62 protein-coding genes (1 of these 62 running past the window's edge) are annotated in these 52,763 nt (G+C 65.2%); 31 read left to right on the top strand and 31 right to left on the bottom strand.

The features are described from left to right. On the top strand, positions 1–1,379 hold the 3' portion of the coding sequence (gene lpdA, locus QZ184_RS00310; protein WP_296417629.1) for a dihydrolipoyl dehydrogenase. It extends 64 nt beyond the left edge of the window; the window shows 1,379 of its 1,443 coding nt (coding positions 65–1,443); its start codon lies beyond the left edge, outside the window; the stop codon is at positions 1,377–1,379. 10 nt (positions 1,380–1,389) lie between these two features. Next, positions 1,390–2,274, top strand: coding sequence for an indole-3-glycerol phosphate synthase TrpC (gene trpC / locus QZ184_RS00305; protein ID WP_010318099.1), 885 nt, complete (start codon positions 1,390–1,392; stop codon positions 2,272–2,274). Positions 2,275–2,351: 77 nt separating this feature from the next. On the opposite strand, the gene rpsD is transcribed toward trpC, so the two are convergent. Next, positions 2,352–2,960, bottom strand: a complete 609-nt coding sequence (gene rpsD / locus QZ184_RS00300) for a 30S ribosomal protein S4 (protein WP_010318097.1) — start codon at positions 2,958–2,960, stop codon at positions 2,352–2,354. Between the two features lie 131 nt (positions 2,961–3,091). On the opposite strand from rpsD, the gene yidD reads away from it, so the two are divergent. The 3 genes from yidD (at position 3,092) to QZ184_RS00285 (ending at position 5,188) form a co-directional block, all read left to right on the top strand. Beyond that, positions 3,092–3,319, top strand: coding sequence for a membrane protein insertion efficiency factor YidD (gene yidD, locus QZ184_RS00295; RefSeq protein WP_010318096.1), 228 nt, complete (start codon positions 3,092–3,094; stop codon positions 3,317–3,319). After that, positions 3,319–3,573 (top strand): glutaredoxin family protein, encoded by a 255-nt coding sequence (locus tag QZ184_RS00290; RefSeq protein ID WP_296417627.1) that lies wholly within the window; start codon positions 3,319–3,321, stop codon positions 3,571–3,573. Before yidD ends, QZ184_RS00290 begins: the two co-directional genes overlap by 1 nt. A 103-nt stretch (positions 3,574–3,676) precedes the next feature. Then, complete coding sequence (locus tag QZ184_RS00285) at positions 3,677–5,188, top strand: UDP-N-acetylmuramoyl-L-alanyl-D-glutamate--2,6-diaminopimelate ligase (RefSeq protein WP_296416182.1); 1,512 nt, start codon at positions 3,677–3,679, stop codon at positions 5,186–5,188. On the opposite strand, the gene QZ184_RS00280 is transcribed toward QZ184_RS00285, so the two are convergent. The 4 genes from QZ184_RS00280 to QZ184_RS00265 form a co-directional block, all read right to left on the bottom strand. Next, positions 5,185–6,351 (bottom strand): aminotransferase class V-fold PLP-dependent enzyme, encoded by a 1,167-nt coding sequence (locus tag QZ184_RS00280; RefSeq protein ID WP_296417625.1) that lies wholly within the window; start codon positions 6,349–6,351, stop codon positions 5,185–5,187. The two genes, QZ184_RS00285 and QZ184_RS00280, sit on opposite strands and share 4 nt — an antisense overlap. Before the next feature lie 12 nt (positions 6,352–6,363). Further along, the gene (locus QZ184_RS00275; protein WP_296416180.1) at positions 6,364–6,531 is read right to left on the bottom strand and encodes a hypothetical protein; all 168 of its coding nucleotides are present in this window, start codon (positions 6,529–6,531) and stop codon (positions 6,364–6,366) included. Positions 6,532–6,540: 9 nt separating this feature from the next. Further along, positions 6,541–6,741, bottom strand: a complete 201-nt coding sequence (locus QZ184_RS00270) for a hypothetical protein (RefSeq protein ID WP_296416179.1) — start codon at positions 6,739–6,741, stop codon at positions 6,541–6,543. Positions 6,742–7,000: 259 nt separating this feature from the next. Beyond that, the gene (locus tag QZ184_RS00265; protein WP_010318088.1) at positions 7,001–7,231 is read right to left on the bottom strand and encodes a hypothetical protein; all 231 of its coding nucleotides are present in this window, start codon (positions 7,229–7,231) and stop codon (positions 7,001–7,003) included. A gap of 450 nt (positions 7,232–7,681) precedes the next feature. On the opposite strand from QZ184_RS00265, the gene QZ184_RS00260 reads away from it, so the two are divergent. After that, on the top strand, positions 7,682–7,852 hold the full coding sequence (locus tag QZ184_RS00260; protein ID WP_010318085.1) for a hypothetical protein: 171 nt from the start codon (positions 7,682–7,684) through the stop codon (positions 7,850–7,852). Here the strand turns inward: QZ184_RS00260 and QZ184_RS00255 are convergent. From QZ184_RS00255 to sppA, 11 genes are all read right to left on the bottom strand, one after another. Beyond that, the gene (locus QZ184_RS00255) at positions 7,849–8,073 is read right to left on the bottom strand and encodes an RNA recognition motif-containing protein (RefSeq protein ID WP_247479301.1); all 225 of its coding nucleotides are present in this window, start codon (positions 8,071–8,073) and stop codon (positions 7,849–7,851) included. The two genes, QZ184_RS00260 and QZ184_RS00255, sit on opposite strands and share 4 nt — an antisense overlap. A gap of 16 nt (positions 8,074–8,089) precedes the next feature. After that, a complete protein-coding gene (locus QZ184_RS00250; protein ID WP_010318083.1) occupies positions 8,090–8,251 on the bottom strand; it encodes a hypothetical protein in 162 nt (53 codons plus the stop codon). Between the two features lie 90 nt (positions 8,252–8,341). Next, positions 8,342–9,829 carry an AAA family ATPase gene (locus tag QZ184_RS00245; RefSeq protein WP_296417622.1) on the bottom strand — a complete coding sequence of 496 codons (1,488 nt, stop codon included), beginning with the start codon at positions 9,827–9,829 and terminating at the stop codon, positions 8,342–8,344. Further along, positions 9,826–10,368 (bottom strand): DUF177 domain-containing protein, encoded by a 543-nt coding sequence (locus QZ184_RS00240; protein WP_296417621.1) that lies wholly within the window; start codon positions 10,366–10,368, stop codon positions 9,826–9,828. The genes QZ184_RS00245 and QZ184_RS00240 overlap by 4 nt, the downstream gene beginning before the upstream one ends. Positions 10,369–10,371: 3 nt before the next feature. Further along, positions 10,372–11,508, bottom strand: coding sequence for a membrane protein insertase YidC (yidC, locus tag QZ184_RS00235; protein WP_010318079.1), 1,137 nt, complete (start codon positions 11,506–11,508; stop codon positions 10,372–10,374). Between the two features lie 41 nt (positions 11,509–11,549). Then, positions 11,550–12,002 carry a PH domain-containing protein gene (locus tag QZ184_RS00230; RefSeq protein ID WP_010318078.1) on the bottom strand — a complete coding sequence of 151 codons (453 nt, stop codon included), beginning with the start codon at positions 12,000–12,002 and terminating at the stop codon, positions 11,550–11,552. Continuing rightward, entirely contained in the window at positions 11,999–12,379 is a 381-nt protein-coding gene (gene rnpA, locus QZ184_RS00225; protein WP_296416176.1) for a ribonuclease P protein component, read from the bottom strand. The genes QZ184_RS00230 and rnpA overlap by 4 nt, the downstream gene beginning before the upstream one ends. A 73-nt stretch (positions 12,380–12,452) precedes the next feature. Then, complete coding sequence (gene rpmH, locus QZ184_RS00220; RefSeq protein ID WP_071778002.1) at positions 12,453–12,590, bottom strand: 50S ribosomal protein L34; 138 nt, start codon at positions 12,588–12,590, stop codon at positions 12,453–12,455. A gap of 57 nt (positions 12,591–12,647) precedes the next feature. Beyond that, positions 12,648–13,235, bottom strand: coding sequence for a DUF2808 domain-containing protein (locus QZ184_RS00215; RefSeq protein ID WP_296416175.1), 588 nt, complete (start codon positions 13,233–13,235; stop codon positions 12,648–12,650). Positions 13,236–13,374: 139 nt separating this feature from the next. Next, positions 13,375–13,746 (bottom strand): chorismate mutase, encoded by a 372-nt coding sequence (gene aroH / locus QZ184_RS00210; protein ID WP_010318074.1) that lies wholly within the window; start codon positions 13,744–13,746, stop codon positions 13,375–13,377. Further along, positions 13,743–14,555, bottom strand: coding sequence for a signal peptide peptidase SppA (gene sppA / locus QZ184_RS00205; RefSeq protein ID WP_247479293.1), 813 nt, complete (start codon positions 14,553–14,555; stop codon positions 13,743–13,745). Before sppA ends, aroH begins: the two co-directional genes overlap by 4 nt. A gap of 77 nt (positions 14,556–14,632) precedes the next feature. Here sppA and QZ184_RS00200 point away from each other — a divergent pair, with 77 nt between their 5' ends. From QZ184_RS00200 to QZ184_RS00190, 3 genes are read left to right on the top strand one after another with little or no spacing between them, the layout of a single operon-like run. After that, the gene (locus QZ184_RS00200; protein ID WP_296416185.1) at positions 14,633–15,568 is read left to right on the top strand and encodes a DMT family transporter; all 936 of its coding nucleotides are present in this window, start codon (positions 14,633–14,635) and stop codon (positions 15,566–15,568) included. Beyond that, on the top strand, positions 15,565–16,653 hold the full coding sequence (locus QZ184_RS00195) for a glycosyltransferase family 4 protein (protein WP_296417618.1): 1,089 nt from the start codon (positions 15,565–15,567) through the stop codon (positions 16,651–16,653). The genes QZ184_RS00200 and QZ184_RS00195 overlap by 4 nt, the downstream gene beginning before the upstream one ends. 26 nt (positions 16,654–16,679) lie before the next feature. Next, positions 16,680–18,470 (top strand): glycosyltransferase family 39 protein, encoded by a 1,791-nt coding sequence (locus QZ184_RS00190; protein ID WP_296416173.1) that lies wholly within the window; start codon positions 16,680–16,682, stop codon positions 18,468–18,470. Here QZ184_RS00190 and QZ184_RS00185 read toward each other — a convergent pair. Further along, a complete protein-coding gene (locus QZ184_RS00185) occupies positions 18,464–19,024 on the bottom strand; it encodes a DUF721 domain-containing protein (RefSeq protein WP_010318068.1) in 561 nt (186 codons plus the stop codon). The two genes, QZ184_RS00190 and QZ184_RS00185, sit on opposite strands and share 7 nt — an antisense overlap. A 76-nt stretch (positions 19,025–19,100) precedes the next feature. Between QZ184_RS00185 and QZ184_RS00180 the strand changes: the two genes are divergently transcribed. The 5 genes from QZ184_RS00180 to QZ184_RS00160 are packed head-to-tail and all read left to right on the top strand — an operon-like array spanning position 19,101 to position 23,127. Further along, positions 19,101–19,868, top strand: coding sequence for a PspA/IM30 family protein (locus tag QZ184_RS00180; protein WP_296416171.1), 768 nt, complete (start codon positions 19,101–19,103; stop codon positions 19,866–19,868). Between the two features lie 24 nt (positions 19,869–19,892). Further along, positions 19,893–20,225 carry a thioredoxin domain-containing protein gene (locus QZ184_RS00175; protein WP_010318066.1) on the top strand — a complete coding sequence of 111 codons (333 nt, stop codon included), beginning with the start codon at positions 19,893–19,895 and terminating at the stop codon, positions 20,223–20,225. Next, complete coding sequence (locus tag QZ184_RS00170; RefSeq protein ID WP_296416170.1) at positions 20,212–21,420, top strand: aminotransferase class I/II-fold pyridoxal phosphate-dependent enzyme; 1,209 nt, start codon at positions 20,212–20,214, stop codon at positions 21,418–21,420. Before QZ184_RS00175 ends, QZ184_RS00170 begins: the two co-directional genes overlap by 14 nt. Then, complete coding sequence (locus QZ184_RS00165; protein WP_296417615.1) at positions 21,402–22,148, top strand: biotin--[acetyl-CoA-carboxylase] ligase; 747 nt, start codon at positions 21,402–21,404, stop codon at positions 22,146–22,148. Before QZ184_RS00170 ends, QZ184_RS00165 begins: the two co-directional genes overlap by 19 nt. Positions 22,149–22,167: 19 nt before the next feature. Continuing rightward, on the top strand, positions 22,168–23,127 hold the full coding sequence (locus tag QZ184_RS00160) for a M23 family metallopeptidase (protein WP_247479283.1): 960 nt from the start codon (positions 22,168–22,170) through the stop codon (positions 23,125–23,127). On the opposite strand, the gene QZ184_RS00155 is transcribed toward QZ184_RS00160, so the two are convergent. Both QZ184_RS00155 and QZ184_RS00150 read right to left on the bottom strand, forming a co-directional pair. Then, the gene (locus QZ184_RS00155; RefSeq protein WP_010318062.1) at positions 23,124–23,834 is read right to left on the bottom strand and encodes an ABC transporter ATP-binding protein; all 711 of its coding nucleotides are present in this window, start codon (positions 23,832–23,834) and stop codon (positions 23,124–23,126) included. The two genes, QZ184_RS00160 and QZ184_RS00155, sit on opposite strands and share 4 nt — an antisense overlap. Then, positions 23,834–25,417, bottom strand: a complete 1,584-nt coding sequence (locus QZ184_RS00150; protein ID WP_296416168.1) for an NAD(P)H-quinone oxidoreductase subunit N — start codon at positions 25,415–25,417, stop codon at positions 23,834–23,836. The genes QZ184_RS00155 and QZ184_RS00150 overlap by 1 nt, the downstream gene beginning before the upstream one ends. A gap of 117 nt (positions 25,418–25,534) precedes the next feature. Between QZ184_RS00150 and topA the strand changes: the two genes are divergently transcribed. Genes topA through QZ184_RS00125 form a run of 5 tightly spaced genes read left to right on the top strand, consistent with a single transcriptional unit; the run spans position 25,535 to position 31,516 of the window. Continuing rightward, positions 25,535–28,252 carry a type I DNA topoisomerase gene (gene topA / locus QZ184_RS00145; protein WP_247479278.1) on the top strand — a complete coding sequence of 906 codons (2,718 nt, stop codon included), beginning with the start codon at positions 25,535–25,537 and terminating at the stop codon, positions 28,250–28,252. Further along, positions 28,252–28,659 carry a hypothetical protein gene (locus QZ184_RS00140; RefSeq protein WP_296417612.1) on the top strand — a complete coding sequence of 136 codons (408 nt, stop codon included), beginning with the start codon at positions 28,252–28,254 and terminating at the stop codon, positions 28,657–28,659. Before topA ends, QZ184_RS00140 begins: the two co-directional genes overlap by 1 nt. A 14-nt stretch (positions 28,660–28,673) precedes the next feature. Beyond that, positions 28,674–29,312 (top strand): DUF2232 domain-containing protein, encoded by a 639-nt coding sequence (locus tag QZ184_RS00135; RefSeq protein ID WP_296416165.1) that lies wholly within the window; start codon positions 28,674–28,676, stop codon positions 29,310–29,312. Then, the gene (gene cobT, locus QZ184_RS00130; RefSeq protein ID WP_296417611.1) at positions 29,309–30,427 is read left to right on the top strand and encodes a nicotinate mononucleotide-dependent phosphoribosyltransferase CobT; all 1,119 of its coding nucleotides are present in this window, start codon (positions 29,309–29,311) and stop codon (positions 30,425–30,427) included. The genes QZ184_RS00135 and cobT overlap by 4 nt, the downstream gene beginning before the upstream one ends. Positions 30,428–30,436: 9 nt before the next feature. Continuing rightward, positions 30,437–31,516: a hypothetical protein gene (locus QZ184_RS00125; RefSeq protein WP_296417609.1), complete on the top strand. Its 1,080-nt coding sequence runs from the start codon at positions 30,437–30,439 to the stop codon at positions 31,514–31,516. On the opposite strand, the gene QZ184_RS00120 is transcribed toward QZ184_RS00125, so the two are convergent. Both QZ184_RS00120 and QZ184_RS00115 read right to left on the bottom strand, forming a co-directional pair. After that, positions 31,513–32,571 carry an aldo/keto reductase gene (locus tag QZ184_RS00120; RefSeq protein WP_296416162.1) on the bottom strand — a complete coding sequence of 353 codons (1,059 nt, stop codon included), beginning with the start codon at positions 32,569–32,571 and terminating at the stop codon, positions 31,513–31,515. The genes QZ184_RS00125 and QZ184_RS00120 overlap by 4 nt on opposite strands. 52 nt (positions 32,572–32,623) lie before the next feature. After that, the gene (locus QZ184_RS00115) at positions 32,624–33,145 is read right to left on the bottom strand and encodes a bifunctional nuclease family protein (RefSeq protein ID WP_296416161.1); all 522 of its coding nucleotides are present in this window, start codon (positions 33,143–33,145) and stop codon (positions 32,624–32,626) included. Between the two features lie 55 nt (positions 33,146–33,200). On the opposite strand from QZ184_RS00115, the gene QZ184_RS00110 reads away from it, so the two are divergent. Then, on the top strand, positions 33,201–33,854 hold the full coding sequence (locus QZ184_RS00110; RefSeq protein ID WP_296416160.1) for a riboflavin synthase: 654 nt from the start codon (positions 33,201–33,203) through the stop codon (positions 33,852–33,854). A gap of 55 nt (positions 33,855–33,909) precedes the next feature. Continuing rightward, positions 33,910–34,494 carry a DUF308 domain-containing protein gene (locus QZ184_RS00105; protein WP_010318034.1) on the top strand — a complete coding sequence of 195 codons (585 nt, stop codon included), beginning with the start codon at positions 33,910–33,912 and terminating at the stop codon, positions 34,492–34,494. 19 nt (positions 34,495–34,513) lie between these two features. On the opposite strand, the gene QZ184_RS00100 is transcribed toward QZ184_RS00105, so the two are convergent. The 4 genes from QZ184_RS00100 to QZ184_RS00085 form a co-directional block, all read right to left on the bottom strand. Further along, the gene (locus QZ184_RS00100) at positions 34,514–34,885 is read right to left on the bottom strand and encodes an AbrB family transcriptional regulator (RefSeq protein ID WP_247479751.1); all 372 of its coding nucleotides are present in this window, start codon (positions 34,883–34,885) and stop codon (positions 34,514–34,516) included. Between the two features lie 127 nt (positions 34,886–35,012). After that, a complete protein-coding gene (locus QZ184_RS00095) occupies positions 35,013–35,615 on the bottom strand; it encodes a cytochrome c oxidase subunit 3 (RefSeq protein WP_010318030.1) in 603 nt (200 codons plus the stop codon). A 5-nt stretch (positions 35,616–35,620) separates the two neighbouring features. Then, complete coding sequence (ctaD, locus tag QZ184_RS00090; protein ID WP_296416159.1) at positions 35,621–37,297, bottom strand: cytochrome c oxidase subunit I; 1,677 nt, start codon at positions 37,295–37,297, stop codon at positions 35,621–35,623. After that, entirely contained in the window at positions 37,294–38,133 is an 840-nt protein-coding gene (locus tag QZ184_RS00085) for a cytochrome c oxidase subunit II (RefSeq protein WP_296416158.1), read from the bottom strand. The genes ctaD and QZ184_RS00085 overlap by 4 nt, the downstream gene beginning before the upstream one ends. Positions 38,134–38,351: 218 nt before the next feature. On the opposite strand from QZ184_RS00085, the gene QZ184_RS00080 reads away from it, so the two are divergent. The 7 genes from QZ184_RS00080 (at position 38,352) to QZ184_RS00050 (ending at position 43,692) form a co-directional block, all read left to right on the top strand. Then, a complete protein-coding gene (locus QZ184_RS00080; protein ID WP_296417606.1) occupies positions 38,352–39,221 on the top strand; it encodes a COX15/CtaA family protein in 870 nt (289 codons plus the stop codon). 4 nt (positions 39,222–39,225) lie between these two features. Beyond that, positions 39,226–40,230: a heme o synthase gene (locus QZ184_RS00075; protein WP_296416157.1), complete on the top strand. Its 1,005-nt coding sequence runs from the start codon at positions 39,226–39,228 to the stop codon at positions 40,228–40,230. A 37-nt stretch (positions 40,231–40,267) separates the two neighbouring features. Beyond that, positions 40,268–41,299 (top strand): ABC transporter ATP-binding protein, encoded by a 1,032-nt coding sequence (locus QZ184_RS00070; RefSeq protein WP_247479258.1) that lies wholly within the window; start codon positions 40,268–40,270, stop codon positions 41,297–41,299. Positions 41,300–41,350: 51 nt separating this feature from the next. Next, the gene (locus QZ184_RS00065) at positions 41,351–42,217 is read left to right on the top strand and encodes an ABC transporter permease (protein WP_029626413.1); all 867 of its coding nucleotides are present in this window, start codon (positions 41,351–41,353) and stop codon (positions 42,215–42,217) included. Between the two features lie 18 nt (positions 42,218–42,235). Next, positions 42,236–42,730 (top strand): hypothetical protein, encoded by a 495-nt coding sequence (locus QZ184_RS00060; protein WP_296417603.1) that lies wholly within the window; start codon positions 42,236–42,238, stop codon positions 42,728–42,730. Further along, on the top strand, positions 42,720–43,409 hold the full coding sequence (locus QZ184_RS00055; RefSeq protein WP_296417601.1) for an N-acetylmannosamine-6-phosphate 2-epimerase: 690 nt from the start codon (positions 42,720–42,722) through the stop codon (positions 43,407–43,409). Before QZ184_RS00060 ends, QZ184_RS00055 begins: the two co-directional genes overlap by 11 nt. Before the next feature lie 91 nt (positions 43,410–43,500). Next, positions 43,501–43,692, top strand: coding sequence for a hypothetical protein (locus tag QZ184_RS00050; RefSeq protein ID WP_043706184.1), 192 nt, complete (start codon positions 43,501–43,503; stop codon positions 43,690–43,692). A 13-nt stretch (positions 43,693–43,705) separates the two neighbouring features. Here the strand turns inward: QZ184_RS00050 and groL are convergent, their stop codons facing one another. Further along, positions 43,706–45,376 carry a chaperonin GroEL gene (gene groL / locus QZ184_RS00045; RefSeq protein ID WP_247479251.1) on the bottom strand — a complete coding sequence of 557 codons (1,671 nt, stop codon included), beginning with the start codon at positions 45,374–45,376 and terminating at the stop codon, positions 43,706–43,708. Positions 45,377–45,436: 60 nt separating this feature from the next. On the opposite strand from groL, the gene QZ184_RS00040 reads away from it, so the two are divergent. Next, a complete protein-coding gene (locus QZ184_RS00040) occupies positions 45,437–45,730 on the top strand; it encodes a hypothetical protein (protein ID WP_010318012.1) in 294 nt (97 codons plus the stop codon). A 3-nt stretch (positions 45,731–45,733) separates the two neighbouring features. Here QZ184_RS00040 and fabG read toward each other — a convergent pair whose 3' ends face one another. The 3 genes from fabG to QZ184_RS00025 are packed head-to-tail and all read right to left on the bottom strand — an operon-like array spanning position 45,734 to position 48,476. Beyond that, entirely contained in the window at positions 45,734–46,486 is a 753-nt protein-coding gene (gene fabG, locus QZ184_RS00035) for a 3-oxoacyl-[acyl-carrier-protein] reductase (protein ID WP_247479248.1), read from the bottom strand. Between the two features lie 26 nt (positions 46,487–46,512). Next, a complete protein-coding gene (locus tag QZ184_RS00030; protein ID WP_296417597.1) occupies positions 46,513–47,637 on the bottom strand; it encodes a potassium channel protein in 1,125 nt (374 codons plus the stop codon). Between the two features lie 5 nt (positions 47,638–47,642). Further along, on the bottom strand, positions 47,643–48,476 hold the full coding sequence (locus QZ184_RS00025) for a lipopolysaccharide heptosyltransferase family protein (protein ID WP_296417595.1): 834 nt from the start codon (positions 48,474–48,476) through the stop codon (positions 47,643–47,645). A 73-nt stretch (positions 48,477–48,549) separates the two neighbouring features. Here QZ184_RS00025 and ispD point away from each other — a divergent pair, with 73 nt between their 5' ends. Further along, the gene (ispD, locus tag QZ184_RS00020) at positions 48,550–49,227 is read left to right on the top strand and encodes a 2-C-methyl-D-erythritol 4-phosphate cytidylyltransferase (protein WP_296417593.1); all 678 of its coding nucleotides are present in this window, start codon (positions 48,550–48,552) and stop codon (positions 49,225–49,227) included. Here the strand turns inward: ispD and QZ184_RS00015 are convergent. Continuing rightward, the gene (locus tag QZ184_RS00015) at positions 49,224–50,117 is read right to left on the bottom strand and encodes an LD-carboxypeptidase (protein WP_296417591.1); all 894 of its coding nucleotides are present in this window, start codon (positions 50,115–50,117) and stop codon (positions 49,224–49,226) included. The two genes, ispD and QZ184_RS00015, sit on opposite strands and share 4 nt — an antisense overlap. Then, complete coding sequence (locus tag QZ184_RS00010) at positions 50,114–51,019, bottom strand: 4-hydroxybenzoate polyprenyltransferase (protein WP_296417589.1); 906 nt, start codon at positions 51,017–51,019, stop codon at positions 50,114–50,116. The genes QZ184_RS00015 and QZ184_RS00010 overlap by 4 nt, the downstream gene beginning before the upstream one ends. Before the next feature lie 76 nt (positions 51,020–51,095). Between QZ184_RS00010 and QZ184_RS00005 the strand changes: the two genes are divergently transcribed. Then, positions 51,096–52,688, top strand: coding sequence for a Ppx/GppA phosphatase family protein (locus QZ184_RS00005; protein WP_296417587.1), 1,593 nt, complete (start codon positions 51,096–51,098; stop codon positions 52,686–52,688). Positions 52,689–52,763 lie beyond the last annotated feature (75 nt).

Genomic DNA, 52,763 nt, shown 5'->3' with positions numbered 1-52,763 from the left:
CTGCGAAGCACGCCGCTGAACACGGGCTGCGCACCGCGATCATCGAGAGCCGCGACATGGGCGGCACCTGCGTCAACCGCGGTTGTGTTCCCTCCAAGGCACTGCTCGCCGCCAGTGGTCGGGTGCGCGAGCTGGCCGATGCCGAGCATCTCAAGGGCTTTGGCATCCATGCCGCTCCCGTGCGCTTTGAGCGTCAGAAGATCGCCGATCACGCCAACCAGCTGGTGGCAACGATCCGCACCAATCTCACCAAAACCCTGGAGCGTGCCGGGGTCACGATCATCCGTGGCAGCGGCCGCCTCGAGGGTCCGCAGAAGGTCGGCGTGCGCGAGATCAACGGCGTTGATCGGGTGCTGAGCGGCCGCGACGTGATCATCGCCACTGGCTCAGATCCCTTTGTTCCCCCCGGCATCGAAACCGATGGCCGCACGGTCTTCACCAGTGATGAGGCCGTGAACCTCGAGTGGCTGCCCCGCTGGCTGGCCATCGTCGGCAGCGGCTACATCGGCCTGGAGTTCGCTGACGTCTACACGGCCCTGGGCTGTGAGGTGACGATGATCGAAGCCCTGGATCGGGTGATGCCCACCTTCGATCCCGACATCGCCAAGATCGCCGCCCGCAACCTGATCGATGGCCGCGATATCGATGCGCGCTCCGGCGTGTTGGCCAAGTCGATCAAGCCCGGTGCTCCGGTGCAGATCGAGCTGGTGGACATGCAAACCCGCGAGCCCGTCGAGACCCTCGAGGTGGATGCGGTCCTGGTGGCCACCGGCCGTGTTCCCACTAGCAAGGAACTGAACCTTGAGGCCTGCGGCATCGAGACCAACCGCGGCTTCATTCCCGTGGATGACCAGCTGCGGGTTCTGGTGAACGGTGCTCCCGTGCCCCATCTCTGGGCAGTGGGCGATGTGACCGGAAAGATGATGCTGGCCCACACCGCAGCGGCCCAAGGCACGGTGGCCGTCGACAACATCCTGGGCCACCCCCGCACGATTGATTACCGCTCGATCCCTGCGGCGACCTTCACCCACCCCGAGATCAGCTCGGTCGGTCTGAGTGAAGCCGACGCCAAGGAGTTGGCGGCCAAGGAGGGCTTTGAACTGGGCTCGGTTCGCAGTTACTTCAAGGCCAACTCCAAGGCCCTGGCCGAGCTGGAGAGCGACGGCTTGATGAAGCTCCTGTTCAACAAGGCCACCGGTGAGGTGCTGGGCGCCCACATCTATGGACTGCACGCGGCTGACCTGATTCAGGAGATCGCCAACGCCGTGGCCCGCCGCCAGAGCGTGAAGCAACTGGCCAATGAAGTGCACACCCACCCGACCTTGAGTGAGGTGGTGGAAGTGGCCTACAAGCAGGCCGCCATGGCCGTCGCCGCCTGAGGAGTCGAGCATGGAGATCCGTCGCAGGCCCCCGAACCCCAAGGTGAAGGTGGCCCACCTGGAGTACGCCGTTCCCCACGAGGAGGGCGAGCCCCGCAACATCCTCGAGAAGATCGTCTGGGAGAAGGACCGCGAAGTGGCGGCGGCCCGTGAGCGCGTCAGCCTGGAGCAACTCAAAAAACAGGTTGCTGATCTGCCGGCCCCCCGCGATTTTCTGGCGGCCCTGAAGGCCTCCTGCCGCAAGCCCGCGGTGATCGCTGAGGTCAAGAAAGCCAGCCCCAGCAAGGGCGTGATCCGCGAGAACTTCGACCCCGAGGCGATTGCCCAGGGCTATGCCGCTGGGGGCGCCAGCTGCCTATCGGTGTTGACCGATAAGCCGTTCTTCCAGGGGGGCTTTGAGGTCCTGGTGCAGGTGCGTCAGGTGGTGGACCTGCCGCTGCTCTGCAAGGACTTCATCCTCACGCCCTATCAGCTCTATCAAGCCCGGGCGGCCGGGGCCGATGCGGCGCTACTGATCGCGGCGATCCTCACCGATCAAGACTTCGGTTACCTGCTCAAGGTGGCCAAGAGCCTGGGGCTGACGACCTTGGTTGAGGTGCATGACGCGGCTGAACTCGAGCGGGTGCTGGCCCTCGATGGTGTTGAGCTGATCGGCATCAACAACCGCGACCTCGCCACGTTCCACACCGATCTGGCGACGACCGAGCAGTTGATGGAGCGCTACGGCGAGCAACTGCGTGCCAAGGGCTGCCTGTTGGTCAGCGAATCGGGTCTCTTTAGCCGCGAGGATCTCGACCGCGTCCAGAGCGCCGGAGCAGATGCCGTTTTGGTGGGCGAATCGCTGATGCGCCAGGACGACGTCACTCAAGCCCTGGAGACCTTGATCGGGGGCTGAGGCCTGCTCCTAACAGGTCGGTATAAAAAAGCCCCCGCCTAAGCGGGGGCTGAGCTGTTGAAGGTGTCTGATCGGAATCAGACCTTGCGGGAGTAGTACTCCACCACCAGCAGTTCGTTGATTTCCAGAGCGACCCACTCGCGCTCGCACTTGCTGATCACCTTGGCGACCTGCTTGTTCTTGTCGAGCTCGAGGTGGGGCGGGATGTTGGCCAGGCCCGGGAATTCCAGGTTGGCTTCAGCCAGCTTCTTGCTCTGCTTGCGCTCGCGGATGGCGACCACATCACCGGCCTTGCACTGGTAGCTGGCGATGTCCACGACGCGGCCGTTCACGGTCACGTGGCCATGGTTCACCAGCTGACGGGCACCGGGGACGGTGGGGCCGAAGCCGAGGCGGAAGCAAACATTGTCGAGACGGTTCTCGAGCAGCTTCAGCAGGTTGGTTCCGGTGGAACCCTCCTGGGCGCGCGCTTTCTTCACGTAGCGCACGAGCTGACGCTCGGAGATGCCGTAGTTGAAGCGAAGCTTCTGCTTCTCTTCCAGACGGATGGCGTATTCGGAGCGCTTGCGACGGGCTTGGCCGTGCTGACCGGGGGGATAAGACCGCTTGGCGGACTTACGGGTGAGACCAGGAAGGTCTCCCAAGCGCCGCGTAATCCTCAGGCGAGGGCCGCGGTAGCGAGACATAGGTGCGGATGTTCAGGTTGATCCAGACATGGCTTGCCTGAGAGCATGGAGCTGTGGTCCAGGGACCCCACTCCGCTGCAAGGCTTAACGCCACGCCAGTTGTCGATCCTATCGCTCGGCCCGAAGCACCAATGAACAGCCTGCTTCAACGCCTGCTGCTGGCCCTGATCGGCTTCTATCGCCTGGCGATCTCGCCGCTGCTGGGCCCTCCCCGCTGCCGTTTCATCCCCAGTTGCAGCGCCTATGGCCTGGAGGCGATCGAGCGCCATGGCCCCTGGCGCGGCAGTTGGCTGACGATCAAGCGCCTGCTGCGCTGTCACCCCTGGACGCCCTGTGGGTGTGACCCGGTGCCCGATTGATGGCAGCTCTGGTGCTTGTGACCCGTGTGGGCTGCTGCCTCTGCGAGGGGCTGGAGGAGAAGTTGCGTGCTGCTGGGGTGTCCTTCGAGGCGGTGGATGTCGATCGCGACCCCCAATTGCTGGCGCGCTTTGACCTGGAGGTGCCGGTGCTGCTGGATCGAAGTAGTGGCGCAGAAAGGGTTTTGCCCCGCGTTTCACCGCGGCTGGGTGCGCCTCAGTTGGCCCTGTGGCTGGCCCAACAGGGGGTTCAGTAGCCGGCCCGCCTGGGGTGTCTTGATTGAGGCTCACGGGACTGGTCTCAGCGGCGACGTTTTCAGCGCAGAACCGACTTAAAACAGCGGTAACGCGCGCCCACCCATGGCCCAACGGCTCCACTCCCTGCTGCGAGAGGTCGGGCTGGCTGTCCCCCCAGGGCTGGGCAATGGCGACGTGCAGGGGGTGAGCTGCGATTCGCGTCGTGTGGGCCCTGGGACTGTCTTTGTGGGGCTGCCCGGCGCCACGGTGGATGGGGGAACGTTTTGGCCTGAGGCACTTCAGTTGGGAGCGGCCCTGGCGGTGATTGGGCGCTCCGCAGCGGAGGCCAGGCCCCCGGCCGATGGTGATGCGGTGTTGGTGGTCTCCGATCCCGTCTCCCGCTGGGCCGGCCTGCTGGCGGCGGAGTTCTGGCAGCAGCCCAGTCAACGCACGGCTTTGATCGGGGTCACGGGGACCAACGGCAAGACCACCACGACCTACCTGCTGGAGCACCTGGCCAGCGCTTGTGGTTACCCAGCTGCCCTGTTTGGCACCTTGATCAACCGCTGGCCCGGCCACAGCATCACGGCGCAGCACACCACGGCTTTCGCCGATGAGCTGCAGGCGCAGTTGGCCCTGGCAGCCGAATCCGGAGCGCGGATTGCGGCCATGGAGGTGAGCTCCCATGCCCTGGATCAACAGCGGATCAGTGGCTGCCGGTTTGCCGGGGCGATCTTCACGAACCTGACCCAGGACCACCTCGACTACCACCCCTCAATGGAGGCCTACTTCGAGGCCAAGGCCAAGTTGTTTGCAGCGCCCTTGCTGGCCCCTGAGGCCCGGGCCGTGGTCAATGTCGACGACCCCTGGGGCAAGCAATTGGCCGAGCGCCTGGGGGATCGCTGCTGGCGGGCCTCCTTGGAGCCGGACTCTGACGCCGATCTACGGATGGAGGCGCTGCAGATGGGTTCGCAGGGGGTCAGCGGAACTCTGATTACCCCGCTGGGTCGCGGAGCGTTCAGCTCGCCGTTGCTGGGCAAGTTCAACCTGATGAACCTGCTGGAGGCCGTTGGTGTCTTGCTGCAGCAGGGACTCCCCCTGGGGGCGATGTTGGAGGCCCTGGGCAGCTTCAAGGGCGTTCCCGGCCGGATGGAGCGGGTTCAGGTGGCCCGCGCGGACTGCGGCGACGCCGCTGCTCCGGCGGTGCTGGTGGATTACGCCCACACCCCCGACGGTTTGGAGAGTGCCCTGAAGGCCTGCCGCCCCTTTGTGGAAGGGCAGCTGATCTGTGTCTTTGGTTGCGGGGGGGATCGCGACCGAACCAAGCGTCCCCAGATGGCGGCGATCGCTGCCCGCTTGGCCGATCAGGTCTTGGTGACCTCCGATAACCCCCGCACCGAAGACCCCGAGCAAATCCTCAAGGATGTGCTGGCCGGGATCCCTGAGGGGACCCCAGTCCAAGTGGACGTGGATCGGGCCCAGTCCATCGCTGCGGCCATCGCCATGGCTGGTCCCAAGGACCTGGTCTTGATCGCCGGCAAGGGCCACGAGGACTATCAAATCCTGGGGACCAAGAAGGTCCATTTCGACGACCGCGAGGAGGCCGAGAAGGCGCTGCGCAGTCGACCCTGTTAGGGAAGCAGCTCACTCACGGCTGCGCTCAGGGCCTCGATTTCTGTGGGGAGGGTGCAGAGATGGGTGCAGGCCCTGAGGCAATCCGGTGAATCCAGTCGCCGGATCCAGAGCCCCGCTTGACCCAAGGCCTCAACCGCCTGCGCGGTCTCAACTCCCTCCAGGCGAAAGCTGACCAGACCAGCTGGCGGGGGTTCGCTCAAGAGGGTGCGGCAGCCGGGGAGCGCCTGCAGGTTTTGCCAGAGCTGGTGACTGCCCTGGCGAATCCTCTCGAGGCGTTCCGTCTCGCTCCCCTCTGCACTGAGCAACTCCAGGGATTGCCGCAGTCCACTGAAGAGGGGCACACAGGAGGTGGCGACCTCAAAACGTCGACCATCGCGGTGCCAGCTGCTGCCGGCACTGCTCTCCTGCTCGAGGCTGCGCCAGCCGATCAAGGTGGGCTGGCCTTGATCCAGGAGCCGCTCGGAGAGGGCAACTCCCCCCAGGCCCTCTGGGCCGCAGCACCACTTGTGACCGGTGAAGGCGTAGATGTCGGCTGCCTGCGCCGCTTCGGCGACGGGAAGGCTGCCCATGGACTGGGCTGCGTCCACCAGCAGCCAGGGTTGTTGGGGGTGCGCCTGCAGGTGTTGGGCCACCGCAGCGATGGGCATCACGGAGCCGGTGTTCCAGAGCAGGTGGGAGAGGACCAGGAGCCGGGTTCTGGGCTTCAGGCAGGTCTGGAGCTGTTCCAGAACGGCTCCCTCAAGGGCCCGCTGGGCGGTGGTCTGGCAGAGCTCCAGCACCGGCAGGGTGGCCAGGGTCAGGTTGTGGCGGCGGGCCAGTTCTTGGCAGGCCGCGACCACGCCTGGGTGCTCGCAGTCACTGATCAGCAGCTCATCGCCCTCCTTCCAGGGCAAGCCCCAGAGGGGCAAGACGCATCCACTGGTGACGTTCTCGGTGAGGGCAATGCGATGGGGGCCGACCCCACACCAGCTCGCCAGGCTCCTACGCAAGCGACTGGTTTCCTGCTCGATGAAGGGCCAGACATCGGTTGTGAAGGGCCCCAGCTCCTGAATGGTGCGCCAACTGGCTGTGATGGCCTCGAGCGATGGGGTGGGCAGAGGCCCCTGACCGCCGTAGTTGAAGTAGGTCTTGTTGGCGAGGGCCGGGCAGAGGTCGCGAAACATTCGGTGTTCTCTTCAGTAGCCCAAGCTGCGGAGTCCGGGCCGGGGAGAGCCCATGCCAGATGCCGGCAGTCCGCTGCCGCCGCTGGGTGTCGGACGCGGTTGTTGCCTCGTTATCCAGACCAAGAGGCCAATGCCCACGATCAAGAGGATGAAACGGAAGGCCCGTCCGCTGGCTGTCATCCCATCAGCCTAGGCAGCCTGATCCCACTCCACGCCCGCGGTTTGTTGTCTGCGATGGAGGCGGAGGAGCCGGAAGCGCTCGCGGCTGCTGAACACCTGGTAGACGAGCTGCCCCTGCGTTCCCGGTGCGGGCTGGCAGTCCACCTCAGAGGGGAGAACCTCAGAGCGCAGCAGATCGCCGTTGTTGAACTGGTACCAGTAACTGCCCATGGCCCCGTTCCCGTTAGGGACGATCCAAGCCAAAGCCGCGGCGATGTCAAGGCCGATGGTTTCATCAGTATTTCTTCCCCTGGTCGACTCCTGACTTCTGCTGGATAAGGGGGAGGAGCCGACCCCGTTCGATGAAACCCTCCGGTCTTCTGGGACTGACGCTTGGTGTTCTGGTGGCGTGTTTCTTTGTGCCGTCGTTCGCTCAAGTGTTGGTGTTGACCCTGCTCTGTTACCTGGCCTATGCGCGTTTCAGCCGGGTTTAAGCGGGCAGCTTCAACACCGCGATATTCATCCCCACGCCAGCGCTGATGCCGATCAGGTTGGAGAGGCCCAGCACACCGCTGAGGACGGCCCAGGTGGCCCAGAAGGTCCAGGTGGCGGCCAGGCAGAAAAACAACAGCGAGATCAACAGCGCTGGGATCCGCAGGGGATGCCCCACCGTCAGAAAGCGAGCCAGGAACTCCGAGACCTTCCGGTAGATCTTGAACATGCGGCGGTTGGCCTGGGCTTTTGGGTTTTAACGGTTGCTGTGGGGGCTTGCTAGCGCCTGCGTTGGAGGCGTTGCCTTAGCCACGGCAATAACAGGAAATCCATCAGCGCAAAGGTCAGCAGGCAGGGCAGGAAGCCGCGTTCGACGATGTGGCAGATCGGTCTGGTCGCATCAACCTGGCAAATCCACAACTTCCCGAGCCAAAAGAGCGCAATCTTGATGGCGAAGTTGCGCCAGGAGCGAGCCGTTGGCGGTTGCATGGCGACCTAGGTGGGAGGCGTGATGCCCTGGGTGACGAAGTACACCGAGACGTACAAGCCAGCGAACACCAGTAAGAGTCCAATGACCACCAATCTCCCGTCCATGGCCGACCGTCCCCTGAGGGTTTGAACACTACTGGTGACAATCCCTTGTGGGCCGCCAACGTGCGAGCTCTAATGGCGCATCGGCATGCATTTGATGGACTTTGAGCCCACAACCGATGGTCTCGGTTACAAGGTTTGCCTGACCAAAGATGGCCATACGGCCTGCGCCTTTGTCAGCAGTGCGCATTTGATTGAAGACAAGCGCCGCCAGCTCGAGGCCTCGATCAAGGCCGATGCTGAGCGCAGCGCCCGCTAGGAGGATTTGCCTTCTTCGATCAGGTCCTTGAGCCAATGGGCCGCCACGGCCCTGGAGATCGAACGGCTGATCAGTAGGTCGCAGATCAATTCCCAGAGCGGTTCACGGCCGGTCTGGGCGTAGTCCTTGGCAAAGGCCAGGCGTTCCTGGGTGCTCCGGCAGGAACGCAGGGCATCGATCAGGCTTTCCCGCTGACTGGTTGAAAGCGTGTCTGCGGGCATGGCCTTGCGCTCGGGTCTAGAGGACCTGGCCCACCAGGACGGCTGCCAGGGCTGAGAACACCGTAATGCTGAGGGCGGTCAGGGGATTCTGTCCCTGGGCGACCGCGTAGCTGGTGATCACGCCGGCCCCAAGACCAGCAACCATCAGTTGTGTAGCCAGGGCGGGGCGTTGATCCATTGCCGCTTGGGTGCGTTCCGTGCAGCTTGGGCCTGTCTTCAAAAAGGGCGAGAGCGAACCGCGGACTTCTTTACCTGCAGTTGATCTTCTTTACCCGCCGCAATGTGTTGAAGCTGGGCGGGCCCTGCCGCTGCTGGCCCACTGTTGCAGTTGCTCCAATTGTTCACGGGCCGTGCGCGAGAGGGGTACGAGTTGTGCCGCGGCGCTGGTGAGGTCGGCCTCTGCGAATTCCCGGGATTCGCTGAAGGCCTGGTGCATCGCTTCAATCACCACCTGCTCGAGTTCTGCCCCAGAGAAACCCTGAGTGCGATCAACCACCACATCCAATGGAATGTGGTGTTGGGGACGTCGTCGGCGGAGTTGCAAATCGAGGATCGTTCGACGCTCTTGGGCATCGGGAAGATCCAAGAGGAAAATTTCATCGAACCGTCCCTTGCGCAGCAGCTCGGCGGGTAGCTTCTCCACCCCATTCGCCGTCGCCACCACGAAGACCGCCGTCGTTTTCTCTGCCATCCAGGTCAACAAACTCGCCAGTACCCGTTGGCTGGTGCCGCCATCGCTGCGGCCATCGGCACTGCCAAAGCCCTTGTCGATCTCATCAATCCAGAGCACGCACGGGGCCATGGCCTCGGCCCGTTGAATCATGTCCCTAGTGCGCGCTTCTGAGGCTCCCACCAGCCCGGCAAACAGCCGGCCGACATCCAAGCGGAGCAGCGGCATGCTCCAGCTGTGGGCAATGGCCTTGGCCGTCAGTGACTTGCCGGTGCCTTGGGGACCCACCAGTAGGACCCCGCGGGGAAGCGGCAGCCCGTAGCGGCGCGCCTCATCGCTGAAGGCCATGTGCCGTTGCTCGAGCCAGCGCTTCAGGGCATCCAACCCGCCGATATCAGCCGGTGTGGCTTCTGTTGGGCAGTACTCCAGCAGTTCGCTGCGGGCGATGGCCTGGCGCTTTTCTTCGAGCACCTCATCGAGGTCCGCGCTGCCGAGTTGTCCCCGACTGGCCAGGCCGCGGGCGGCGACCTGACGGATCCGCTGCTCACTCAGCCCGCTGCAGCTGTGGGTGAGGAGCTCCAGAAGATCGGCGCCGATGGCCTGGCCGCTGGCCTGGGCAATGTTTCCCAGCAGGGCCTGGATCTCCTGTTGGTTGGGCAGAGGAAGGTCCAGCAGGGTGATGCATTCCTCCAGTTCCCGCGGCAGCTGCCATTCCGCCGCGGTGATCACCAGGGTTTGCGGCCGTTGGCGCAGGCTTGAGGCCAGGTTGCGCAGCTTGCGGCAGATGCTGCTGTCGTCGGCGTAGCGGTGAAAGTCGTGCAGCACCAGCAGGGCTGGCTGCTCAGCGGGGAGGGCGCTGAGGCTCTCCAGGGCTGCCAACGGATTGCGCGCGGCTTCTCCGTCCCGGCCGGGCCAGCCCTTGAGCCCACTGATGAAATCCCAGCGGGCCAGCGCTCGCTGATCGAGGCGCTTGGCGGCGTCGCTCAAGAGGTTTGCGATCCTCTCCTCCTCCTGGCTCCGGATCCAGAGGATCGGCGTCCGGGCCCGGATCAAGAGATCAAGGTGGTCCGCCCAGGCCTGGCTCATGGCTGCAGGTTCTTCAGGGCAGCCCAGCGGGGATCGATGGGTCCATCGCCCGGTTCCGTCTTCAGGTTGGGGCCAGGACACTCCGCGCCGCAGCGATTCACGACCGGCAGCTGGAGGTTGAGTTGCTCAAACACCCAGTGCTCTGGATCGAAATCCGCCCGGGGGTCCATGCTTTCGGTCAGTTCATCGGGATCGAGTTCCAGCACCTCGCTGCCGGCCTCCAGCACGGTCTCCAGATCCATCCCCTGCTCCCGGGCCTGCTCCCCCAGCCAAAGCACCTCGCGGGTTTGGAAGCTCAGGGGGTGGTTGAACTGCTGCAGGCAGCGGTCACAGCAGAGGGTGACGATGGTGTTGGCCTCGCCGTCCAGTTCGAGGACATTGCCTCGATGCACGGCAAGCAGTTGGCCGCGCACCGGGGTCAGGCTGTCGAGTTCGCCGAGCCGTTGGTCGATGGTCCAGTGCTTGCCCTGCTCCAGCAGCTTGAGCTCCTGGAGTGGAACGGGAGTGAGGGGGTCACCGGTCTGGAGACGGTCGCCCATGCCCTATTTCTTGCCCTTCGGTTCGAACGGCATGCGGCTGCTACCCGTGACCGTGGCGGTCACCGTTTTGGCTTCGGCAGCCAATTGCTGATCGAGGATCGACTGCAGGTTGTCGGGCAGCGCCTCGCGGGTCAGCAGGAAGGTCTGAACCGCCTGGAAGACGTTGGCGATCACCATGTAGAGCAGAACCCCGGCGGGCAGGGGGAAGAACAGGAACATCCCGGTGATCATCACGGGGGTGATCTTGTTGGCCGTGGCCTGTTGGGGATTGGCGGGCATGCCCATCCCCGAGAGGATCTGACTCAGGAAGAGGGTGACGCCGAAACCGCCCACCAGGATCGCGATATCCCAGTTGATGGCGCCATCGGTGTAGAAGCCAACCTGTCCCAGGGCTTTGATGAAGAGGAAGCCGCTGCGGGCAGCCAATCCAGGGATCTTGGCTTCGACCGTGACATCACCTGGGGCGATGGCATGGATCGCGCCGTTTTGGTCCACGCTGACCAGGCCTTCGCCCTTGGTCACCGACCAGGTGGGGGCAAATGCGGAACCATTCTCGACGCCGCTGAGGACGGAGGCAAAGCTGGCGCCATCCTTGGTGTGCAGGCTGACGGTCTCGGTGTCACCCACTCCGAGCTTGGTTCCCTTCTCCAAGCTGGCGATCACGGGAACGTGATCGGTGCTGGTCACAAAAATGGAGTGGCTTGCACTGTTGAAGGGCTTGGGTTCAACAGCAGCGATCTGATCAGCCGGCAGGACCTTCAGATTGAGGGTGTAGGGAACATCGGCAAACGGTGATCCACGCAGGGTTGCGAACAGCGCAAACAGGATCGGCATCTGCACCAGCAGTGGCAGGCAGCCGGAGAGGGGGCTGCCGAACTCCTTCATCAAGGAGCCCAGTTCCTCCTGTTGCTTTTGCGGGTTGTTGGCGTATTTGGCCTTGATCTCAGCCTGGCGCTTTTGCATCACCGGCTGGGCGATCCGCATGCGGCGGGCATTGCGAATCGAGCCGGCGCTCAAGGGGAAGAGAGCCAGGCGAATCACCACCGTGAGGGCAATGATCGCGAGCCCGTAGCTCGGTACCAATCCGTAGAAGAAATCCAGGATTGGCAGCAGCAGGTTGTCGGAGATGTATCCGATCACGGCGTCGCTAACGGTGGGGTTGGGAGGTGTGAGTCAGTGTCTCAGGCGGCGGCGTCGCCACCGAATCCGGCGGTGCCAGAGCTCTTGGCGGCGGGACCGGATTTCAGCCGTGCCTCGATGAAGGCTTGGGCATCGCGGTAGCGGGGTACCGCGCGCATCTCCAGCTTCATGCCATCGCTCAGGACGAGCACCATGTCACCCCAGAAGCCGAAGCCGCGGGAGACCGAACGAACCTCGCGAATCTGGCTGTAGACCACCTGGGTGCGGTCCCGGCCGAGCCAGCCGCCGGTGACTTCAACCCGGCGGCTGGTGATCCGGAAGCGCAGCCAGAGGGCGCGCACCAGGGCGCCCACGGCGAAGGGGATGCCGATCAGGGTGAGCCCGAAGAGCAGGTTGGTGATCAGATCACCCTTGGCAGGCCCGCCTTCATAGAAGACCTCCTCATTGATGCTGGCCCCCGGGGCGACGGGAGCGGGTTGGGAGGCAGCGCTCATGGTCTCAGTCCTGCCTTGGCAAGGAGTTCGGAACATTCTCCCAGGAGGAGTTGCTCTTCCGTGTCCGCACTACCCGGTTTGAGCGAGATCAACAGCCAGATCCCCTCGCCCTGGTTCGCGATCAGTCGGCTGAGATGGCCATGCAGCAGACGACGCAACCGGTTGCGTTCCACGGAGCGTTTGCTGACCTTGCTGCTGACCACAACGCCCAGGCGGCAGCTCAAGGGGGTGTGGTCCCGTGGATCGGTTTTCAGCAGTTCGGGCTTGGCGGCCATGGTTCTGAGGACCATCCACTGGCCGTGGATCCGCCGACCCTTTTGGTAGATCCGATCAAACACAAAACGCCCCCTCAGCCTGTGTTCCCGAGAGAGCGCCATGGCTTGGGGCTACGCGGGGTTGGCTGAGGGGGCGTTGCTGCCCTCGCTCGTCGAGAGCAAGGGCTTCAGGGGATCAGACCGACAGACGGGCCCGGCCGCGCTTACGGCGGGAGCGGATCACGCGACGGCCGGTGTGGCTCCGCATGCGAACACGGAAACCGGACACCCGTTTGCGCTTACGGCTGGTTCCTTCAAGGGTGCGCTTGGTCATGGCTCCGGCTCGGCTGCGCCTTCAACGTCGATCGCCCAATTTATCAGCTGGGGTGACTCAGAAATCCGAGGTGGCGTCCACCTGGATCAGCCAGCTGCCCAGGTAACCCGAGATCGGCACGGCGCCTGGGGCCTGCGCCAGGGCGTTGAGCTGGAACATGCCTGCGCTGGGCGGATTGATCACCTGCATGTAGACGCCGATGGTCTTGCCGACGGGCACGGGGGTGTCCGGGAAGATCTCAATCGAGCGGCCATCGGTGGTGACCTCCACGGTCGCCGGAATGGTCTCTTCGCAGCGGGTGCGCTTGGTCATGCTGCCCGACTTCATGTAGCAGAGCTTGATCTTTTGCGGATCAATCGTTGTGTCGAAGCTCTGGGGAATCGAGATGGCCAGCTTCAAGATCGCGGTTTTGCGATCCTTCGGTTTGAGCAAAAAATAGTATTCAGCGCGCTGTTGACGAACGGTGTTCGTTGTGAAGTAGTAGAGCTTGCGGTAATCCTTGGTGTTATCCCAGCGGAACTCCATGATGCTGGGCGTTCCCTGGGCCAGGGCTGCTTTGGGAGCCAGTCCAAGCTGGGCTCCGGCTAGCGCAGCTCCGCAGCCAAAGGCGGCGGCGAGCTTGATCGCTGTCTGTTTGAGGGACATTCGTTTCAAAGAGATCCGCTTGCGATTGATCATTGCGCCTGAAACTTGACCCGTTTGGCCCATTCTCAGGGGGGCAGGGGTTCAGGTCGGGGCCGGTGGGCGGCCAGGCAGCTGGCAGTTGTGACCAGATGCGACTGCCTTAGGAGGCGGCGAGGTCGGGCCTGAGCCGTGCGGCCTCCCGCAGATAGGCATGGCGAGCGGGTCGCTCGAGCCAGACGTGGGCCAGGAGGCGAATGCAGCGCTCCAGATCACCGGCCACGGCCATTTGCTGGCAGTCGAGCAGGGCGACCCCATCCCAGCCTGGCCTGTGCCGTGCGATGGCCGCCGGGAAGCAGGCGTCCAGATCTGCGGTGACCGAGAAGGTCAGCGAAAGAATCTGAGCGCCTTCGAGGTTGTTGCGCTCCACCAGAGCGTCGAGCAGCTCGTTAACCGCCTCCTGAATGGCTTCACGGCTGTTGGCCGTCGCGGTGGTGGCGCCCCTCAGGGCGCGGAGCGATTGCTCAGGGCTCATGGGCGATGCAGCCAAAGGGGTTGGCCGCTGCTGCTCAGCTCCAGCTTGAGCCACTGCAGGGCCAGGGAGATCTGGGACCGTCCAGGGATGACCCCGGCGAAGCGCTTTTTCTCCTGCCCAAAGGTGATGGGCTTGGTTTTCTCCAGGTCCAACTCGGCCAATTCACAGGCCAGGCGCCGGGCCTGCTCTTCGTCGCCCAGGGCATCGACGAGACCCAGCTCTTGGGCTTGGGCACCGCTGAAGACGCGTCCATCGGCAAAGCGACGGACCTCGTCTTCGCTGAGTCCCCGGCCTTCGGCGACGGCGCTGACGAACTGCCCGTAACTGGAGTCGATCAACTCCTGCAGCACCTGCCGCTCGCCACTGCTGAGGGCGCGATCCGGGGAGAGGATGTCCTTATAGAGGCCGCTTTTGACGGTTTCAAATTGGATGCCGATCCGCTCGAGCAGGCGCGAGAGGTTGTTGCCCCGCAGGATCACACCGATGGAGCCGGTGATGGAGCCGGGGTTGGCGACGATCTTGTCGGCGGCCACACCGATGTAGACGCCACCGGAGGCGGAGATGTTGCCGAAGCTGGCAATCACCTTGCACTGCTTCTCCCGCAGGCGCAGCAGGGCCGCATGAATCTCCTGGCTGTCTCCCACGGTTCCGCCGGGGCTGTCGATGCGCAGCAGCAGGGCCGGGAATTCGCGTTTTTCGACCTCGCGCAGGGCCTTCAGCACCCGTTTGCGCGTGCCGGAGGCAATGGGCCCTTCAATGGCAATCCGCGCGAGTTTGCGGCGTGACTTGCGTCGCCAGGGCCAGGGCATCGAGTCGATCTGCAGTGGCTGGATCTTAAAAAGGAGCCTGTGGGCGATTGGAGCCGGTGAATCTGCGCTGGCTGGCCATGGTCCTCCCCTTCGCGCTTTGGGGAACCGCGATGGCGGCAATGCGGCCCCTGCTGGATGGGGCGGGTCCCCTCACCTTGGCTTGGATGCGGCTTCTGCCTGCGGGGCTGGTGGTCTTGCTGGCGGCCCAGGTCCTGGGTCGCTCCATGGCGGTCGATCGCCGCGATTGGTTCTGGTTTGCCCTGTTCGCCGTGGTGGATGCCACGGCCTTTCAGGGGTTGCTGGCGCGGGGCTTGGGCGGCACCGGCGCGGGCTTGGGCTCAGTCCTGATCGACTCCCAGCCGCTGCTGGTGGCCCTGCTGGCCCGCAGCCTGTTTGGCGAGGCGATTAATCCTGTGGGTTGGGTGGGCCTGCTGGTGGGCTTGCTCGGCATCCTCTGCCTCGGGCTGCCGGAATCCCTGCTGCGGCAGTGGTGGCTGATGGGCCCGGAGGTCTTCGGTGAGACCGCCTGGAGCCACGGTGAGCTCTGGATGTTGGCCGCGGCGTTGGCCATGGCCCTGGGGACGGTCTTGAGTCGCTATGCCTGCCGCCACAGCGATCCAGTGGCGGTCACCGGCTGGCACCTGGCCCTGGGGGCGCTGCCTCTTTTGGCGGGGGCAGCCTTGGAGCCGCTCTGGAACCCCGCAGCCCTGGGCCCCTGGCCGCAGTGGTCAGGCACCGGCTGGCTGCTGATGGCCTACGCCGCCCTCTTCGGCAGCGCCCTGGCCTATGGACTGTTCTTTTGGTTCGCCAACCATGGAGAGCTGACCAGTTTCACGGCGCTGACCTTTTTGACCCCCGTTTTCGCGCTGCTCTGCGGCGTGGCTCTGCTCGAGGAGAGCCTGAGTGCCTTGCAGTGGCTCGGCGCGGCCTTGGCCCTGTTGAGCGTGGTTTTGATCAACCGCCGCACCCAGTTGTGGCAACCGGACTCGATGGAGCAGGAGGTCACGCCATGAGCGCGCGCGCTTTGTCGATCCTGGTGGTGGCTCCTGCCCTGGGCCCGCTGGGCAGCGGCAAGGCGGGGGGCGTGGAGCTCACCTTGACCAGCCTGGTGAGTGGGCTGCTCGAGCGGGGCCATCAACTGACGGTCGTGGCGGCCGAGGGCTCCAGGCTGCCCCCGAGCTGCGATGGGGCCGCCCTGCTGGCTGAAGCAGGAGCGCCCCAGGAGAGTTGCCAGCACGCCCCAAGGGCTTCGGATGTGCTGATGCCAGCTGAGGGACTGCTGCCGCGGCTTTGGCAACGGGCCCTGCGGGAGCCCTGCGATCTGGTGCTGAACCTGGGCTACGACTGGCTCCCCTTTTGGCTGACCCCTCTGGTTGAGGTGCCGATCTTTCACCTGGTGAGCATGGGCTCGGTGAACCAAGCCATGGATGCGGCCATCGCCGAAGTGGCCCGCTGGGATCAACGCCGGCTGGCCTTCCACACCGCCACCCAGGCCGCTGATTTCGCCCTGCCGCAGCCCCCCGTTGTGGTCGGCAATGGCTTTGATCTCTCCGCCTATGACCTCTGCCTAGAACCCGAGTCCTTGTTGGGCTGGGTCGGCCGGGTGGCGCCTGAAAAAGGCTTGGAGGATGCGGCCGCCGCCGCGGCTCAGCTGGGGCAGCGCCTGGCCGTCTGGGGCCTGGTGGAGGACCCCGCTTACGCCCAGCGGGTTGAAGCCTCCGTTCCCTCGGGCACCCTGGATTGGCGGGGGTTTCTGCCCACGGCTGCCCTTCAGGCGCAATTGGGTCGCTGCCGGGCCTTGCTGAACACCCCGAAGTGGAATGAGGCCTACGGCAATGTTGTGGTCGAAGCCATGGCCTGCGGTGTGCCGGTTGTCGCCTACCGCAGGGGCGGACCTGGTGAATTGATTCAGCCCGGCCTCAATGGTTGGTTGGTGGAACCCGACCAGCCCCGCGCCTTGGCAGAGGCGCTGGAGAGGGTCGATCAGATCGATCGCCGTCAGTGCCGGCACTGGGTGGAGCGCCAGGCCTCCAGGGCCGTTTTGGCAGAACGGCTGGAGCAGTGGTTGGAAGCCGGCCTGATGGGGAAAGGGCGATAGGGTCGGGCCTGCTTCGATCCAGCAACGTGCGCAACCGCAAGCCCTGGTTGGTGCTGTTGCTGGTGGCGGTTGCCGGTCTGCTGCTGTTTGTTTGGCGGCTCGGCATGACGGGTCTGGTGGATGAGACCCCCCCGCTGTTTGCCGCGTCCGCCAAGGCCATGGCGGAGACCGGTGATTGGCTGACGCCGCGGGTCAACGGTTTGCCGCGCTACGACAAGCCGCCCCTGGTCTATTGGCTGATGGGGTTGGGCTATGCCCTGCCCGCTCAGGACCTCTGGAATCCCTTCGGCACCTGGGCCTCGCGGCTCCCATCAGCACTCAGTTCCATCGGTTTGATGCTGCTGATGGCCCTCACCCTGCTGCGCCGCCCCCAGGGCCAGCCTGATGGGGCCCAGCAGGCCGTCACGGCCATGGCGGCGGCCTTGGCCTTTGCCCTCTCGCCACTGGTCCTGCTCTGGAGCCGCATTTCGGTCAGTGATGCGCTCTTCAGTGGCTTGTTGTCGGCGGCACTGCTGCTGTTTTGGTGGCGCTACGCCGGCCTCTGCCGTTGGTGGGTTCCCTGGTTGGTGCTGGGTCTGGCCGTGCTGGCCAAGGGGCCCGTGGCGGTGGTCCTGGCGGGGCTGACTGCACTGCTGTTTGCCCTGCTGCAGCGTGATCTCCCGGGTTTATGGGCCCTTTGGAGACCCTGGCGTGGCCTGGCCCTGACGGCGGCGGTGGCCTTGCCCTGGTACGTCCTTGAGCTGTTGGTGGAAGGGCAGCCCTACTGGGACAGCTTTTTCGGTTACCACAACCTTCAGCGCTTCACCGGCGTGGTCAACAACCACCTCCAGCCCTGGTGGTTTTTCTTCCCTGTGCTGGTGGTGGCATCGCTGCCCTTCACCCCCTTGCTGCTGGCTGGTCTGGTGGGGGCCCTGCGTCCCCAACCGGCCCCCCCCGAGCAGTCCCTGCAGCGCTTTGCGGCCTGCTGGCTGCTGGCGGTCTTTGTCTTTTTCACCGCAGCGGCCACCAAGCTCCCCAGCTACTGGATCCCCGCGACACCAGCCGCAGGGCTTTTGATTGCCTTGGCTGCGCAAAACCTGCGGCCGGGATGGCGCTCCGCGGTCCTAAGGGGGAGCACCTTGGCCCTGGTGGGGGTGCTGACGGCCGGTCTGGCCGCCGGGAACCTCTGGGTTCCCTTGATTAATGAGCCGGAGATGCCGACCTTGTCCTCGGCCCTGCTGGCCAGTGGAGCGCTGACGCGCGCCTCGCTCTGCTTTGGCGTGGGTGGGGTGGCGGCACTGCTGCTCTGGTGGGGCCCCTCCAGCGCCCGCAGGGGCTGGCTGCTGGTTCAGCAGTTGGGCATGGGGGCGTTTGTCGTGACCGCGCTGGTGCCCATGGTCGAGTTGGGGGACCGCCTACGTCAGCTCCCAATTCGCCGTATGGCCTCCCTGGCGCTGGAGCAGCAGCGGCCCCAGGAGCCCCTGGCGATGGTGGGCATCCTCAAACCGTCGCTGCACTACTACACCCAACAGGTGGTGGTCTACGAGGGGGTGCAGCCCAATGGCCCGCTGAACCTCAATGACCGTTTGGCCAAGGAACAGCGGCGCGGCCAGCAACCGTCTCCGGCGTCTCCAGGGGCCAGCGTTCTGGTGGTGATCGACGGCAATACCGCGACCTTGCCCCACTGGCGTGGGGTGCCGCACCAGCGCCTGGGAACGATCGGTCTCTACGAGCTTTGGCGAGTTCCCCGTCCAGCCCTGAACCAGTGGTCTAAGGACCTGGCGGAACGGGCGGGTTTGGCTCCGGATTGGCAGGAGCCCCGCCCCGAGCGCTACTGATCGGTCTCGCTGGGGGTGCCCATGGCGACCCCTTGATCCATCGTGTCCCGTTGGCAGAAGCTGCAGTGCCCCCAGCGCTGGAGTTCCCCGACGGGTGAGGGGCGTTTGCAGGTGGGACAGGACCCCATGCCAAAGACGTCCACACGGCTGGGATGCTGCGCCCAAATCTCCTCCTCAAGGCCACTGCCCGCTGGGGGCAAGGGCGTGCTTTGGTGCTGCTGGAACTGCAGGTCCTTGACCGCAAATCCAGCGCCACGCAAGGCGCCGAGCAGTTGGTGCTTGTTAAAGCGAAGGGCCTGGAGCCATTGGGGGTGCTGGGCTCCCACCACAAGTCGTCCGCCCTGCAGGCGCAGCGGCCGGCAGTGGGGTGCGAGCTGGGGGCCGGCGATCCGCGGCCAAGCCTGCCAGAGCCCCGCCAAGCTCCCCTCGTCCTTCCACTCCTTCTGCAGGCTGCTCAGGGAGTCCCCCAGCCCTTGAATCGGTGGCCTGGGCGGCGGCACCAAGAGGTTCACGTCCCCTTGGCGTCGCGTTTGGTTGCGGGGGGCGATGCCCATGGGGAGACCCTAGGGGAATTGGCGCTGTGCAGGGCGGCCTGCGCTGGTTAGTCTCGGCCTCAGCTCTGCTTGCTCCATGGGCTTTTTTGATCGCCTCGGCCGGTTGGTTCGTGCCAACGCCAACGCAGCCCTGAGTGCGGCTGAAGATCCCGTCAAGATCCTCGACCAGTCGGTTGCGGACATGCAGGCCGATCTGGTGAAACTGCGCCAGGCCGTCGCCACGGCGATCGCCAGCCAGAAGCGGATTCAGAACCAGGCCGATCAGGCCGATGCCCAGGCCAAAACCTGGTACGAGCGTGCCGAGTTGGCCCTCAAAAAAGGCGAAGAGGACCTGGCCCGTGAGGCCCTGGGGCGCCGTAAGACCTGTCAGGACACCGCCACCGCACTGCAGGGCCAGCTGCAGAGCCAGTGCGGCCAGGTGGATCAGCTGAAGAAGAGCTTGGTGCAGCTCGAAAGCAAGATCGCCGAAGCCAAGACCAAAAAAGACATGCTCAAGGCGCGGGCCCAGGCGGCCAAAGCCCAGGAGCAGCTGCAGAGCGCAGTGGGCAGCCTCGGGACAAATTCCGCCATGGCTGCCTTCGAGAAGATGGAGGAGAAGGTCCAAGCCCTGGAGGCCCGCAGTCAGGCCGCCGCTGAACTGGCCGGTGCAGATCTGGAAAGCCAGTTCGCCGCCCTGGAGGGGGCACCTGAGGTCGATTCCGAGCTGGAGGCCCTGAAGGGCAAGCTCTCGGGTTCTTCGGATGCCCCGTCCCTGCCCGCCGGTGCTGAGGGGGTGCAGCCGGTCAAGGTGAGCGAGGTTGATACGGAGCTTGAAGAGCTCAGGCGTTCCATCGACAAGCTCTGAGCTCTCCATACAATCGCCAGACCCATGACAGCCGCCGTGTCCGTTCTTCAGCTCACCGATGCCAACTTCCAGGCCGAGGTGCTGGAGTGCTCGACCCCAGTGCTCGTCGACGTTTGGGCCACCTGGTGCGGCCCCTGCCGTCTGATGGCGCCGATGATGGATTGGGCGGCCCAGGAGTACGCCGGTCGTCTGACCGTGGGCAAGTTGGAGGCTGACCCCAACCCAGCGAGCCGCGATTTGATGCAGGTGCAGGGCCTGCCCGCTCTGGTGCTGTTTAAGGACGGCCAAGAGATCGCCCGCCACGAGGGCGCCATGGCGAAGCCCCAGCTCCAGGCTTTCTTGGATGCCCAGCTCTGATCCGTTCTCGATTTCCGAACGGGTTCGTGGGCTAGGTAGCGGCGTTTTTGCCCGCAATGACCAACGCAAGGTGGCCTATCGGGCCCGGTCAGAGGCCGGGCTGGCCCCCCTGCTTGACCTGTCCTTGGGGTCAACCGATCTCCAACCACCGCCGGTGGCGATCGAGGCCATCCGCCAACGCCTCGGCCATCCCGACAGCGCTTCCTACTGCCTGCACGGCGCGACGGCCCCGCTCCGGGAAGCCGTCGCGGCCTGGGCCGAGCGGCGCTTTGGGGTGGCGGTGGACCCCGCCAGCGAGGTCCTGTTCCTGGTGGGATCCCAGGAAGGCACCGCCCACCTGCCCTTGGCGGTGCTCAATCCCGGCGATTCCGCGCTCCTGCTGGATCCCTTCTATCCCTCCCACCTGGGGGGGCTGCGCTTGGCATCAGCGCAGCCGCGCTTCCTGCGTCTGGAGCGGGAGCGGGGCTTTGCCCCCAACTTTGATCAGCTGAGCGCTGCGGAGTGGGATGCGCTCAAGTTGATGGTCCTGGGCTTTCCCCACAACCCAACGGCCACTACGGGAGAGCAGGGCTGGGTGGATGAAGCGGCCGCGCGGGCCGTTCGCCATGGCCTGGTCTTCGCCCACGACAACCCCTATGTCGATTTGGCCCTCGAGGGGGAGGCTCCGTCTCTGCTGCGCTCCCCCCATTGGCGCCAGTGCGGCATTGAGTTTTTCTCCTTCTCCAAAGGTTGGTGTCTGGGTGGATTCCGGATGGCCTTTGCGATTGGTGCTGCACCCCTGATCCAGGCCCTGCGCCAGCTCAAGGGGGTGGTGGATTTCAACCAGTCCTTAGCGCTGCAGGCGGGGGGGATTGCGGCCCTCGAGCAGGCGCCCGATTGGCCCGAGCGGCTCAAACCGGTGTATCGGGAGCGTCGCGACCGCATGATCGCGGCGTTGACGGCGGCCGGTTGGCCCGTGCAGCGCCCGTCGATGGCGCTCTACCTCTGGCTGGCCTTGCCTGAGCAGGCCCGCCAGCGCGGTTGGACCTCCGAGCAGTTCTGCGGCCAGTTGCTGGAGGCGACAGGCGTCTGCCTGACCCCCGGGAACGGCTTCGGCGAGGGGGGCGAGGGGTTCGCGCGCTTGGCCTTGGTCCATGACACGGCGGCCCTGGAGGCCGGCGCCCAGCGCATGGGGGCATGGCTGAGCAGCCTTTAAGCGCCGCGGCTCTGGCGCGGCAGTTGCGCCAAACCCCAGGGGACTATCCGCTGCCTTGGCGGATTCAGGTGCGGCCGATCTGTGCGAGCACGGAACGGGAGCTGGATCAGTGGCTCCGGCGTGATCCCATGGCTTCAGCCGCCCGCGTGGTGCTGGCTCGTCGCCAGGGATTTGGCCAGGGCCAGCAGGGACGCTCTTGGTCTTCTCCCGCCGGTGGGATCTGGTTGAGTGCCGCCTTGCCCTGGCCTGGCGAGGGGGATCGAGCGGCCTCCCTGGCCCTGGCGGTGGCCGTCGGTTTGGCCCTGCAGTTGGAGGGTCTGGGCTTGGCGCCGGCGATCAAATGGCCGAACGATCTGTTGGTCTCGGGCCGCAAGCTCTGTGGATTTTTGCCGCGCCTGGCCTGGCGTTCCGGCGCCGTTCGCCACGCCCGCATTGGTTTGGGCCTCAATGGCTCCAATGCCGTACCGATGGGGGCGATCAGCCTGGGACAACTGCTGGGCAGGCAGCAGCCGGCTGCCGTGGGGGCGCGTGTACTGCGGGCCTTGGAATGGGCCGTGGCCGCGGCGGACCAGCCCGAGCTGGTGCGGCGGCAGGCCGAGCAACGCCTCTGGGACCCCGGTGGCGTTGAGCATGACGGCCAGCATTGGAGCATCGCCGGCCTCAGCCAGGACGGTGGTCTGCAGCTGCAGAACGGGTCCGGTTCGCTGGTGCTCAGGCGCCGTTTCTAGGGCTTCCTAGGATGCGGATGTGATGCGCCCTCCACGGCTCCGTTGGCTGCTGTTGACGCCGGTGCTTCTGGCTGGACCGGTTGCGTCTGAGCCCAGTGGACCATTGGAGCCGCCGCCCCTGCCGGCGCAGCAGGCGCCCCTGCGTCCCTCCCTGCCGCAGCTTCAGGCGCTGCCGCCGCCGAAGCGGTTTGATCAGTCCCTGGATGCGCTGGTGCGCCAGGGCATCGTCACCCCCTCGGAGCGTCGGGCCCTGCGGGGGGGCGGAGGGGAGCTCCGGCCCCTGGATGTGGGGGCCTTTCAACAGGCCTGTCGCAGCGGTGCGCTCTCCGCCCGTGAATGCAGCGGTGGCATCGCCTTGCGCTGGGGTCTGCGGCGTGAGGGGTCCCGGCGTCCTCCCCTGTCGGTTCCGGTGTCGGCCTTGCTGGGCGGCCGCTTTGACCTCGCGAAGGTGTTTCGGGTGACGCCTCGGCCGGCACCGGTGGCGGGTAATGGCAACCGCCGGTTGCTGCTGCCGATCATTGGTTCGGCCTTCAAGTCCAGCGGTTTTGGCTGGCGTTTGCATCCCCTGCTTGGGGGCTGGCGTCTTCATGCCGGAGATGACCTGGCGGCCCCGGAGGGCACCCCGGTGGTGGCGGCGTTGGCCGGTCGGGTGGTGAGCAGTGGCTTGGCCGGTGGCTATGGCCTGGCGGTGGAGGTGGAGCACCAACGGCCGCGCCGCCGCAGCCTTTACGGCCACCTCTCTGAGCTCTATGTCCGCGCCGGTGATCGGGTGCTGCAGGGGGAGGTGCTCGGCCGGGTGGGCAGCACCGGCTTGAGCACTGGGCCCCACCTGCATTTCGAGCTACGTCAACCGGTTTCCGGTGGCTGGGTGGCCGTTGATCCGGGGGAGTTCGATCCCGGTTCAGCCCTGCGCGGCAGCGATGCGGTGGCCCTGTTGATGGGGCAACTGATCAGCAGCCTGGAGCGACCTGGGGGCTAGGGCTGGGATCCAGCGCCTGCACTCACCAGACGTCCATCGTGGAAGTGCACGACCCGCTGGGCCCGCGCCGCCACCTCGTGTTCGTGGGTCACCAGCAGGATGGTCACCCCCTCCCGCTGGTGCAGTTCATCAAACAGATCCAGGACCTCGGAGGTGGTGCGGGAATCGAGGGCCCCGGTGGGTTCGTCCGCCAGCAGCAGGTTGGGTTGGTTGATGATCGCCCGGGCGAGGGCGACACGCTGCTGTTGTCCGCCGGAGAGCTGGTTGGGTTTGTTGTAGAGGCGCTCTCCAAGGCCGATGCGCTCAAGGGCACGGATGCCCCGCTGCTCACGCTCCTCAGCCGGAACGCCCGCATAGACCATGGGCAACATCACGTTCTCCAGGGCCGTCAGCTCCTGGAGCAGGTGAAATTGCTGGAAGACAAAGCCCAGTTCGCGGTTCCTGAGGTCGGCGAGTTGATCGTCGGAGAGTTGCTCAACGGCGGTGCCGTTGAGGCGATAGCTGCCGCTGGTGGGCCGATCGAGGCAGCCCAGGATGTTCATTGCGGTGCTCTTGCCTGAGCCCGAGGTGCCCATGACGGCGACGTACTCACCGCGTCGCACGCTCATGCTCAGGTCATCGAGGGCAATGACTGTGGTGTCACCGCTGCCGTAGGTCTTGCGAATGTGCTCGAGTTCGGCAACGACGGGCCCGGTGCCGCTTGCCATCAACCCACAGGCAGGCCCGCGGCCGAAGCGAGGGCTTTCTGAAGCATCGGGGTGCCGGAGACCGCACCACTGGCCCAGGTGAACAGCGGGTTGGACAGGATGCCGCCCACGGCCGTGACCACGACACAGGACACCAGGGCGGCCCGAAGGGGCTGCAGTCCAGCAAGGTTCCAGTTGAGGTCTGGGTAGGCCTTGACCACCTCAGAGGCCTCTTGGGGCTCCTTGACCACCATCATCTTGATCACCGAGATGTAGTAGTAGATCGAGACCACGGAGGTCAGTAGGCCGACCACGACCAGCAGGTACTGGTGGTCTGCCCAACCGGCGAAGAAGAGATAGATCTTGCCGAAGAAGCCCAGCATCGGAGGGATGCCACCGAGGGAGAGCAGGCAGAGGCTCAGGCCCAGGGTGATCAGTGGATCCTTCTGGTAGAGACCGGCGTAGTCGCTGATTCGATCACTGCCCGTGCGCAGGGAGAACAGGATGATGCAAGCGAAGGCCCCCAGGTTCATGAACAGGTAGGCGGCCATGTAGAGAACCATTGCCGCGTAACCGTCTTCGGTTCCGCAGACCAGGCCGATCATCACGAAGCCGGCCTGACCGATGGAGCTGTAGGCCAGCATCCGCTTCATCGAGGTCTGGGCCAGGGCGACGACGTTGCCCAGGACCATGCTCAAGATGGCCAAGACGGTGAAGAGAAGCTTCCACTGGGCCTCGAAGGGCTCAAAGCAACCCACCAGGATCCTCAGGGCCAGGGCAAAGCCAGCGGCTTTGGAGCCGACCGAGAGAAAGGCCACCACTGGGGTTGGCGAGCCTTCATAGACGTCAGGGGTCCACTGGTGGAAGGGCACCGCCGCGATCTTGAACGCGACGGTGGCCAGAACGAACACCAAGGCCAGAGCTGCCACCGGCGAAGCGCTGGTTTGCAGTGCAATGCCAACGGCCTCCAGGCTGGTGCTGCCGCCGGTCAAGCCGTAGAGCAGGGAGGCGCCATAGAGGAACACCGCAGCAGCGGCGGACCCCACCAGCAGATATTTCAGTGCGGCTTCGGAGCTGCGGGCATCGCGCTTCATGTAGCCCGACAGCAGATAGCTCGCCACCGAGAGGGTCTCGAGGGAGACAAAGATGCTGACCAGGTCGGTGGACCCGCAAAGCAGCATCGCGCCAAGGGTGGCCGCCAACAGGATCGAGGCGTATTCACCAACGGGGGTGCCCGCCCGCTCGACGTAGCGCCAGCTGATTAAGAGGGAGACAAGGGTTGAGGCGGCGACCACGGCGCGAAAGGCAATGGCCAGGTTGTCGGCCAGGAATGAGCCGAGGAAGGAGGGTTCAAGCGGTGCTGCGTCCCATTGCAGGGCGAGCAGGACCAGGGCGCTGCCCAGTCCGAGATAAGAAAAGAGGGGGACCCACCGTGCGGCCGCTTTTTCCCCCGCCAGATCCACCAGCAGGCAGGCCAGCATCGCGAGCAGGACTGCACCCTCCGGTGCAATGGCTCCTGCATTGAGCTGCAGCGATGTGATGCCACTCACCAGGGGAGCAGCCGCAGTGGAAACGGTCTCGGCGGCAGCCAGGAGAGAGAGCACAGCTGTTGGATCACGCCCGTTGGGCTGGACTGTAGCCGCGCTGGCGTCGTCCTTCGGACTTTCTCGCCGGGGTTGACCGCCGGTGCGATAAAGAGGGAAGCGGTTCACCGCCTGCCTGTGGCGCACACCCTCGTCATCGTTGAAAGCCCCACCAAGGCCCGCACCATCCGCGGGTTCTTGCCGAAGGACTTCAAGGTTGAGGCCTCGATGGGGCACGTGCGCGACTTGCCCAACAACGCGAGCGAGATCCCCGCTGCCCACAAGGGCGAGAAGTGGGCCAATCTCGGCGTGAACACCACCAACGACTTCGAGCCGCTCTACGTGGTGCCGAAGGACAAAAAGAAGGTGGTCAAGGAACTCAAGGACGCCCTCAAGGGCGCCGATCAACTCCTACTGGCGACCGACGAAGACCGGGAAGGGGAATCGATCAGCTGGCACCTGCTGCAGCTGCTCAACCCGAAGGTGCCGGTGAAGCGGATGGTCTTCCACGAGATCACCAAGGAGGCCATCGGTCGCGCCCTGGAGCAGACCCGAGAGCTCGATATGGAGCTCGTCCATGCCCAGGAAACCCGGCGGATCCTCGATCGCCTGGTGGGTTACACCCTCTCCCCGCTGCTCTGGAAGAAGGTCGCCTGGGGCCTGAGCGCCGGACGGGTCCAGTCCGTGGCCGTGCGGCTGCTGGTGCAACGGGAACGGGCCCGCCGTGCCTTCAAGAGCGGCAGCTATTGGGATCTCAAAGCCCAGCTGGCTCAAGGCAGTTCCCCCTTTGACGCCAAGCTCACCCACCTCAAGGGCGAGCGCATTGCCGGTGGTTCCGATTTCGACGAAAACACCGGTGGACTGAAGGCCGGCAGCAAGGTTCGTTTGCTCAGCGAGGCCGATGCCCGCAGCCTGCGCGAGGCCGTCTTGGCTGCGCCCTGGCGGGTGTCGTCCGTGGAGGAAAAGCCCTCCACCCGCAAGCCGGTGGCCCCCTTCACCACCAGCACCCTGCAGCAGGAAGCGAACCGCAAGCTGCGTCTCTCGGCCCGCGAGACCATGCGCACGGCCCAGGGGCTCTACGAGCGGGGCTTCATCACGTACATGCGCACCGACTCGGTGCATCTCAGTGACCAGGCCATCAATGCGGCCCGCAACTGTGTCGCCGATAAATACGGCAAGGACTACCTGAGCGGCTCACCCCGTCAGTTCTCCACCAAGGCCCGCAACGCCCAGGAGGCCCACGAAGCGATTCGCCCCGCCGGTGAGAGCTTCCGTGATCCCTCCACCACTGGCTTGGACGGCCGGGACCTGGCCCTCTACGAGCTGATCTGGAAGCGCACCGTCGCCTCCCAGATGGCGGAAGCCCGCCTGACCATGCTCAGCGTTGAGTTGGAGGTGGATGGCGGCAGCCTCGGACCCGCCAGCTTCAAGGCCAATGGCAAACGCATTGATTTCCCCGGTTTCTTCCGCGCCTACGTCGAGGGAAGCGACGACCCCGATGCGGCGCTGGAAGGCCAGGAAGTCCTGCTGCCAAGCCTGAAGAGCGGCGATAGCCCCAGCTGCAAAGGCGTGGAGGCGCTGGGCCACCAAACCCAGCCCCCCGCTCGCTACAGCGAAGCGGCCCTGGTGAAGATGCTCGAGAAGGAGGGCATTGGTCGCCCCTCCACCTACGCCTCGATCATCGGCACGATCGTCGACCGCGGCTACGCGACCCTGCAGAGCAATGCCCTGACCCCGAGCTTCACGGCCTTCGCTGTGACGGCCCTGCTGGAGGAGCATTTCCCCGATTTGGTGGACACCAGCTTCACGGCTCGGATGGAGGGCACCCTCGATGACATCTCCACCGGGAAGGTGCAGTGGCTCCCTTACCTGGAGAGCTTCTACAAGGGTGATCAGGGGCTCGAGACCCAGGTTCAGCAGCGGGAAGGGGATATCGACCCCACCGCCTCCCGCACCATTGCCCTGGAGGGGCTGCCCTGTGTGGTTCGGATTGGTCGCTTTGGGGCCTATCTGGAAACCAAGCGCGTGGCCGACGACGGCAGCGAAGAGCTCCTGAAGGCCACCCTCCCCAACGAGATCACTCCAGCGGATCTCGACGCGGACAAAGCGGAATTGATCCTCAAGCAGAAGGCCGATGGGCCCGAAGCGTTGGGTGAAGATCCCGAGACCGGAGATTTGGTCTATCTGCTGTTTGGCCAGTACGGGCCCTACGTGCAGCGCGGTCAGGTCAGTGACGAGAATCCCAAGCCCAAGCGGGCCTCCCTGCCCAAGGGCACCAAGCCCGAAGACCTGACCCTGGAGGACGCCCTGGGGCTGCTGCGTCTCCCCAGGCACCTGGGCGAACACCCCGATGGCGGCAAGGTCGAGGCCGGTCTGGGTCGGTTTGGCCCCTATGTCGTCCACCACAAGGGCAAGGGCGAGAAGGACTACCGCTCCCTCAAGGCTGAGGACGATGTCCTGATGGTGGGCCTCTCCCGTGCCCTGGAGTTGCTGGCGATGCCCAAGCGGGGTCGCGGCGGCCGCACGGCCCTGAAGGATCTCGGCACCCCTGAGGGCGGCGATGAAGCCATCCAGCTCTTTGATGGTCCCTATGGCCTGTACGTCAAGCAGGGCAAGGTGAACGCCTCGCTGCCGGAAGGAACAACAGCCGACACCATCACCCTTGAGCAGGCGGTGGAGTTGCTGGCCGCGAAGGCGGCCTCGGGCAAAGGCAAGGGCCGCAAGACCGCAGCGAAATCCAGCACCGCCAAGAAACCAGCCGCCAAAAAGCCCGCGGCGAAAAAAGCGCCGGCCACCACCAAAACGGGTCGGCTTCGGGCTAGCGCAGTGAGGATCATCAAGGCGGCCGACAGCTGATGGCGCCACTGCGCTGGGGTTCGCTTGTGTTGCTCGCAGCGGCCTTGGCCGGCTGCCAGGGCACCCCCCTTGGCGACCAGCTGTCGCGGAGTTTTTCCAGTCCGCTCCCCGAGGCACCGCCTGCGGCCGCCCCGACTCAGCCCGCCGAGCCCAAGAAGGAGGAGGAGAAACCGGTGGCCCAAAAGCCGGCGCCGAAACCCCCTGAAGCGCCAGCGGCTCCTCGCCCCAGCGCACCGCCGGCCCCCTATCGGGTGACGATCAAGTTGCCCGCCGCTGATCCTTCCGCCCCTGCGGAGGTGCTGACCCAGGCCTTGCGCGCCGCCGGTTTGGCCTTTGAAGTGGAGACCATTGAGCGCGTCCCCAACGGGACGACGCCCACACGCACCGCTGCGCCTGAACCGCGCTAGGCCGGCCCGATCCCATGTCCTTGAGTCGCCGTCAGGCCCGACAGCTCACCGATACGGCCTACCTGGCGGCGGCCACAGCCTTGCTCTGGGTGGGCCTCTACTACCTCCCGGTGGGTGGTGCCCTGTTTCGCCTGGCGCTGCCCTTGCCCCTGGCGTTGCTGCAGCTTCGCCATAACGGCCGTTGCGCCGTGGAGGGTGTGGCCGTGGCGGCCCTGCTCTTGGTGGCCTTGATGGGGCCGATTCGCGGTCCGTTGGTGCTCTTCCCCTATGGCTTCCTGGCCCTTTGGCTGGGCTGGTGTTGGAGTCGGGGTCTGAGTTGGTACCTGAGCTGGGGCGTGGGTGTGTTGATCGGCGCCGGTGGCTTCCTGGTGCGGGTGGCGGTGCTCTCGATCCTCCTGGGCGAAAACCTTTGGGTCCTGATCACCTCCGCCGCCTCCCAGGTGCTGGAGCGGCTTCTTGGCTTGGTCCAGATCGGCGGTGGACCGGATCTCTTTCAGGTGCAGCTGATGGCCCTCGCCCTGGTGCTGGTGCAAAACCTGATCTATGTGCTGGCCCTGCATGCGGTGGCCCTCTGGATCTTTCCCCGCCTGAAGAGTCCGATCAGCGAGCCTCCGGCTTTGTTGCGCCCCCTATTGGCCCTGGATCCGCTTTGACACTGGAGCGAATCAGCGGCGAGGCGGCCTGGGCGGAGCAGTGGTGCCAGCGCCTCAGGGCCGCTGCCAGCGAGACCCGAGTGTTGTTGCTGCTGGCTGGCACGGACACGGCGGCGGTGCCGGGGATCTCGGCCGCCGGGGCCACCCCTGAGTCCCGCCGCTTCACGGCCGCCGCCGATGCCGAGTTGCTCTGGCAGGGCCCGGCCGCCCGGCGACCCCATGCCTTGCCGCCCCTGCCGGCGGGGGTCTCTCCCGCCTTGATTGCCTGGGCGGTTCTGGAGGGCTTGGCCCTGGAGCCCTTGGTGCTGAATCTGGGGGCGCCCGTCGCACCGGCCATCCCCCATCTCCAGCTCAACCCGTCGCCCGCGCGCTGCCTCAGCGGCGGGCAGGCGATGGATCCCGAGCGGGTGCAAGCCCTCTGGGGCTGGGGGGAGCGCTGGGGCCGCGGCTTGGCCCGCTCCGGCCAACCGGTGTTGCTCAGCGAGTGTGTGCCTGGGGGGACGACCACCGCCCTGGCGGTCCTGGAGGCCCTGGGGATTCCCTCCATGGGCTTAGTCAGTGGCAGCGTTCGCCAGCCGGATCACCAGCTCAAGGCGCGCTTGGTTCAACGGGGATTGGCGGCTGCTCAATTGGCTGCGGATGCCAGCCCCCAGGCTGTGTTGGCTGCGGTGGGTGACCCGATGCAGGTGGTTGCGGCGGCCCTGCTGAAGCAGGCGGCCTTGGCGGGAACGCCGTTGCTCTTGGCGGGCGGCAGTCAGATGGCGGCTGTCCTGGCCCTGGCCTTGGCGGCGTGTACACCGCCTGAGCGCCAGCAGCTTTGCCAGCAGGCTGCGGTGGTGACCACCGCCTGGGTGGCCCATGAGGCGGCCAGCGATTTCCCGGGGCTGATGCAGCAACTGGCCCAGCGCTTTGCGGTGCAGCCCCTGGCCTTTGCCACGGGCCTGCGCTTCACGGAGAGCCGCTGCCCGGAGTTGCTCGATTACGAGCGCGGCTACGTCAAAGAGGGAGTTGGCGCTGGGGGCTTGGCCGCCCTCTGGCAGCTCAGCGGGCGTTCGCTGCAGGCGCTCCAGGAGGCCTGTGAGCAGGCCTGTGACCAGCTGCAGCACCCGGCCTAGCCTGCGCTTGTGACTTCCCGCCGCCACGCTCTGCAACTGATGGCTTCAGTGGCGGCCCTGGGCGCGGCTGCCGGCTGTGCACCGGCGCGCTCTGGCCAGCCGCAGCTGTTGAGCGTGAAAGGGGACTTGCCCAAGGCCTGGCTGCAGGAGCTGCCGTCGCCCTGGCAGCCCCGCGCCCTGGAGAGCCCGGAGCAGCTCCTGAGCCTGGTGGATCGCTCCGCCTTGCAGGAGCAGCCCCTGGCGGGGGCTGCCTTGTTGGCCCTCGGAGACGGCTGGGCCCAGCAGCTCGATCGCGCCCGGCTCCAGCCCCTCGAGGCTCCGGCCCTGCTCGAGCAGCTGGCGCCCATGGCCCAGGCCCCCAGTCGGTTGTTTGCGGCTGAGGGCGCTGTTCCCCTGGCTTTCCCGTGGGCCTTTGGCACCTGGTTGTTGGTGCTGCGCAGCCGCCCGGACCTCTGGCGGCAGCGCGAGTTGGGTTGGTCGCTGCTGCTCGATCCCAGCCTTCGCGGCAAGGTTGTGCTGCCCTCCAGTCCGCGGGTGGTGATCGAGCTGGCCCTGCGTCAGTTGGGTCTCTCCAGCGGCGATCCCAAGGCCCTGAGCAACCCAGCGCTGCCGCAGCAGCTGTCCCAGTTGGTGGGGCAGGCGTTGGCGCTGGATGAGCGCGATGGACTGAATCTGCTGTTGGCCGGTGAGGCGGATGCGGCGGTGGTTCCCAGCCATCGGGCGATTCCCCTGCTGAAGAAAGATCCGCGGCTTTTGGCCTTCCTGCCGGAGTCAGGCTCTCCGCTCTGGTGGCAGCTGCTGCTCCGTCTTCCCCCCCAGGACACTGCGGGGGTGGATCCGCCGCTTCCCCTGGAGTGGGTGCGCGATGGCCTCAGCCTGCCCCTGATGGATCGCCTGTTGGCGGCGGGTTGGGTGCCCCCGCTTCCCCGTCAGCGCTTGGAGCCTGTGCTGCAGCGCTGGCCTGAGCGACTGCGGCCTTTGTTGCTTCCCAGTGAGGCGGTGCTGCAACGCTGCAACAACTTGCCGGTGTTCACGCCCGCGGAGCGCAGCCGCTGGCAGACCCTGTGGGATCAGGCCCTCAGCCGCTAACCCCAGAGCCTGCGCCGGGGTGCGGCCGCCAGGCGTTGATGGGTTTCAGCCAAGAGTTCAGGAATGGGGAGCTGATGGGGACAGCGGGGTAGGCACTCGCCACAGCCTTCGCAGGCGGAGGCATTCACGCTCTCCCACCAGTGCCCGGCTCTTCCGATCAGGTTGTAGCGCTCCTGGGCGAAGGCGCTGAGGCCATGGCCGAGGTCCAGGTTGCGCAGGCGCAGCAGCTCGGGGATTGGTACCTCGTTGGGGCAGGGCAGGCAGGCCCGGCACTGCTGGCAGGCGGTCTCAGCCAGTCGACCCTGGCCGGCCTGCCAGGCGCGCTCCAGGGCTTGGCGATGGCTCGGTTCCAGACCAATCTCCTTGTCGACCATGAGGCGTTGGGCCAGGTCCAGGTCGCTGGCTTGGGCGGCCCCCAGGGTCAAGCAGGAGATGCCCGCATCGAGCAGGAAGCGATAGGCCAACTCCAGGGGCTCAAACGGATCGCAGTCGGCGCGCAGTTGCTCAGGCGGGGCGTAGAGCCGGCCCCCCTTATCGGCTGGCGAGATGGCCAGAACCCCGATTCCCTCCCGCAGGGCCGCCTGGGCCAGGGGCAGTCGGGTTTGATCGAACCAATGGAGGTGCAGGCTGCAAAAGCTGAAGCGGGCAGAGGCGAGGGCGGCCTCAATCAGCGAGAGCTCGCCATGGCTCGAGAACCCCACCTGGGTGACCAGTCCCTCCCCCAGGGCCCACTGCAGCAGATCCGCTCCGGCCCCCTCGAGGGCCCAATCCAGGTGCTCCCTGCGGTTGAGGCCATGGACCGCAAGGTTGTCCAGCTGTTGCACTCCCAGGCGTTGCAGGATCCCGCGGAGCTGCGTCTGTCCCTCCTCCAGGCTGATCCCCGGCAGCAGCTTGCTGGTGAGCACCAGCTCCCCAGGGGGGCGTGCACGCAGGGCCTGGCCCAGGAAGGCTTCTGCGGGGCCGTAGGCCGGGGCGGTCTCAATGTGATTGATGCCCGCGGCCAGGGCGGCATCGAGCACCTCCGCCATCTGCTGCGGGCTGCTGGTGGCCCGCATCGTGCCCAGGCAGAACGGGGAGACCCGTGGTCCTTGGCCAAAGGGGCGGCGCTCAGCCAGGGTCTTCCTCCGCCTCCGTCTGGGCTTGGTTGATGTGCCTCACAAGCTCGGCGGGACTGATGCCATCGATGAAGCGGCGGAAATCGGCGGCATCTTCCGCATCGGCCTCAGCATCCACGGGGATGGAGGCATCAGCGACGACCTCCTCCAGCATCCAGATCCCACTGCCGGTGCGGACGGCCAGGGCAATGGCGTCGCTGGGTCTGGCGTCGAGCTCCAGCTCCTCGTCGCCCTCGGTGCGCAGTTTCAGCACGGCACGAAAGGTGCTGTCTTCGATGGCGTGGACGATCACCTTGGTCAGCTCCAGCCCCCCGGCCTGCAGCAGTTCCACCATCAGGTCATGGCTCAGGGGCCTGGGCGGGGTCTGGTCGCTGAGCCCGGCCATGATGTTTTGGGCTTGGGCCTGGTCGATCCAGATGGGCACCTGACGCCGCCCGGATGGATCGCGGAGCAGCACGATCGGACTTCGACTGGCGGCGTCGAGGGCAATGCCGGCCACTCGCATTTCGACCATGGCTTGCCCGCTTTCCCTTCTGCCCGATTATGGCCAGTGTTGATCAGGCCACCGCATGTTCACTGGGCTGGTTCAGGCCACCGGAGAGCTGCAGCGCAGCAGCGGCGGTTTGCGGCTGCGCATCCCCCGGGGCTCTGAGCTCGATCCGGCCCAGCTGGCCCTCGGGGACAGCGTGGCGGTTGATGGGGTCTGCCTGACGGTGACCGAGCGCTCCGCCAGTGGGTTCTCGGCCGATGTCAGTGAGGAGACCCTCAGCCGCACCACCCTCTCGGCCAAGGCCGACCGTGGGGGCTGGGTCAACCTGGAGCCGGCCCTGCGTCTTCAGGATCGACTGGGCGGCCATTTGGTCAGCGGCCACGTCGACGGCTTGGGCGAGGTGGTGGGGGTGGAGCAGCAAAGCGCCTCTTGGAAGCTCACGCTGCGTTGGCAGGATCCCTCCTTTGGTCGCTACATCTGCGAGAAGGCCAGCGTTGCTGTCGATGGCATCAGCCTGACGGTGGCGGGCTGCAGTCAGGACGGGGCTGAGTTTTGGATCGCCGTGATCCCCCACACCTGGGGCACGACGACCCTGCAGCATCTGCAGCGCGGCACGGCGGTGAATCTGGAGGCAGACCTGCTGGCGAAGTACACCGAACGCTTGTTGCAACACGGGACGGCGTCGACGGCTCCGATTAGTGAGGCCTGGTTGAAGGAGCACGGCTGGAGCTGACAACACCAGATGCCATGCCTACGTTCCGGGGGTTCGTGTTCCTGCTGAACACTTCATGGCTTCTGACGACAATTCCGGTCTGATGGTGGGCGCCCTGCGCAGCTTCACCGTGGCCGAGGGCATCCTGCTGCTGGTGCTGGGTGTCCTTGCCCTGATCTTCCCGATGATTGCCTCCGCCTGGGTGACGGTGGTGGTAGCCCTGGCTTTTTTGGTCGGCGGCATCATCGGCTGGGTGAACAGCCTCAACCGCTCGAGGCAACTGAGCCAATGGCACTGCTTCTGGCGCCTCGTGGTCTCGACCCTGTTTGTGGTCACCGGGGCTTGGATCATCCAGCAGTTCAGTGCTGGGGTTGAACCGGCTGCCGCTCAAGTGGCGGCGTTGGCCTTCGCCATCGGCATCGTCTTTTTGGTGGAGGGTGCGGTGGCCAGCATCGTTTCCCTGTCCCATCGGGAGATGGCCGGGTGGGGCTGGGGTTTGGCCAATGGCATCGTCACCTTGATCCTTGGCCTGATCATCGTGTCGATGAAGGGCCTGGGTCTGCTGAGCGTGATCGGCATCCTGGTGGGGATCAGCTTCCTCTTCAGCGGCATTGACCTTCTGGTCTTCAGTGCCGCGTTCCACGGTCCAGACGAGCGCTGAATCGCGCAGGGGATCTCCCTTAGAGGGCTTCGTTTGCGCTGCCGTCCTGTTCCACGGGCAGCAGCCAAATGGAGCCCGTTTCTTTGTGGACTTCGATCTTGAACTCCTGGCCGGGCTCTAGCCCCATGCGCCTGGTGTAGGCGTTGCCGATCAGGAGGTTGCCGTTGCCATGGACCTTGGTGCGGAATTCCGCTTGCCGCCCCTTGGTGCCGCTGCCACCGCCGCTTTGGCTGGGGAGCTTGTAGCCCTTGGCTTCCACCAGGGCGCGATAGAAGCTTTTTTTGAGAAGACGGCCACTGGGACCGACATAGCCACAGGCCCGAGCGATCTGATCTTCAGGCCGATTGCTGAGCGACCGGGCTTTGTCCAGTAGCGCCTTGCCTTCCAGCATCTGGGTCGGCTTGGTTGTCTTCTCTTCGACGAACACCGCTGCAGTGGGTCGCTGGCGGCCCGATTGTGCCGATCACTTGCAATGCTTCGCAAGGGCAACTTGCAAGAACTGTGATCAAACAGCTGCCCTACAGCAGATAAAGGATTCCGTAGAGCACCACCCAGATCCCATCGACGAAGTGCCAATAAAGCTCGGCGGCCTCCAGGGGAAAGAGGTTGTCAGAGCTGACGCGGCCCCCTTCACGGCACTGCCACCAGACGATCAGGATCATCAAGCCGCCCAAGGTGACGTGCAGGCCGTGGAAGCCCGTGATGGCGTAGAAGGTGCTGGCAAAGAGGTTGTCGGTCAGACCAAAGGGCAGCTCGAAGTACTCCTTCATCTGACCGGCCAGAAAGGCAAAGCCCAGGGCGGCACTGATCAAAAGCCAGCGTTGGCAGAGGGCCTTTTGATTGCGCTTCAACGCTGCGCCAGCCCGGTGGAAGGTGAAGCTGCTGATCAGCAGCAACAGGGTGTTGATGGTGGGTAGCACCATCTCCAATTCGTAGGTCGCCCCGGATGGCAGGGGGTTAACGGCTCGGAAGGTCAGATAGGCGGCAAAGAAACCGGCGAAGGTCATGCCATCGGCCACCAGGAAGGTGGCGAGGCCGAACATCCGGAAGTCGCCGTGGTGCTCCTGGTGCTCGGTGCCCTGTTCTTGGTTCAGGGATTCGCTTGTGCTCAGGCTTGTCATGGCATTCAGGAGCGCTGGTCAGAGTTGCCGAGCTTCCACAGCTCAGAGCCCGAGGTGGCGGCCAATGGCAGTTCGCCGGCGGGGGTGCCATAGCCGTAGGGCTCTTTCACCAAGGGGGCCTCGCCCTTCCAGTTCTCCACCGGTGGAGGGGAGCTGGTGAGCCATTCGGGGGTTAGGGCATTCCAGGGGTTGTCTCCGGCTGGTGCGCCGTTGAAGGCACTCATGACGACGTTCAGCAGGAAGGGCAGGGTGCTGATGGCCATCAGCAGCGCCCCAACACTGCTGAGCTGGTTGATCAACTCAAATTGCGGGTCGTATTCGGCAACGCGGCGCGGCATGCCATTGAGGCCAAGCCAGTGTTGCGGAGCGAAGCAGAGGTTGAAGCCGACAAAGGTCAAGAGAAAGTGCAGCCGTCCCAGGTCCTCGTTGAGCAATCGGCCGGTCACCTTGGGATACCAGTGGTAGATCGAGGCAAAGATCACAAACACCGTGCCGCCGTAGACGATGTAGTGGAAGTGGGCGACGACGAAGTAGGTGTCGTGCACGTGAATGTCGAAGGGGACCTGGGCGAGGGCGACGCCCGTGATTCCCCCGAAGACAAAGTTGATGATGAAGCCGCAGGAGAAGAGCATCGCGCTGTTGAGGGCAATGCGGCCTCCCCACATGGTGGCGAGCCAGTTGAAGAACTTGATCCCTGTCGGGACGGCGATAAAGGAGGTGGCGATGGTGAAAAACAGCCGCATCCAGGGAGGCGTGCCGCTGGTGAACATGTGGTGGGCCCAGACGATCAGGCCCAAGAAGACGATGCCCATGATCGAATACACCATCGTTGTGTATCCGAAGAGCGGCTTGCGGCAGTGGATCGGCAGGATTTCGCTCACCAGGCCAAAGGCCGGCAGCACCATGATGTAAACCGCGGGGTGGGAATAGAACCAAAACAGGTGCTGATAAACCACCGCATTGCCGCCCAGGCTTGGGTTGAAAAAGCCGGTGTGGGCAATGATGTCGAAGCTCAGTAGCACCAGAGTCCCCGCCAGGACTGGGGTGGAGAGCACCACCAAGATGCTGGTGCCGAGCATCGCCCAGCAGTACATCGGGAGCTGCATCAGCTTGAGCCCCGGTCGCCGCAGTTTGAGGATGGTGGCGATGAAGTTGATCCCGCCAAAGATGGAGCTGCCGCCCAGCAACAGCACGCTCAAGATCCAGATGATCTGACCGGTGGCCGGGGTCGTGATGCTCAGGGGTGGGTAGGCGGTCCAGCCCGACTGGGCAGCGCTGGCGATGAAGTAACTGCTGATCAGGAGCAACCCGGCTGGAGGGATCAGCCAAAACGCCACCGCGTTCAGTCTTGGGAACGCCATGTCGCGCGCTCCCACATAGAAGGGAATCAGGTAATTGCCAAAGGCCCCATTCACCACCGGGACGATCCAGAGAAAGATCATCACCGTCCCGTGCAGGGTCAGGACTTCGTTGTAGGTCTCCCTGGGAAGGAAGTCCGAAATCGGGGTCAGCAGCTCGGTTCGAATCGCTCCAGCGAGGGCGCCACCGATCAGATAAAAAATGAAGCCACAAACCAGATACTGCAGCCCGATCACCTTGTGGTCGGTGCTGAAACTCAGGTAGCGCAGCCAGCCTTGGGGTTGCAGCGGCGTGCGGTGCTCAGGGGTCAGGCTGATGGTCATGACTGCACCGGGGTTTGTGGGGCTGCGCTGGCAATCGGACTGTTCTGGTTGACCCAGGCCTCGAAGGTCTCGGGTTCATCGACGATCACGGTCGAGCGCATTCCGCCGTGGTACGGGCCGCAGAGCTCTGCGCAGACGATCGGATAACGGCCAGCTCTCGTGGCGGTGAAACTCAAGAGTGTGGGCTGACCGGGGATGACGTCTTGCTTCAGGCGGAATTCGGGGACCCAGAAGGCATGGATGACGTCATTGGCCTTCATGCGCAATGCCACCGGCTGCCCCATGGGCACATGCAGCTCGCCGCTCGTGATCTCAGCCCCCGGGTAGTGAAAGATGAACGCGAACTGCATGGCCGTCACGTCGATCGGCAGTGGGGCTAGGGCGTCGTCGCTCTCCAGGCTCACGGGGCTGATACCGCCCCAGGTGCGGGACTCCTCCATCTCCCCGCCCATGGCATGCATGCTGTGGTCATTGAGCGGAGCCATGCCGCCCATCCGGTCGTAGATGTCGTAGCTATAGATCCCGACAAACAAGACCACCACGGCGGGAATGGCGGTCCACAGGATCTCGAGCGGGAGGTTCCCCTCGACGGCTTCGCCATCACCGCTCTCGCCTGGCTTGCGCCGGAACTTCACCAGGCTGTAGAGGATCAGCCCGACAATCCCGACAAACAGGATGGTCCCAATGCTGAAGAGCACCTTGAAGAGCTCGTCATAAACAGGCGCGTTGGCGCTGGCGTCAACCGGCAGGAGGTTGACGTTCTGCCCGATCCAGAGGCCCATCAACACCAGGGCCATTCCGGTGATCAGGGTGAGGATTGCGGCTGGTATCCGCATCGTCCTGAAATCAATCGAGGTCAGCCTATGGAGGCTTGATCGTCGACGCGTTGTTCGTGGTTCTTTGCAGCAATCCGCCGCTTCTTGGTGAGGGAACGCTCACCCATTGATCACTGTTGGTGTCGCTTTTGGGTGGCGCGTGACGGACGTCTGCGAAGCCGGTGTGACGTCATTAGGTTGACGCCAACCGCCCTTCTCCAGCAGAGATGTTCGGCGCCATGCAGCCCAACAAACGAGACGGCCTCGCCGCACTCTGCGCCCACCTGTTGGTCGCACTGATTGCGCTGGTGGTCATCGGCGGGGCCACGCGTGTGATGGAGGCAGGTCTGGCTTGCCCAGACTGGCCCCTTTGCTACGGCTCCCTCTTGCCGGGGCGCCAGATGAACCTGCAGGTCTTCCTGGAGTGGTTCCATCGCCTGGATGCCTTTGTCGTCGGTGTGGGCCTTCTGGTTCTCACCTCGGTCAGTTGGTGGTGGAGGCGGGAGTTGCCCAAGGGCTTCCCCCTCCTGGCCAGCCTGAGCCTGGTGCTGGTGGCTGTTCAGGCGGGCTTGGGTGCCCTAACGGTGACCCTGCTGTTGCCATTCCCTGTGGTGACGGCTCACCTGCTCACCGCCCTGGTGTTGGTTGCTCTGCTGAGCGGTTTGAGTGAGTTGCTGAGGGCCGGCTCCCTGACTTCTTCCTCAGGGCGTTCTCTGCTCTGGGCTGGCCTCACCGCATTCCTGGCGACTGCGGTGTTGGTGCAGTGCCTCTTGGGCGGACTCATGGCCAGTCAGTGGGCGGCAGGCCGGTGCCTGAGCGCTGGGGAGGGCTGCTCCTGGCTCTTGATGCACCGCCTGGGTGCTCGGCCGGTGGGTCTGCTGGTGCTCCTGGGTTCGGGACTGCTGCTTTGGAAGCGTCCGGCGGAGCGCCCCTTTGCCTTGGCTGCGGCACTGCTGGTTCTGCTGCAGATCGCCCTGGGTGTGCTGAGTTTGCGTCTCAGCCTGTCCGTTCCAGCGGTGACCGTGGCACACCAGCTGGGCGCTGCTCTCTTGGTGGCCGTTCTGGCGGCCTTGACCGTTCGTAGTTGGCCGGAGGTGCTTCGTGGTTAATGCCTTGCCCCTGACCCGTGAGGAGATCGTTCCCTCCAGGAAGCGGCTGAAGTTGCCCCCCTGGCTGGAGATCGCCAAGCCCCGTTTGATCCCCCTGTTGCTGGCGACCACCCTTGGCGGGATGGCGATGTCGGAAGGCTGGCCCCTGCCTCCTCTCCGCCTGGCCTGCACCTTGGGTGGTGGCGCCTTGGCCGCCGCAGCGGCTGGGGTCCTGAATTGCCTTTGGGAGCAGGAGCTCGATGGCCGCATGCAGCGAACCAGCGGCCGTGCACTCCCCTCCGGTCGCCTGTCGATCACGACGGCTTTTGCCATTGCCGTCACCCTCACGCTGACGGCGGCGACGCTGCTGGTGGGCGGGGTGAATTGTCTGGCCGCCAGCTTGTCGCTGCTGGGTCTGTGCAGTTACGTCCTGCTCTACACGGTGCTGCTGAAGCCCCGCACCACCCAGAACATCGTGATCGGTGGTGTGGCTGGAGCCATTCCCCCCCTGGTCGGTGCCGCCGCGGCAACGGGCCATCTGGGCCTGGGGAGTTGGTGGTTGTTTGCCCTGGTGATGCTGTGGACGCCAGCCCATTTCTGGGCCCTCGCTCTGCTGCTGAAGGAGGACTACCGCGCCGTCGGGATCCCCATGCTCCCGGTGGTGAAGGGCAGTGGTGCCACCGCTGAGGCCATTCGTTGGTATGCCCTGGCGACGGTGGTGCTGAGCCTGGTGGGTGTCTGGGCCTTGCCCGGTGGGGGGTTGCTCTACGGGCTCCTGCTGCTCCCCTTCAATGCCCGGCTCTTGCAGATGACCTGGAATTTGCACAAAGACCCGGATGATCTGCAGCGGGCCAAGGGGTTGTTTCGCTGGTCGATCTTCTATCTCTTCGGCGTCTGTCTGCTGCTGCTGATGGCTCGGATGCCGGCCGGGGAGCAGTTTTCGCAGCAGGGCTTTGCCCTGCTGGGTTGGAGTGGGTCCGGCAACGCAGGTTTCACCCTGGTGGCATCGCTGGTGAGCGGCGCTTTCTAGAGTCGATTTCTCTAGTGCTCCAGCGAGGTCGGCGGCGGTGACTCATCCAGTGATTGATCTGGAGAACGTCTCCAAGCGCTACGGAAAAGGTGAGAAGGCCGTTGATGCCTTGAACGGCCTGAATCTTCAGGTCCCTGGCGGCAGTTTGTTCGGCTTGTTGGGTCCCAACGGGGCGGGCAAAACAACGACCCTGCGCATCCTCGCCACCCTGTTGGCCCCGTCCAGCGGCCGTGTCCAGGTGGCGGGGCTCGACGCGCTCACAGACCCCCGCGGTGTCCGCGAGCGTTTGGGTTATGTGGCCCAAGAGGTTGCCCTCGACAAGATTCTCAGCGGCCGTGAGCTGCTCCAGTTGCAGGGCGACCTGTATCACCTGGCCCGTTCAGCCCGGGACCAGCGCATTGCTGAGCTGATTGATCTGCTGGGGATGGCGGACTGGATTGACCGCCGCAGCGGCACCTACTCCGGTGGGATGCGCCGGCGTTTGGATTTGGCCTCCGGTCTGCTGCACCGTCCGGATGTCTTGGTGCTCGATGAGCCCACCGTTGGTCTGGATATCGAGAGTCGCGCTGCCATTTGGACCGTGCTGCGCCAACTGCGCGACCAGGGCACCACGGTGCTGCTGAGCAGTCACTATCTCGAGGAGGTCGATGCCCTGGCGGATCAGCTGGCGATCATTGAGGACGGTCGGGTGATTGCGGCGGGCCCCCCCTCCGAACTCAAGGCGGCCCTCGGCGGTGACCGCGTCACCCTGCGGGTGAGGGAGTTCAGCGATGAACCCGAGGCCCTACGGGTTCAGCAGCTGCTGCAGGCCTGTCCGGGGGTGCGTCAGGTGGTGGTGAACCGAGCCCAGGGCTTCTCCTTGAATTTGGTGGTGGAACACGACGGTGTGGTGGAGCAGTTGCGCCGTCAGCTGGCTGAAGCCCAGCTCCCTGTTTTTGCCCTTGCCCAAAGCCGCCCCAGCCTGGATGACGTCTACCTCCAGGCCACGGGTCGGACCTTGATGGATGCCGAGCTGGCGGTGGCCGGTGTCCGTGATGCCAAGGCGGAGCGCAAGCAGTCCATGCGTTGACCGTGGCTTTGGTTCGGGATTTCCCGTGGATGGACTTTTCTGTTATTTGAGATGACCAGCGCTTCCTCTTCTTTGCTCAGCCCGGCCCCCAGCGCCAGCGCCCCGCGGTCAGCCCTGGCTGACCTGACGCAGGAGACCCTGGCCTTGACCCGCCGTCTGTTCCTGCAGCTGGCGCGCCGTCCGTCGACCCTGGTGGCGGGGGTCCTGCAACCCCTGATTTGGCTGGTTCTCTTTGGGGCCCTCTTCGCCAATGCCCCTGAGGGTCTGCTGCCCGAGGGCATGAGTTACGGCCGCTTCCTCGGTGCCGGCGTGATTGTCTTCACGGCCTTCAGCGCTGCTTTGAATGCGGGCTTGCCGGTGATGTTCGATCGGGAGTTTGGTTTCCTCAATCGCCTGTTGGTGGCCCCGTTGCGCTCCCGCAGCTCGATTGTCCTGGCCTCGGTGCTCTACATCACGGCCCTGAGCCTGGTGCAGAGCGTCGCGATCATGGCCACCGCCTGGGTCTTGGGGTACGGCTGGCCCGGCGGTTCTGGGTTGCTCCTGGTGCTGCTGACCCTGTTGCTGTTGGTCTTCGCTGTGACGGGCCTGAGCTTGGGGTTGGCCTTCGCACTGCCAGGTCACATCGAGCTGATCGCCGTGATCTTTGTGGCCAATTTGCCCCTGCTGTTTGCCAGCACGGCCCTGGCTCCGATTTCCTTTATGCCGGCCTGGTTGGGCTGGCTAGCGGCCGTAAATCCCCTTACCTTCGCGATTGAGCCGATTCGCGCCGCTTACGCCGGTCATTTCTCCCTCTCAGCTGTGGTGTTGCATGCCCCCTATGGGGACCTCAGCGCTGCCGCTTGTTTAGGGGTTCTGGCCGCTTTGGCGTTGGGTTTGTTTCTGCTGATCCGCCCTCTGCTGGATCGCAAGCTCGCCTGATCTTTTCCCGCAGCGATCGTGCCCCAGCGCCCTTCTCCTCCGCCGTCACCGCAAGCCCGCCGCCAGGCCCACGTTTTGGCCCTGCGCCAGGCCTTGTCCGAACGTGATCGATCGAGCGTGGATGGGTTGCTCGGCCAGTGGGTCCATCGCCACGGGGTCGATGCTCTTGAGCCCCTGCTTCAGGAGTTGGAAGCCGAGGATTCAGAAGGACTCCACTGGTGGCGAACTCCTCAGGCTGAGCCCGAGCCCCTCGTCGTTGAGGTGCAAGAGGAGATGGCACCTGAACCGCAACCTGAAGTCGAGCCGGAACCCGAACCTGAGCCCGAACCGGTTGTGATGGCTGAGCCTGAACCTGAACCTGTAGCGGCTCCGGTTCCGATCCCTCAGACCGCGTTCAAGCCCGTCGTGCCTCGTCGAGCCGCTGCGTCACGCCCTGCTCCGGCCCCCAGCCATCCCGCCTTGGCGGAGTTGCGTGCTTGGCTTCCCGGTTCGCAAGACTCCCGTGCTGCCTGATCCCTCGTTGCTCCGTGGCGGGCTGATCGTCTCGGTTCAGGCCCCTGAGGGCTCACCGATGCGGGACCCGCAGGTGATTGCGGCCATGGCTGAGGCCAGCCTCAACAACGGCGCGGTGGGTGTCCGCTTGGAGAGCCCCGAACACATTGGGGCGGTGCGCCGCCGCTGCCCGGAGGCTTTGATTATTGGCCTCTGGAAGCGCACGTTCCCCGATAGTTCCGTCTACATCACCCCCGGCTGGGAAGAGATTCAGGCGGTTTGGGCCGCCGGTGCCGATGTCATCGCCCTGGATGCCACTGATCGGGTTCGCCCCGCTGGGGCCCTCTTGCCCGATTTGGTGCAGCGCGCCAAGCAGGAGCTTGGAGCCTGCTTGATGGCGGATGTCGACAGTCTGGAGAACGGGTTGCGCGCCGCGGAGCTCGGCTGTGATTGGGTTGGCACAACCCTCTACGGCTACACCGAGTCCACCGCCTCCCTCAAGCCTCCCGCTTGGACTCTGTTGCGTCCACTGCGCGAGCAGCTCCCGGGTCCGGTGATGCTGATCTGTGAGGGTGGAATCGCCTCAGCCCAGCAGGCCAGACAGGCCCTTGATGGGGGTTCCGATGCGGTGGTGGTGGGGACGGCGATTACCGGCGTGGATCTGCAGGTGGCGGCCTATCGCCGGGCCCTGGAGTCCTAGCGGTCCAAAAGCTTTCTGAAGGAGCAGGACCTGCAGCCCAGGCGAGTTCAAACTGAGCGTGTCTCGGTTGTCTCGAATGGGAGGAAAGTCGATGGGCTCCCAGCGTGGGCTGCCGTTTTTTTCAGTGGTGGTGGGCGTGACGCTCTTGGCCACACCCATAGCGGGCTTGCCCTTAGCTGAGCTCGAAGCGCTGAACCGGGAGCTGGGCCGCCTGTGCCGCAACCCACCCCCGGAAGCCCTTGCCGTCTGCCGGATTCACGCCCGCTTGATTCGGGTGATGTAGGCCGAGGCCGGCATCACATCATGCCGGGCATGCCCATGCCGCCCATTCCACCCATACCGCCCATGCCACCCATGGGATCCATGCCGCCACCGCCCGGTGCGGCTGCGGCAGCCGGCTCGGGTTTGTCAGCGATCACCGCCTCGGTGGTCAGCAGCAGGGAAGCAATCGAGACGGCGTCCTGAAGGGCCAGGCGGACCACCTTGGCGGCATCAAGAATGCCTGCGGTGAGCAGGTTTTCGTAGGTGCCGGTCGCGGCATTGAAGCCGTTGCCAGTGGAGGCCACTTGGTCCGCCACAACGTTGGGGTCATAGCCCGCGTTGGCTGCAATCTGATGCAGGGGCGCAGAGAGAGCGCGCTGCACGATCTCAACACCGGTGCGCTCGTCGCCCTCCAGCTGGGCAGCTAGGCCATCGAGGTCGGCGGCGAGCTGGACCAGGGTGCTGCCACCGCCGGCGACGATGCCCTCTTCCACCGCGGCGCGGGTGGCGTTGAGGGCGTCTTCGATCCGCAGTTTGCGGTTGCGCAGCTCGGTTTCGGTGGGAGCACCCACCTTGATCACGGCAACGCCACCGGCCAGCTTGGCGATGCGCTCGGTGAGCTTCTCGCGGTCGTACTCAGAGTCGGTGTTCTCGAGCTCGCGCTTGATGGCGGCGACACGGTCGCGGACGGCAGCCTGGTGAGCGTCACTGGCCACGATGGTGGTGTCGTCCTTGCTGATCGTGATCCGGCGCATGCTGCCGAGATCCTCCAGACCCACTTGATCGAGGGCCATGGCACGGTCCTCGCTGATCAAGGTGGCACCCGTGAGGATGGCGATGTCCTGGAGCATGGCCTTGCGGCGATCGCCAAAGCCAGGGGCGCGGACGGCGGCCACCTGCAGAACCCCGCGGTTCTTGTTGACCACCAGGGTGGCCAGGGCTTCACCCTCGACTTCCTCCGAGAGGATCACCAGGGGCTTGCCAGCTTTCGACACGGCCTCCAGAACGGGCACGAGGTCGTTGATGGCACTGATCTTGCGGTCGGTGACCAGCAGCAGCGCATCTTCGAATTCGCAGACGCGACGGTCGTTGTCGGTGACGAAGTAGGGGGAGCTGTAGCCCCGATCGAAGGCCATGCCTTCGGTGATTTCCAGTTCGGTGGCGAGGCTCTTGCTCTCCTCGACGGTGATCACGCCATCGACGCTCACCTTCTCCATCGCCTCGCTGACCATCCGGCCGACTTCCTCATCGCCGCCGGAGCTGACGGTGGCCACCTGGCCGATGGACTCGCCGGCAACGGGGGTGGAACGCTGCTGGATGCCCGCCACGACTTGAGCGGTGGCCTTCTCCATGCCGCGGCGCAGGCTCACGGGGCTGGCGCCAGCGGCGACGTTGCGTAGACCTTCGCGGGTCATGGCCTGGGCCAGGACGGTGGCGGTGGTGGTGCCATCACCGGCCTGGTCCTTGGTTTTGGTCGCGACCTGCAGCAGGAGCTTGGCGCCGAGGTTCTCGAAGGGGTCTTCCAGTTCGATGTCCCGGGCGATGGTCACGCCGTCGTTGACGACATCGGGAGCCCCGAACTTCTTCTCAAGAACGACGTTGCGGCCCTTGGGTCCGATGGTGACCTTGACCGCATCGGCGAGGGCATTGACGCCGCGCTCGAGATAGGCGCGGGATTCATCGGAGAAGGAGAGCAGCTTGGCCATCGCGGAGGCTGATCGCGCTGTAGTGGCCACAGGCTCCCATGCAGAGGTGGCCCTTGGCTTGTGGGGAAAGCCGAATGGATCGCAGCTCACCCCTATCGCCCGCTCGATCTGCTCGATAGGGTTCGCGCCATGGAGGAGAGCATCAGCGACACCCTGGTCCAGGGCCTGGCCGATCCAACGGCCGGCAGCAACGTGATGGCGTTTCTGATCGTGGCCGGCCTGGGCTTGGGAATGGCCTTGATCTATGTGCCCCTGCGGGTCTTTCTGACCGTGACCGCCCGCAGTCGCCGGCTACGCCTGCTGCAGCGCATCCGACGACTGCGGGAGGAACTCACGCAACCGGTGGAGGGCTAGACCTCAGCGCATCACCATGCCGCCATCCACCTGCAGGACCTGGCCGGTCATGTAGGCAGCGGCGGGATCGGCCGCGAGGAAGCGAACGGCGCTGGCGACCTCGGTGGGTTGCCCCATCCGTCCCAGGGGAATGGCCTTGAGGATCGGCTCCTTGTCGAGCTCCGCGGTCATGTCGCTCTCGATGAAGCCAGGGGCCACAGCGTTCACGGTGACCCCGCGGCTTGCGAATTCCGCAGCGCTGCTGCGGGTCAGGCCAATCACACCAGCTTTGGCGGCGCTGTAGTTGGCCTGGCCGGGGTTGCCCATCAGTCCCACCACCGAGGTGATGTTGATGATCCGGCCGCTTCTGGCCTTCAACATCGCCCGGCTGACGGCTCGGGTGCAGAGGAAGACGCCGCTGAGGTTCAGGTCGATCACGCTCTGCCAATCGGCGCTCTTCATGCGCATCAGCAGGCCGTCACGGGTGATGCCCGCGTTGTTGACCAGCACGTCCAGGCGTCCTTCCTTCTCCAGGACGGCTTTGACCATGGTCTCCACCTGCTCTTCCTCGGCCACGTTGGCCTGGTGGGACCAGGCTTGGCCGCCAGCCGCCTGAATCTCAGCGACCACAGCCTCAGCCGCGGCGGGGGAGCTGGCGTAGTTCACCACCACCGTTGCGCCGGCCTGGGCCAGCTCGCGGGCAATGGAGGCCCCGATGCCTCGGCTGGCTCCGGTCACCAGAGCAACCTGACCGGCCAGGGGGGTGCTGTCCGCCATGGAGAACGCTGAAAAGTCGGACCAGGCTAGGCGGGCATGATTTTGACTTCAGCCAAGGCTGGGCCAAGCAGTTCCCCAAAGCGCTGCAACTGGCGTTTGCTGCCCATGACCACCAGCAACTGACCGGGACCCAGGCGGACATCACCGCCGGGGTTGGCGATGAGTGGCTCCGGCGCTCCGGTGCTGAGTTGGCTGGCCGCGGGGTTTCGGATCGCCAGGACCAGGGCACCACTGCGGCGTCCCAACTGCAGTTCCGAGAGACTGGCGCCGTTGAGGTCGCCGAGATCCTCGGGATGCTCGCTCAGCAGAAATTCGTCCACCTCACACTCGCTGCCGGCCAGCAGGTCCATGAAGGTCACCGCCAGGGGCCTCAGGGCGGTGGCGGCCATGGCACGACCGCCGGCCACATAGGGGCTCACCACCTGGTCAGCTCCGGCTAAACGCAGTTTCCCTTCCGCTTCTTCGCTGTCGGAGCGGGCAATCAGCCGGGCGCTCGGCGCCAATCCCCGGGCGCTGAGGATCACGTAGAGGTTGGCCGCGTTGCTCGGCAGGGCGGCGACCAGTGCTCGGCAGCGGTGGATGCCGGCCTCCTCCAGGGTTTCATCGAGGGTGGCGTCTCCCTGAAGGACCGTCAGGCCTCGCTGCTGTGCTTCCTCAATGCGGTCGCTGTCGTTTTCGACCACCAACAGTTGGACGTTTTCTCCATTCAGTTGATCCGCGATTTCGCGGCCCATCCGGCCGTAGCCGCAGAGGATGACGTGCTGATTCATCGATCGCTGCAGCTGTTGGCGGTAGCGCCGCTGGCGGATGCGGCGAAAGTAGCCGGAGTTGGTTAATTCCAGCAGTTTCTGGATGGTTTGCTGGACCACCACCAGGCCGCCCACCAACAGCAGCGCCGTGACGATGCGGCCGCCGGTGTGGATCAGTTGGGTGTGCTCATCGCTAAACCCCAGGGTGCTGAGGGTGATCAGCACCATCCAGTAGCAATCACCCCAGTCCCAGCCCTCCGCCAGTCGGTAGCCAACGGCGCCGGCATTGACGACCGTGGCCAGGGCCAGGATCGGGCCGGCCCACGGGCGCTTGGCCACTTGCGTGCGAATGGGGCTGAGGAGGCCGCGGCGGCGCGGCAGTGAACGGGGTCGCTGCCGCATCGGTGTCATCCCAAGCCGAGGGCTTTTAAGACCTCAGGGGTGCCCAGCTGCTCAAGGGCTCCGGCCTGACCCACCGCTTGCACGCCGTCCCGTTGTGGCAGGGAGGCGGGGTCCTCGCCGAGGGCCACTAGAGGCATGCCACTGAGCAGGGCCAGTTGGCTGGTGATGGGATCACTGCTGAGGACCACATCACAGCTGGCCAGTTGCGCGGCCCGCTGCAGCAGATTGGCGCCACCGGCCTGGATGACCCGCAGGTCCGGCAGCTTGCTGCGGATGGCCTCGGGCAGCGCTCGCCAGTGGTCGGCGGGCCAGTCCTGGCGGTTCCCTGACGGGGCAAGCAACAGGGCGGGTCCCTGGCCACTGGGCATGGACGCTGCGGCTTGCTCCAGTGCTCCTTTGGGCAAGGACAGGCGGAATTGGCTGGCGTCGAGGGTGACGCCGAGGGGGCGCAGGAAGGCGGACAGCGCTTGTGCCCCCCAGCCGGCTTCAGGGGTGACGGTTGACGTGGCCGAGAACCCAGCGGCGGCGACGCGATTGGGGATGTGACTCATCGACAGCATCAGATCAACCTGGCGGCCGCTGGCGAGGTTGATGCAGGCCTGAAAGTCGGGCTCGCGCACGTTGCCCAGGAGGTTGGCCCAGTCGGCGAGGCTCGGCCCGTCATCAAAGGCGAAGGGAATCACCTTCTCCACCGCCGGCAGCAGGGACCAGGCGGCTGCCGCCGCTGGGGAGCAGGCCACTTGCACCTGGGCCTTGAGGTCTTGAGCGACCTGCGCTGCGGCCGGAATGGCCTGCAGCTGTGCACTGACACCACCCGGCACCAAAAAGAGGACTCGCATGGTTGCGGGGGTGTGCAGCAGATCGCTGGCTGATTGTATGTAGGTCGGATTACTTAGTCCTCAGGAGCGCGCGATGCATCTGCTGATTGCCTGTGCCGGTAGCGGTCGGCGGATGGGGGCGGAGCGCAACAAGCTGCTCCTGGAGGTCAGCGGCCGGCCTGTGTTGGCCTGGACTCTCGATGCGGCCCTGGCCTCCGAGAGCGTGCGCTGGATCGGTGTGGTCGGCCAGGAGATCGACCGGCCGGACATCGAAGCCCTGCTGAAGGCGGCCAACCCAGGGATCCCGGTCCAGTGGATTCAGGGTGGGGACACCCGCCAGGATTCGGTCTGCAACGGCCTGGCTGCGCTGCCGCCGGAGGCCCAATCGGTTCTGATCCATGACGGAGCCCGCTGCTTGGTCGATCCAGCTCTGATCGATCGCTGTTCCGCGGCTGTTGAGGCTGGCGCTGCTGTGATTGCTGCCGCACCGGTCACCGACACGATCAAGCGGGTCGATGGCGACGGCGTGATCCAAGACACCCCGGATCGCTCCGTTCTCTGGGGCGCCCAAACCCCCCAGGGGTTTCCGGTCGAGCAGTTGCGCCAGGCCCATGCCCAGGCGCGCGGGGAGGGTTGGAGTGTCACCGATGACGCCTCCCTGTTTGAACGGCTGGGTTGGCCCGTGCGGGTGATGGAGTCCTCTCCCTCCAACATCAAGATCACCACGCCCTTTGACCTGACGATTGCTGAGGCGGTGCTCTCGGCTCGCTAGAGCAGCAGCAGTTGGCCGCGCTCGCCGTCCAGACGGGCCCTGCGGCCGATGGGAATGGCGGCGTTGCCGCAGCGATGGCCAAAAGGCAGGTCGGCAATCACCGGAATGCCGAGGTCGCCGCAGCGCTCCTGAAGCACCGCCTGCAGACCAAAGGAGCGTTGGGGATCACGGGCGTCATCCTCATCCCCCTCGCAGTCGCTGAAGCTGCCAAAGCCCAGCCCCGCGATCTGCTGGAGGGCCCCACTGAGGCGCCAGTGGGAGAGCATCCGATCGATTCGATAGGGGGCCTCGCCGATGTCTTCGAACAGCAGGATCGCTCCACTCAGGTCGGGGAGGTGAGGCGTCCCCAGCAGGTGCGTCGCCACCGTGAGATTGCCGGCGAGGCAGGGGCCCTCGGCTTGGCCCGGGTTCCAGACCGTCCCATGCAGGGGCGGTAGAGCCTCGCCAAAGAGCAGAGCCCGTAGCCGCTCTTGGCTCCACTCCGGTTCGGCCCCCAGGGTGGTGACCATGGGCCCATGGATGCCCCCGGGTAGGCCAGCGGCCTGCCGCGCCCAGAGCAGGGAGGTGACATCGGAGAAGCCCAGCAGCCAGTGCTCCTCAGCCGCAAGGGGCCGCTCCAGCAGTCGTGCAGAGCCCCAGCCACCGCGCATGCACGCCACCAATGGCGCATTGGGTTGGAGGTCCTCCAGGCGTTCGGGGTCCGTGCCGGCGTAGTAGCCCCAGTGCCGCTGCAGGTTGCGATGGGGTTCGACCTCCAGTCCCCAGCGCTCAAGGACAGCGATTCCCGCTTCCAGGCGGCTGATGGCATCGCCCTGGAGCGCGGAGCTGGCGGCGGCCAGTTGGACGCGATCGCCGGCTTGGAGCGGGCGGGGCCAGGGGCGCGCGTTCATGCCCAGATCCGTCCGATGGCTAGGCCCAGCAGCAGGAGTGCGCCGAGCAGCACCTGGTGTTTGAAGTGGCGGCCATAGGCCGAGCGCGGCAGCTGCGGCTGCCGTAAGGCCAAGGCTTCCTTGAGCTGCCCAAGGACGACCACCAGCCAGATCAGCCAGAACACGGGCTGAACCCCCTGCAGGGCCGAGGCCATCGCCAGCAACACTCCAGCGCTGGCGTAGCAGAGGGCCACGGCCAGGGGGGCCTGCTCCCCAAGGCTCAGCGCGCTGCTGCGCACGCCCACCAGGCGGTCATCCTCCCGGTCGGACATGGCGTAAACCGTGTCAAAGCCAAAGGTCCACAACAGGGTCGCCAGCCAGAGGCAGAGCAGGGGCCAGCCCCCCTGGAGGCTGCCGCGGGAGGCCGCCCAGGGGATCAGCACAGCAAAGCCCCAGCAGAGGGCCAGGACCGCCTGCGGGTAGGCAAACCAGCGCTTCGCTGAGGGGTAGAGCAGCACCGGGGGCAGGGCGGCGATGGCCAGTTGGAGGCAAAGGGTTCTGTTGGCTTCTGGCAGCCCCCAGAGCACAACGGCAAGAGCAGCGATCAGGCAGAACAGCAGCAGCACAACGGCCCCCGGAACACCGATCTGGCCGCTGGCAAGCGGCCGTTGGCGGGTTCGCTCCACCTGGGGATCAATCCGCCGATCCCAGAGGTCATTGGCGACACAGCCCGCACCGCTGACGGCCAGGCCGCCGATGACGATGGCCGCCAGCAGGTGGAGGCTGGGGGGAGCCTGGCCCTCCAGGAAGAGACTCCAGCCGGCGGGGATCAACAAGATCAGGCGTCCGCTGGGCTTGTCCCAGCGCAGTAGACCCAGCCAAGCCCGGAGCAGCGATCCAAGGCCCTTGCTGTCGGCAGCCACGTTCAGCAGGGGAAAAGTGCCCGCACCCTAGGGCTGAGGGGCGGTGCCAAAGTGGCTCAGCTCCAGGGATTGGACCGTGAGTGAGCCCCGCAGTGGTGCCCTACGGCCGGTGGCCGGCATCGACATCGGCACCAACTCGATTCACCTCTTGATCGCCAGCGTCGATCCGGAGCTGCGCAGCTTCTCGGTGCTGCTCACTGAAAAATCAACGACCCGCCTGGGGGAGCGCGATCCCGTCAGTGGCGATCTCTCGCCTGAGGCGATTGAGCGGGCCTTCACGACCCTGCGCCACTGCCGTGAGCTGGCGGCCAGCCATGGCGTGGATCCCGGGGACGTCGTCACGGCGGCCACCAGTGCCGTTCGTGAAGCACCCAATGGTCGGGAGTTTCTGCAATCGATCCAAGAGCAGCTGGGCCTCGCGGTTGATCTGGTGAGCGGCCCTGAAGAGGCGCGCTTGATTTATCTGGGCGTCCTCTCTGGGATGTCCTTTGGCGAGAAGCCCCACGTGATCATCGACATCGGTGGTGGCTCCACCGAGTTGGTGCTGGCCGATGCTTCGGACTCCCATGCCCTCACCAGCACCCGGATTGGTGCGGTCAGGCTGCAGCGGGATTTCGTCCAGGACGACCCGATCCCGGCTAAGCGGGTCACCTTCCTGCGGGCCTTCATCCAGGGGGCGCTGGAGCCTGCGGTGCTCAAGGTCCGCCAAGGTTTGAAGCGGCTCGGTGATCAGCCGGTGATGGTCGCCACCAGTGGAACGGCGATGGCGATCGCCGCGATGGCCGCCGCGGATGAGGCGCGTCCGCCCCTGCGCATGCAGGGCTACCGGGTCTCGCGGCAAAAACTCGATCAGATCGTCGAACGCCTCTTGGGGATGACGCCGGCGGAGCGCAAGGCTCACCCGGCCCTGAATGAACGCCGCGCAGAAATCATCGTTCCTGGCGCCCTGATCTTGCAGACGGCGATGGGGATGATCGGGGCGGAGGAGCTGGTGATCAGCGAACGGGCCCTGCGGGAGGGCTTGATTGTTGATTGGATGCTGCGCAACGACTTGATCGTTGATCGCTTTGCCTTTCAAAGCAGTATTCGTCAACGCACGGTGCTGCATCAGGCCCAGCGTTATGGGGTGGATGTGCCCCGCTCTGAGCGGGTCGCTGCGCTAGCCATTCGTCTCTACGACCAAAGCCACGGCCTGCTGCATCAAGACGATGGCCAGGGGCGTCAGTTGCTGTGGGCCGCGGCGATGCTGCACAGCTGCGGACAGCACATCAATGTCGGTGCGTATCACAAACACACCTGGTATCTGATTCGCCACGGTGACCTCCTGGGCTATTCCGAGAGCGAGCAGCTCATGGTGGCGGCGATTGCCCGTTACCACCGCCGCTCCCTGCCGAAAAAACGCCATGAGTCCTGGCAACTCATAGAAGGGAGGGAACAACGCCGCACGGTTTCAGCGATGGCCTTGCTGCTGCGTCTGGCGGTGGCGATGGATCGCCGTCCCCAGAAGGTGATTGCCGATTGTGTTTTGCAGGCCAACGCCGAGAACGGCATTGCGATCCAGTTGTTGCCGCTGACGGCTGAGGTGGATCTCAACCTGGAGCGCTGGAGTCTGCGGTCCTGCGAGAGCTATGTCGAAGAAGCGCTCGGCATGACCTTGCGGGTGAGTTAGCTCCAACACTGGAGCTAACTCCCAACAAAAAGCCCCCTCTTGCGAGGGGGCTTCTGGTTCAACCGAGATTGAACC

The sequence above is a fragment of the Vulcanococcus sp. DEBay_Sum22DG08_74 genome, from assembly GCF_017852955.1.
GTDB lineage: Bacteria > Cyanobacteriota > Cyanobacteriia > PCC-6307 > Cyanobiaceae > Vulcanococcus.
Note: the sequence above shows the minus strand (reverse complement) of the source record. Positions and strands in the feature narration are given on the sequence as shown.

Bases quoted from the DNA above. Each gene is read 5' to 3' on its own strand.
- trpC (WP_010318099.1), top strand. From the start codon at position 1,390: ATGGAGATCCGTCGCAGGCCCCCGAACCCCAAGGTGAAGGTGGCCCAC.
- rpsD (WP_010318097.1), bottom strand. From the start codon at position 2,960: ATGTCTCGCTACCGCGGCCCTCGCCTGAGGATTACGCGGCGCTTGGGA.
- yidD (WP_010318096.1), top strand. From the start codon at position 3,092: ATGAACAGCCTGCTTCAACGCCTGCTGCTGGCCCTGATCGGCTTCTAT.
- QZ184_RS00290 (WP_296417627.1), top strand. From the start codon at position 3,319: ATGGCAGCTCTGGTGCTTGTGACCCGTGTGGGCTGCTGCCTCTGCGAG.
- QZ184_RS00285 (WP_296416182.1), top strand. From the start codon at position 3,677: ATGGCCCAACGGCTCCACTCCCTGCTGCGAGAGGTCGGGCTGGCTGTC.
- QZ184_RS00280 (WP_296417625.1), bottom strand. From the start codon at position 6,351: ATGTTTCGCGACCTCTGCCCGGCCCTCGCCAACAAGACCTACTTCAAC.
- QZ184_RS00275 (WP_296416180.1), bottom strand. From the start codon at position 6,531: ATGACAGCCAGCGGACGGGCCTTCCGTTTCATCCTCTTGATCGTGGGC.
- QZ184_RS00270 (WP_296416179.1), bottom strand. From the start codon at position 6,741: ATGGGCAGTTACTGGTACCAGTTCAACAACGGCGATCTGCTGCGCTCT.
- QZ184_RS00265 (WP_010318088.1), bottom strand. From the start codon at position 7,231: ATGTTCAAGATCTACCGGAAGGTCTCGGAGTTCCTGGCTCGCTTTCTG.
- QZ184_RS00260 (WP_010318085.1), top strand. From the start codon at position 7,682: ATGCATTTGATGGACTTTGAGCCCACAACCGATGGTCTCGGTTACAAG.
- QZ184_RS00255 (WP_247479301.1), bottom strand. From the start codon at position 8,073: ATGCCCGCAGACACGCTTTCAACCAGTCAGCGGGAAAGCCTGATCGAT.
- QZ184_RS00250 (WP_010318083.1), bottom strand. From the start codon at position 8,251: ATGGATCAACGCCCCGCCCTGGCTACACAACTGATGGTTGCTGGTCTT.
- QZ184_RS00245 (WP_296417622.1), bottom strand. From the start codon at position 9,829: ATGAGCCAGGCCTGGGCGGACCACCTTGATCTCTTGATCCGGGCCCGG.
- QZ184_RS00240 (WP_296417621.1), bottom strand. From the start codon at position 10,368: ATGGGCGACCGTCTCCAGACCGGTGACCCCCTCACTCCCGTTCCACTC.
- QZ184_RS00230 (WP_010318078.1), bottom strand. From the start codon at position 12,002: ATGAGCGCTGCCTCCCAACCCGCTCCCGTCGCCCCGGGGGCCAGCATC.
- rnpA (WP_296416176.1), bottom strand. From the start codon at position 12,379: ATGGCGCTCTCTCGGGAACACAGGCTGAGGGGGCGTTTTGTGTTTGAT.
- rpmH (WP_071778002.1), bottom strand. From the start codon at position 12,590: ATGACCAAGCGCACCCTTGAAGGAACCAGCCGTAAGCGCAAACGGGTG.
- QZ184_RS00215 (WP_296416175.1), bottom strand. From the start codon at position 13,235: ATGTCCCTCAAACAGACAGCGATCAAGCTCGCCGCCGCCTTTGGCTGC.
- aroH (WP_010318074.1), bottom strand. From the start codon at position 13,746: ATGAGCCCTGAGCAATCGCTCCGCGCCCTGAGGGGCGCCACCACCGCG.
- sppA (WP_247479293.1), bottom strand. From the start codon at position 14,555: ATGCCCTGGCCCTGGCGACGCAAGTCACGCCGCAAACTCGCGCGGATT.
- QZ184_RS00200 (WP_296416185.1), top strand. From the start codon at position 14,633: ATGGTCCTCCCCTTCGCGCTTTGGGGAACCGCGATGGCGGCAATGCGG.
- QZ184_RS00195 (WP_296417618.1), top strand. From the start codon at position 15,565: ATGAGCGCGCGCGCTTTGTCGATCCTGGTGGTGGCTCCTGCCCTGGGC.
- QZ184_RS00185 (WP_010318068.1), bottom strand. From the start codon at position 19,024: ATGGGCATCGCCCCCCGCAACCAAACGCGACGCCAAGGGGACGTGAAC.
- QZ184_RS00180 (WP_296416171.1), top strand. From the start codon at position 19,101: ATGGGCTTTTTTGATCGCCTCGGCCGGTTGGTTCGTGCCAACGCCAAC.
- QZ184_RS00175 (WP_010318066.1), top strand. From the start codon at position 19,893: ATGACAGCCGCCGTGTCCGTTCTTCAGCTCACCGATGCCAACTTCCAG.
- QZ184_RS00170 (WP_296416170.1), top strand. From the start codon at position 20,212: ATGCCCAGCTCTGATCCGTTCTCGATTTCCGAACGGGTTCGTGGGCTA.
- QZ184_RS00165 (WP_296417615.1), top strand. From the start codon at position 21,402: ATGGCTGAGCAGCCTTTAAGCGCCGCGGCTCTGGCGCGGCAGTTGCGC.
- QZ184_RS00155 (WP_010318062.1), bottom strand. From the start codon at position 23,834: ATGGCAAGCGGCACCGGGCCCGTCGTTGCCGAACTCGAGCACATTCGC.
- QZ184_RS00140 (WP_296417612.1), top strand. From the start codon at position 28,252: ATGGCGCCACTGCGCTGGGGTTCGCTTGTGTTGCTCGCAGCGGCCTTG.
- QZ184_RS00135 (WP_296416165.1), top strand. From the start codon at position 28,674: ATGTCCTTGAGTCGCCGTCAGGCCCGACAGCTCACCGATACGGCCTAC.
- QZ184_RS00120 (WP_296416162.1), bottom strand. From the start codon at position 32,571: ATGCGGGCCACCAGCAGCCCGCAGCAGATGGCGGAGGTGCTCGATGCC.
- QZ184_RS00115 (WP_296416161.1), bottom strand. From the start codon at position 33,145: ATGGTCGAAATGCGAGTGGCCGGCATTGCCCTCGACGCCGCCAGTCGA.
- QZ184_RS00110 (WP_296416160.1), top strand. From the start codon at position 33,201: ATGTTCACTGGGCTGGTTCAGGCCACCGGAGAGCTGCAGCGCAGCAGC.
- QZ184_RS00105 (WP_010318034.1), top strand. From the start codon at position 33,910: ATGGCTTCTGACGACAATTCCGGTCTGATGGTGGGCGCCCTGCGCAGC.
- QZ184_RS00100 (WP_247479751.1), bottom strand. From the start codon at position 34,885: ATGCTGGAAGGCAAGGCGCTACTGGACAAAGCCCGGTCGCTCAGCAAT.
- QZ184_RS00095 (WP_010318030.1), bottom strand. From the start codon at position 35,615: ATGACAAGCCTGAGCACAAGCGAATCCCTGAACCAAGAACAGGGCACC.
- ctaD (WP_296416159.1), bottom strand. From the start codon at position 37,297: ATGACCATCAGCCTGACCCCTGAGCACCGCACGCCGCTGCAACCCCAA.
- QZ184_RS00085 (WP_296416158.1), bottom strand. From the start codon at position 38,133: ATGCGGATACCAGCCGCAATCCTCACCCTGATCACCGGAATGGCCCTG.
- QZ184_RS00080 (WP_296417606.1), top strand. From the start codon at position 38,352: ATGCAGCCCAACAAACGAGACGGCCTCGCCGCACTCTGCGCCCACCTG.
- QZ184_RS00065 (WP_029626413.1), top strand. From the start codon at position 41,351: ATGACCAGCGCTTCCTCTTCTTTGCTCAGCCCGGCCCCCAGCGCCAGC.
- QZ184_RS00050 (WP_043706184.1), top strand. From the start codon at position 43,501: ATGGGCTCCCAGCGTGGGCTGCCGTTTTTTTCAGTGGTGGTGGGCGTG.
- groL (WP_247479251.1), bottom strand. From the start codon at position 45,376: ATGGCCAAGCTGCTCTCCTTCTCCGATGAATCCCGCGCCTATCTCGAG.
- fabG (WP_247479248.1), bottom strand. From the start codon at position 46,486: ATGGCGGACAGCACCCCCCTGGCCGGTCAGGTTGCTCTGGTGACCGGA.
- QZ184_RS00030 (WP_296417597.1), bottom strand. From the start codon at position 47,637: ATGCGGCAGCGACCCCGTTCACTGCCGCGCCGCCGCGGCCTCCTCAGC.
- QZ184_RS00025 (WP_296417595.1), bottom strand. From the start codon at position 48,476: ATGCGAGTCCTCTTTTTGGTGCCGGGTGGTGTCAGTGCACAGCTGCAG.
- ispD (WP_296417593.1), top strand. From the start codon at position 48,550: ATGCATCTGCTGATTGCCTGTGCCGGTAGCGGTCGGCGGATGGGGGCG.
- QZ184_RS00015 (WP_296417591.1), bottom strand. From the start codon at position 50,117: ATGAACGCGCGCCCCTGGCCCCGCCCGCTCCAAGCCGGCGATCGCGTC.